The organism is Citrobacter sp. wls711, from assembly GCF_005281055.1.
Lineage (GTDB): Bacteria > Pseudomonadota > Gammaproteobacteria > Enterobacterales > Enterobacteriaceae > Citrobacter > Citrobacter gillenii.
The window spans coordinates 230,687-288,357 of sequence record NZ_SZXC01000006.1; the positions used below are offsets into that span (position 1 = coordinate 230,687).

Annotated in this window: 55 protein-coding genes, 1 other RNA gene and 1 pseudogene (2 of these 57 running past the window's edge); 20 read left to right on the top strand and 37 right to left on the bottom strand. The window is 53.4% G+C overall.

Annotated features, from left to right (window positions below; translation table 11 throughout):
* On the top strand, positions 1 to 510 hold the 3' portion of the coding sequence (idi, locus tag FDW98_RS01495; RefSeq protein ID WP_096755806.1) for an isopentenyl-diphosphate Delta-isomerase. The gene continues 39 nt to the left of window position 1, outside the view; the window shows 510 of its 549 coding nt (coding positions 40-549); its start codon lies beyond the left edge, outside the window; the stop codon is at positions 508 to 510.
* Between the two features lie 93 nt (positions 511 to 603).
* Here idi and lysS read toward each other — a convergent pair whose 3' ends face one another.
* The 5 genes from lysS to xerD form a co-directional block, all read right to left on the bottom strand.
* The gene (lysS, locus tag FDW98_RS01500; protein WP_096755805.1) at positions 604 to 2,121 is read right to left on the bottom strand and encodes a lysine--tRNA ligase; all 1,518 of its coding nucleotides are present in this window, start codon (positions 2,119 to 2,121) and stop codon (positions 604 to 606) included.
* A gap of 9 nt (positions 2,122 to 2,130) precedes the next feature.
* Positions 2,131 to 3,229, bottom strand: a protein-coding gene (gene prfB / locus FDW98_RS01505; RefSeq protein ID WP_096755804.1) for a peptide chain release factor 2 whose coding sequence is annotated in 2 segments (ribosomal slippage) — positions 2,131 to 3,153 and positions 3,155 to 3,229 — 1,098 coding nt in all. Because the reading frame shifts where the segments join, the coding sequence is not laid out codon by codon here.
* A 90-nt stretch (positions 3,230 to 3,319) separates the two neighbouring features.
* Positions 3,320 to 5,053 carry a single-stranded-DNA-specific exonuclease RecJ gene (gene recJ, locus FDW98_RS01510; RefSeq protein WP_096755803.1) on the bottom strand — a complete coding sequence of 578 codons (1,734 nt, stop codon included), beginning with the start codon at positions 5,051 to 5,053 and terminating at the stop codon, positions 3,320 to 3,322.
* 5 nt (positions 5,054 to 5,058) lie between these two features.
* Positions 5,059 to 5,772, bottom strand: a complete 714-nt coding sequence (gene dsbC / locus FDW98_RS01515) for a bifunctional protein-disulfide isomerase/oxidoreductase DsbC (protein ID WP_096755802.1) — start codon at positions 5,770 to 5,772, stop codon at positions 5,059 to 5,061.
* Between the two features lie 23 nt (positions 5,773 to 5,795).
* Positions 5,796 to 6,692: a site-specific tyrosine recombinase XerD gene (xerD, locus tag FDW98_RS01520; RefSeq protein ID WP_096755801.1), complete on the bottom strand. Its 897-nt coding sequence runs from the start codon at positions 6,690 to 6,692 to the stop codon at positions 5,796 to 5,798.
* A 112-nt stretch (positions 6,693 to 6,804) separates the two neighbouring features.
* On the opposite strand from xerD, the gene fldB reads away from it, so the two are divergent.
* A complete protein-coding gene (fldB, locus tag FDW98_RS01525; RefSeq protein ID WP_096755800.1) occupies positions 6,805 to 7,326 on the top strand; it encodes a flavodoxin FldB in 522 nt (173 codons plus the stop codon).
* A 45-nt stretch (positions 7,327 to 7,371) separates the two neighbouring features.
* On the opposite strand, the gene FDW98_RS01530 is transcribed toward fldB, so the two are convergent.
* Positions 7,372 to 7,779, bottom strand: coding sequence for a protein YgfX (locus FDW98_RS01530; protein ID WP_096755799.1), 408 nt, complete (start codon positions 7,777 to 7,779; stop codon positions 7,372 to 7,374).
* Positions 7,760 to 8,026, bottom strand: coding sequence for an FAD assembly factor SdhE (gene sdhE, locus FDW98_RS01535; protein WP_096755798.1), 267 nt, complete (start codon positions 8,024 to 8,026; stop codon positions 7,760 to 7,762). Before sdhE ends, FDW98_RS01530 begins: the two co-directional genes overlap by 20 nt.
* Before the next feature lie 256 nt (positions 8,027 to 8,282).
* Here sdhE and ygfZ point away from each other — a divergent pair, with 256 nt between their 5' ends.
* Positions 8,283 to 9,263 (top strand): tRNA-modifying protein YgfZ, encoded by a 981-nt coding sequence (ygfZ, locus tag FDW98_RS01545; protein ID WP_096755797.1) that lies wholly within the window; start codon positions 8,283 to 8,285, stop codon positions 9,261 to 9,263.
* Between the two features lie 79 nt (positions 9,264 to 9,342).
* Here ygfZ and FDW98_RS01550 read toward each other — a convergent pair whose 3' ends face one another.
* Together FDW98_RS01550 and yqfB are read right to left on the bottom strand one after the other, a co-directional pair.
* A complete protein-coding gene (locus FDW98_RS01550) occupies positions 9,343 to 10,002 on the bottom strand; it encodes a hemolysin III family protein (protein WP_096755796.1) in 660 nt (219 codons plus the stop codon).
* A 163-nt stretch (positions 10,003 to 10,165) separates the two neighbouring features.
* On the bottom strand, positions 10,166 to 10,477 hold the full coding sequence (gene yqfB, locus FDW98_RS01555) for a N(4)-acetylcytidine aminohydrolase (protein ID WP_096755795.1): 312 nt from the start codon (positions 10,475 to 10,477) through the stop codon (positions 10,166 to 10,168).
* Between the two features lie 52 nt (positions 10,478 to 10,529).
* Here yqfB and FDW98_RS01560 point away from each other — a divergent pair, with 52 nt between their 5' ends.
* Together FDW98_RS01560 and bglA are read left to right on the top strand one after the other, a co-directional pair.
* Positions 10,530 to 11,258, top strand: coding sequence for a MurR/RpiR family transcriptional regulator (locus FDW98_RS01560; RefSeq protein ID WP_096759335.1), 729 nt, complete (start codon positions 10,530 to 10,532; stop codon positions 11,256 to 11,258).
* 120 nt (positions 11,259 to 11,378) lie between these two features.
* Positions 11,379 to 12,812: a 6-phospho-beta-glucosidase BglA gene (gene bglA, locus FDW98_RS01565; protein WP_096755794.1), complete on the top strand. Its 1,434-nt coding sequence runs from the start codon at positions 11,379 to 11,381 to the stop codon at positions 12,810 to 12,812.
* A gap of 92 nt (positions 12,813 to 12,904) precedes the next feature.
* Here bglA and FDW98_RS01570 read toward each other — a convergent pair whose 3' ends face one another.
* The 8 genes from FDW98_RS01570 to FDW98_RS01605 all read right to left on the bottom strand — a co-directional run bounded on the left by FDW98_RS01570 (position 12,905) and on the right by FDW98_RS01605 (position 23,109).
* On the bottom strand, positions 12,905 to 13,648 hold the full coding sequence (locus tag FDW98_RS01570; protein WP_096755793.1) for an SDR family oxidoreductase: 744 nt from the start codon (positions 13,646 to 13,648) through the stop codon (positions 12,905 to 12,907).
* A 78-nt stretch (positions 13,649 to 13,726) separates the two neighbouring features.
* Entirely contained in the window at positions 13,727 to 16,600 is a 2,874-nt protein-coding gene (gene gcvP, locus FDW98_RS01575) for an aminomethyl-transferring glycine dehydrogenase (RefSeq protein WP_096755792.1), read from the bottom strand.
* Between the two features lie 127 nt (positions 16,601 to 16,727).
* Positions 16,728 to 17,117: a glycine cleavage system protein GcvH gene (gcvH, locus tag FDW98_RS01580; protein ID WP_096755791.1), complete on the bottom strand. Its 390-nt coding sequence runs from the start codon at positions 17,115 to 17,117 to the stop codon at positions 16,728 to 16,730.
* A 24-nt stretch (positions 17,118 to 17,141) separates the two neighbouring features.
* On the bottom strand, positions 17,142 to 18,236 hold the full coding sequence (gene gcvT / locus FDW98_RS01585) for a glycine cleavage system aminomethyltransferase GcvT (RefSeq protein WP_096755790.1): 1,095 nt from the start codon (positions 18,234 to 18,236) through the stop codon (positions 17,142 to 17,144).
* A 451-nt stretch (positions 18,237 to 18,687) separates the two neighbouring features.
* Entirely contained in the window at positions 18,688 to 19,890 is a 1,203-nt protein-coding gene (gene ubiI, locus FDW98_RS01590; protein ID WP_096755789.1) for an FAD-dependent 2-octaprenylphenol hydroxylase, read from the bottom strand.
* A 122-nt stretch (positions 19,891 to 20,012) separates the two neighbouring features.
* A complete protein-coding gene (gene ubiH / locus FDW98_RS01595) occupies positions 20,013 to 21,191 on the bottom strand; it encodes a 2-octaprenyl-6-methoxyphenyl hydroxylase (RefSeq protein ID WP_096755788.1) in 1,179 nt (392 codons plus the stop codon).
* Positions 21,188 to 22,504: a Xaa-Pro aminopeptidase gene (gene pepP, locus FDW98_RS01600; RefSeq protein ID WP_096755787.1), complete on the bottom strand. Its 1,317-nt coding sequence runs from the start codon at positions 22,502 to 22,504 to the stop codon at positions 21,188 to 21,190. The genes ubiH and pepP overlap by 4 nt, the downstream gene beginning before the upstream one ends.
* 26 nt (positions 22,505 to 22,530) lie before the next feature.
* Complete coding sequence (locus tag FDW98_RS01605) at positions 22,531 to 23,109, bottom strand: YecA family protein (RefSeq protein WP_135911444.1); 579 nt, start codon at positions 23,107 to 23,109, stop codon at positions 22,531 to 22,533.
* A gap of 166 nt (positions 23,110 to 23,275) precedes the next feature.
* Here FDW98_RS01605 and zapA point away from each other — a divergent pair, with 166 nt between their 5' ends.
* The 3 genes from zapA (at position 23,276) to FDW98_RS01620 (ending at position 24,446) form a co-directional block, all read left to right on the top strand.
* On the top strand, positions 23,276 to 23,605 hold the full coding sequence (zapA, locus tag FDW98_RS01610) for a cell division protein ZapA (protein WP_096755784.1): 330 nt from the start codon (positions 23,276 to 23,278) through the stop codon (positions 23,603 to 23,605).
* Positions 23,606 to 23,646: 41 nt separating this feature from the next.
* Positions 23,647 to 23,830, top strand: a non-coding RNA gene (gene ssrS, locus FDW98_RS01615) — 6S RNA.
* Between the two features lie 19 nt (positions 23,831 to 23,849).
* A complete protein-coding gene (locus tag FDW98_RS01620; protein ID WP_096755783.1) occupies positions 23,850 to 24,446 on the top strand; it encodes a 5-formyltetrahydrofolate cyclo-ligase in 597 nt (198 codons plus the stop codon).
* Between the two features lie 378 nt (positions 24,447 to 24,824).
* Here the strand turns inward: FDW98_RS01620 and serA are convergent, their stop codons facing one another.
* Complete coding sequence (serA, locus tag FDW98_RS01625; protein ID WP_096755782.1) at positions 24,825 to 26,057, bottom strand: phosphoglycerate dehydrogenase; 1,233 nt, start codon at positions 26,055 to 26,057, stop codon at positions 24,825 to 24,827.
* A gap of 273 nt (positions 26,058 to 26,330) precedes the next feature.
* On the bottom strand, positions 26,331 to 26,990 hold the full coding sequence (gene rpiA, locus FDW98_RS01630) for a ribose-5-phosphate isomerase RpiA (protein WP_136345248.1): 660 nt from the start codon (positions 26,988 to 26,990) through the stop codon (positions 26,331 to 26,333).
* 170 nt (positions 26,991 to 27,160) lie between these two features.
* Here rpiA and argP point away from each other — a divergent pair, with 170 nt between their 5' ends.
* The 5 genes from argP (at position 27,161) to FDW98_RS01655 (ending at position 33,706) form a co-directional block, all read left to right on the top strand.
* A complete protein-coding gene (gene argP, locus FDW98_RS01635) occupies positions 27,161 to 28,054 on the top strand; it encodes a DNA-binding transcriptional regulator ArgP (RefSeq protein WP_003825477.1) in 894 nt (297 codons plus the stop codon).
* A gap of 232 nt (positions 28,055 to 28,286) precedes the next feature.
* Entirely contained in the window at positions 28,287 to 30,431 is a 2,145-nt protein-coding gene (scpA, locus tag FDW98_RS01640) for a methylmalonyl-CoA mutase (RefSeq protein WP_096755780.1), read from the top strand.
* Positions 30,424 to 31,419: a methylmalonyl Co-A mutase-associated GTPase MeaB gene (gene meaB / locus FDW98_RS01645; protein WP_096755779.1), complete on the top strand. Its 996-nt coding sequence runs from the start codon at positions 30,424 to 30,426 to the stop codon at positions 31,417 to 31,419. Before scpA ends, meaB begins: the two co-directional genes overlap by 8 nt.
* A 10-nt stretch (positions 31,420 to 31,429) precedes the next feature.
* Complete coding sequence (scpB, locus tag FDW98_RS01650) at positions 31,430 to 32,215, top strand: methylmalonyl-CoA decarboxylase (protein ID WP_096755778.1); 786 nt, start codon at positions 31,430 to 31,432, stop codon at positions 32,213 to 32,215.
* Between the two features lie 24 nt (positions 32,216 to 32,239).
* Positions 32,240 to 33,706 carry an acetyl-CoA hydrolase/transferase family protein gene (locus tag FDW98_RS01655; protein WP_096755777.1) on the top strand — a complete coding sequence of 489 codons (1,467 nt, stop codon included), beginning with the start codon at positions 32,240 to 32,242 and terminating at the stop codon, positions 33,704 to 33,706.
* Here FDW98_RS01655 and FDW98_RS01660 read toward each other — a convergent pair.
* The 7 genes from FDW98_RS01660 to epd all read right to left on the bottom strand — a co-directional run bounded on the left by FDW98_RS01660 (position 33,703) and on the right by epd (position 40,847).
* Complete coding sequence (locus FDW98_RS01660; RefSeq protein ID WP_096755776.1) at positions 33,703 to 34,599, bottom strand: LysR family transcriptional regulator; 897 nt, start codon at positions 34,597 to 34,599, stop codon at positions 33,703 to 33,705. The two genes, FDW98_RS01655 and FDW98_RS01660, sit on opposite strands and share 4 nt — an antisense overlap.
* 121 nt (positions 34,600 to 34,720) lie before the next feature.
* A complete protein-coding gene (locus FDW98_RS01665) occupies positions 34,721 to 35,467 on the bottom strand; it encodes an oxidative stress defense protein (RefSeq protein ID WP_096755775.1) in 747 nt (248 codons plus the stop codon).
* Positions 35,468 to 35,560: 93 nt separating this feature from the next.
* Complete coding sequence (gene argO / locus FDW98_RS01670) at positions 35,561 to 36,196, bottom strand: arginine exporter ArgO (RefSeq protein ID WP_096755774.1); 636 nt, start codon at positions 36,194 to 36,196, stop codon at positions 35,561 to 35,563.
* A gap of 190 nt (positions 36,197 to 36,386) precedes the next feature.
* Entirely contained in the window at positions 36,387 to 37,247 is an 861-nt protein-coding gene (locus FDW98_RS01675; protein WP_096755773.1) for a small-conductance mechanosensitive channel MscS, read from the bottom strand.
* A gap of 191 nt (positions 37,248 to 37,438) precedes the next feature.
* Entirely contained in the window at positions 37,439 to 38,518 is a 1,080-nt protein-coding gene (gene fbaA, locus FDW98_RS01680; RefSeq protein ID WP_096755772.1) for a class II fructose-bisphosphate aldolase, read from the bottom strand.
* Between the two features lie 97 nt (positions 38,519 to 38,615).
* On the bottom strand, positions 38,616 to 39,779 hold the full coding sequence (pgk, locus tag FDW98_RS01685; protein WP_096755771.1) for a phosphoglycerate kinase: 1,164 nt from the start codon (positions 39,777 to 39,779) through the stop codon (positions 38,616 to 38,618).
* Positions 39,780 to 39,827: 48 nt separating this feature from the next.
* Positions 39,828 to 40,847, bottom strand: a complete 1,020-nt coding sequence (gene epd / locus FDW98_RS01690; RefSeq protein WP_096755770.1) for an erythrose-4-phosphate dehydrogenase — start codon at positions 40,845 to 40,847, stop codon at positions 39,828 to 39,830.
* A 375-nt stretch (positions 40,848 to 41,222) separates the two neighbouring features.
* Here epd and FDW98_RS01695 point away from each other — a divergent pair, with 375 nt between their 5' ends.
* From FDW98_RS01695 to FDW98_RS01715, 5 genes are read left to right on the top strand one after another with little or no spacing between them, the layout of a single operon-like run.
* A complete protein-coding gene (locus FDW98_RS01695) occupies positions 41,223 to 41,648 on the top strand; it encodes a PPC domain-containing DNA-binding protein (protein WP_096755769.1) in 426 nt (141 codons plus the stop codon).
* A gap of 24 nt (positions 41,649 to 41,672) precedes the next feature.
* Positions 41,673 to 42,251 (top strand): ECF transporter S component, encoded by a 579-nt coding sequence (locus FDW98_RS01700; RefSeq protein ID WP_096755768.1) that lies wholly within the window; start codon positions 41,673 to 41,675, stop codon positions 42,249 to 42,251.
* A complete protein-coding gene (locus FDW98_RS01705; RefSeq protein ID WP_096755767.1) occupies positions 42,252 to 42,959 on the top strand; it encodes an energy-coupling factor transporter transmembrane component T in 708 nt (235 codons plus the stop codon).
* Positions 42,947 to 43,624 carry an ABC transporter ATP-binding protein gene (locus FDW98_RS01710; protein WP_096755766.1) on the top strand — a complete coding sequence of 226 codons (678 nt, stop codon included), beginning with the start codon at positions 42,947 to 42,949 and terminating at the stop codon, positions 43,622 to 43,624. Before FDW98_RS01705 ends, FDW98_RS01710 begins: the two co-directional genes overlap by 13 nt.
* Entirely contained in the window at positions 43,618 to 44,301 is a 684-nt protein-coding gene (locus FDW98_RS01715; protein WP_096755765.1) for an ABC transporter ATP-binding protein, read from the top strand. The genes FDW98_RS01710 and FDW98_RS01715 overlap by 7 nt, the downstream gene beginning before the upstream one ends.
* Here the strand turns inward: FDW98_RS01715 and FDW98_RS01720 are convergent.
* The 7 genes from FDW98_RS01720 to tkt all read right to left on the bottom strand — a co-directional run bounded on the left by FDW98_RS01720 (position 44,258) and on the right by tkt (position 51,916).
* On the bottom strand, positions 44,258 to 44,968 hold the full coding sequence (locus FDW98_RS01720) for a nucleoside/nucleotide kinase family protein (RefSeq protein ID WP_096755764.1): 711 nt from the start codon (positions 44,966 to 44,968) through the stop codon (positions 44,258 to 44,260). The genes FDW98_RS01715 and FDW98_RS01720 overlap by 44 nt on opposite strands.
* On the bottom strand, positions 44,965 to 45,474 hold the full coding sequence (locus tag FDW98_RS01725; RefSeq protein ID WP_096755763.1) for an MltR family transcriptional regulator: 510 nt from the start codon (positions 45,472 to 45,474) through the stop codon (positions 44,965 to 44,967). Before FDW98_RS01725 ends, FDW98_RS01720 begins: the two co-directional genes overlap by 4 nt.
* A gap of 15 nt (positions 45,475 to 45,489) precedes the next feature.
* Entirely contained in the window at positions 45,490 to 46,461 is a 972-nt protein-coding gene (gene glpX / locus FDW98_RS01730; protein WP_096755762.1) for a class II fructose-bisphosphatase, read from the bottom strand.
* Positions 46,458 to 47,735 (bottom strand): zinc-binding dehydrogenase, encoded by a 1,278-nt coding sequence (locus FDW98_RS01735; protein WP_096755761.1) that lies wholly within the window; start codon positions 47,733 to 47,735, stop codon positions 46,458 to 46,460. Before FDW98_RS01735 ends, glpX begins: the two co-directional genes overlap by 4 nt.
* A gap of 24 nt (positions 47,736 to 47,759) precedes the next feature.
* Positions 47,760 to 49,136, bottom strand: a complete 1,377-nt coding sequence (locus FDW98_RS01740; RefSeq protein WP_096755760.1) for a PTS mannitol transporter subunit IICB — start codon at positions 49,134 to 49,136, stop codon at positions 47,760 to 47,762.
* Positions 49,137 to 49,163: 27 nt separating this feature from the next.
* Positions 49,164 to 49,607 carry a PTS mannitol transporter subunit IIA gene (gene cmtB / locus FDW98_RS01745; protein WP_096755759.1) on the bottom strand — a complete coding sequence of 148 codons (444 nt, stop codon included), beginning with the start codon at positions 49,605 to 49,607 and terminating at the stop codon, positions 49,164 to 49,166.
* Between the two features lie 317 nt (positions 49,608 to 49,924).
* On the bottom strand, positions 49,925 to 51,916 hold the full coding sequence (tkt, locus tag FDW98_RS01750) for a transketolase (RefSeq protein ID WP_096755758.1): 1,992 nt from the start codon (positions 51,914 to 51,916) through the stop codon (positions 49,925 to 49,927).
* Positions 51,917 to 52,195: 279 nt separating this feature from the next.
* On the opposite strand from tkt, the gene FDW98_RS01755 reads away from it, so the two are divergent.
* Entirely contained in the window at positions 52,196 to 52,954 is a 759-nt protein-coding gene (locus FDW98_RS01755) for a M48 family metallopeptidase (protein ID WP_096755757.1), read from the top strand.
* A 95-nt stretch (positions 52,955 to 53,049) separates the two neighbouring features.
* Here FDW98_RS01755 and speB read toward each other — a convergent pair whose 3' ends face one another.
* From speB to FDW98_RS23765, 4 genes and pseudogenes are all read right to left on the bottom strand, one after another.
* Positions 53,050 to 53,970, bottom strand: a complete 921-nt coding sequence (gene speB, locus FDW98_RS01760; RefSeq protein ID WP_096755756.1) for an agmatinase — start codon at positions 53,968 to 53,970, stop codon at positions 53,050 to 53,052.
* 142 nt (positions 53,971 to 54,112) lie between these two features.
* A complete protein-coding gene (gene speA, locus FDW98_RS01765; protein WP_096755755.1) occupies positions 54,113 to 56,089 on the bottom strand; it encodes a biosynthetic arginine decarboxylase in 1,977 nt (658 codons plus the stop codon).
* Between the two features lie 8 nt (positions 56,090 to 56,097).
* On the bottom strand, positions 56,098 to 56,229 hold the full coding sequence (yqgB, locus tag FDW98_RS01770; RefSeq protein WP_096755754.1) for an acid stress response protein YqgB: 132 nt from the start codon (positions 56,227 to 56,229) through the stop codon (positions 56,098 to 56,100).
* 91 nt (positions 56,230 to 56,320) lie between these two features.
* Positions 56,321 to 56,516: pseudogene (locus tag FDW98_RS23765) on the bottom strand (hypothetical protein).
* 419 nt (positions 56,517 to 56,935) lie between these two features.
* Between FDW98_RS23765 and metK the strand changes: the two are divergent.
* Positions 56,936 to 57,671: the 5' portion of a methionine adenosyltransferase gene (gene metK, locus FDW98_RS01775; protein WP_096755753.1), read on the top strand. It continues 419 nt past the right edge of the window; 736 of the gene's 1,155 nt are visible here — the first part of the coding sequence; the start codon lies at positions 56,936 to 56,938; the stop codon falls past the right edge of the window.

The window sequence follows — 57,671 nt, forward strand, 5'->3', positions numbered from 1 at the left end:
CAGCCCTGCGGAACACTGGAAAAGTATGCGGCGCATACCGCTACAACGCCCCTACACTCTGCCTTCTCCTGCTGGCTCTTTAACGACCAGGGCCAACTGTTGGTGACCCGGCGTTCGCTACACAAAAAAGCCTGGCCAGGCGTCTGGACTAACTCGGTCTGCGGCCATCCGCAGTCCGGTGAAACTACTGCAGACGCCATCATCCGTCGCGCTCGTTTCGAACTGGGTGTGGAGGTAGCCGAACTCACGCCCGTGTATCCTGATTTTCGTTACCGCGCTGCAGACCCCAGTGGGATTGTGGAAAACGAAGTTTGCCCGGTCTATGCCGCACGAGTTATCAGTGCGCGACGGCCAAACGCGGATGAAGTAATGGATGAGCAGTGGAGTGAACTTGAGGATGTCTTACGTGCGCTGGATGCCACACCGTGGGCCTTCAGCCCATGGATGGTAATGCAGGCATCTAACGATAAAGCGCGCGAATTATTACGCGAGTTTGCTAACCGTAATTGATTGCCGGATGGCAACGCGAAAGCGTTTTATCCGGCCTACAAATCATGCTTCTCGTAGGCCGGAAAAGCGTGGCGCGATCCGGCATTTCACATCTTATTTAACCGGACGCATCGCCGGGAACAGGATCACGTCACGGATGGTATGGCTGTTGGTGAACAGCATAACCATACGGTCGATACCAATCCCCAGACCGGCTGTCGGCGGCAGACCGTGTTCCAGCGCGGTAACGTAGTCTTCGTCGTAGAACATCGCTTCGTCATCGCCCGCATCTTTGGCGTTAACCTGATCCTGGAAACGCTGCGCCTGATCTTCTGCATCGTTCAGCTCGCTGAAACCGTTACCGATTTCGCGTCCACCAATGAAGAATTCGAAGCGGTCAGTAATTTCCGGGTTGTCATCGTTACGACGAGCCAACGGAGAAACCTCTGCCGGGTACTCGGTAATGAAGGTCGGCTGAATCAGGTGCGCTTCCGCCACTTCTTCAAAGATCTCCGTCACGATACGACCCAGACCCCAGCTCTTCTCAACCTTGATGCCGATAGATTCAGCAATCGCTTTAGCAGAGTCGAAGTTGTCCAGATCCGCCATGTTGGTTTCCGGACGGTATTTCTGAATGGCTTCACGCATGGTCAGTTTTTCGAACGGTTTACCAAAGTCGAAGACTTCTTCGCCGTAAGGCACTTCGGTAGTTCCCAGAACGTCCTGCGCCAGCGTGCGGAACAGCGATTCGGTCAGTTCGATCAGGTCTTTGTAGTCCGCATAAGCCATATAGAGTTCCATCATGGTGAACTCTGGGTTATGACGAACGGAGATGCCTTCGTTACGGAAGTTACGGTTAATTTCGAACACACGTTCGAAGCCGCCAACCACCAGACGCTTGAGGTACAGTTCCGGCGCAATACGCAGGTACATGTCCAGATCCAGCGCGTTATGATGGGTGATGAACGGGCGTGCAGCGGCACCACCAGGGATCACCTGCATCATCGGGGTTTCCACTTCCATAAAGCCACGGCCAACCATGAACTGACGAATACCCGCCATGATCTGTGAGCGCACTTTAAAGGTGTTGCGAGATTCATCGTTAGAGATGAGATCCAGGTAGCGCTGACGGTAACGCGCTTCCTGATCCTGCAGGCCGTGGAATTTGTCCGGCAGCGGACGCAGCGCTTTAGTCAGCAGACGCAGCTCGGTGCAATGGATGGACAGCTCGCCGGTTTTGGTCTTAAACAACTTACCTTTCGCGCCGAGGATATCGCCCAGATCCCATTTTTTGAACTGCTCGTTGTAAATGCCTTCCGGCAGATCGTCACGCGCAACGTACAGCTGAATGCGGCCACCAACGTCCTGCAGCGTAACGAATGAGGCTTTCCCCATAATGCGGCGGGTCATCATACGACCGGCAACGGATACCTCAATGTTCAGCGCTTCCAGCTCTTCGTTTTCTTTCGCGTCGAAGTCAGCGTGCAGTTGGTCTGAGGTGTGATCGCGACGGAAATCGTTCGGGAACGGGATCCCCTGCTCGCGCAGGTTAGCCAGCTTCTCACGGCGCGTTTTCAGTTCATTGTTAAGGTCGGCTACCGCGTCAGCGCCCTGTGCGTGTTGTTCAGACATGTTGGTTCCTCATAACCCTGCTTTCAAACTTGCTTCGATAAATTGATCCAGGCTGCCATCCAGCACCGCCTGCGTGTTACGGGTTTCAACCCCGGTACGCAGATCTTTGATGCGGGAGTCATCCAGGACATAAGAACGAATCTGGCTACCCCAGCCGATGTCGGACTTGGTGTCTTCCATCGCCTGCTTCTCGGCATTCTTCTTCTGCATTTCCAGTTCATAAAGCTTCGCCTTCATCTGCTTCATGGCCTGGTCTTTGTTCTTGTGCTGGGAACGGTCGTTCTGGCACTGTGTCACAATCCCGGTCGGGATGTGGGTAATACGCACCGCAGATTCTGTACGGTTAACGTGCTGACCACCCGCACCTGAAGCGCGGTAAACATCGATGCGCAGGTCTGCCGGGTTGATTTCGATATCAATGTCATCGTCAACTTCCGGGTAGACAAACGCAGAGCTGAACGACGTATGGCGGCGACCGCCGGAGTCAAACGGGCTCTTACGTACCAGGCGGTGTACGCCGGTTTCAGTACGCAGCCAGCCGTAAGCATATTCGCCAGCGATTCTGATGGTCACGGATTTAATACCCGCCACTTCACCTTCAGATTCTTCAATAATTTCAGTCTTAAAGCCGCGTGCTTCAGCCCAACGCAGATACATGCGCATCAGCATGCTGGCCCAGTCCTGCGCTTCGGTGCCGCCAGAACCGGCCTGAATATCGAGATAGCAATCTGCGCTGTCATATTCACCGGAGAACATACGACGGAACTCCAGCTGCGCCAGCTTTTCTTCCAGCGTATCGAGTTCGACAACGGCTTCGTTAAAGGTTTCTTCGTCGTCGGCTTCTATAGCCAGTTCTAACAGGCCGGAGACATCTTCCAGGCCCTGGCTCATTTGGTCGAGCGTGTCGACAATGGCCTCAAGGGAAGAACGCTCTTTGCCCAGCGCCTGAGCGCGTTCGGGTTCGTTCCAGACATCCGGCTGTTCCAGCTCGGCGTTTACTTCTTCCAGACGCTCTTTCTTGGCATCATAGTCAAAGATACCCCCTAAGAACGTCAGAGCGTTCCGTGAGGTCCTGAATGCGGTTATTTACCGGATTAATTTCAAACATGGTCTGTTTTCTTTTATTGGACGAGTCAAAATGCGGTTATAAGAGCGGGATTGTAACCAATCCACGCTCTTTTTTATAGATATAGTGACGCTAAAGTGGCCAGATATTATCGATAATAATTTGCAATGAGCGGTTGCCGCGAAACTCGTTAATATCCAGCTTATAGGCCAGCGTGACTTCACGAACGCCGTTATCCGGCCAGATAGCGGTATCAACGTTAAACGCAATACCGTCCAGCAGCGGTCCGCCGTCGACGGGCTCAACCATCACCTTCAGATGACGCTCGCCAACCAGACGCTGCTGAAGCAGGCGAAAGCGCCCGTCAAACAGCGGCTCCGGGAACATTTGCCCCCACGGCCCTGCATCACGCAGCATTTGTGCGACTTCCATGGTCATCTCCGCCGCACTTAGCGGGCCATCGGAGACCACTTCGCCCTGCAGTAAGGCGGGATCGAGCCACTCGGTCACCAGCTCGCCAAAACGCTGCTGGAAGCACTCAAACTGCGCTTCTTCCAGCGATAATCCTGCCGCCATGGCGTGGCCGCCGAACTTAAGGATCATGCCCGGGTAAAGGGTATCCAGTCGCTCCAGCGCATCTCGCATGTGCAGGCCCTGAATCGAGCGCCCCGACCCTTTAAGGGTGCCGTCTCCAGCCGGTGCAAAGGCGATCACCGGACGGTGAAAACGCTCTTTAATGCGTGACGCCAGGATCCCTACCACGCCCTGATGCCACTCGGGGTGATACATCGCCAGCCCGCCAGGCAGCGTCTCGCTGCTGCGCTCAAGCTTCTCGCACAGGGTCAGCGCTTCCGTCTGCATGCCCTGCTCTATCTCTTTCCGCGTCTGGTTGAGCGCGTCCAGTTCACTGGCAAGCACCCGCGCGTCGCCAATGTTGTCGCACAGCAACAGCGCCACGCCAACAGACATATCATCCAGGCGGCCTGCCGCATTCAGGCGTGGCCCCAGCGCAAAGCCTAAATCACTGGCGGCCAATTTCTGCGGGTCGCGATTTGAAATCTCAAGCAGCGCTTTAATGCCAGGACGACATTTCCCTGCGCGAATACGGCTCAAGCCTTGCCACGTCAGGATGCGGTTATTAGCGTCCAGCGGGACAACATCGGCCACCGTACCTAGCGCAACCAGATCAAGCAGATCTGCGAGGTTTGGCGGGGTGATACCTTGCTCATCAAACCAGCCCTTATCACGAAGAAAAGTACGCAGAGCCAGCATCAGATAAAAAGCCACGCCGACGCCCGCCAGTGATTTCGACGGGAACGTACAGTCGTGCAGGTTAGGATTAATAATCGCCACTGCGCCCGGCAGGGTATCACCGGGCAGGTGGTGATCGGTAACCACTACCGGGATCCCCAGCGTTCTGGCATGCTCAACGCCGGCATGGGAAGAGATGCCGTTGTCGACGGTGACGATCAGCTGAGCGCCGCGGGCATGTGCCTGATCCACCACCTCCGGGCTCAAACCATAACCGTCTTCAAAACGGTTGGGCACCAGGTAGTCAATGTTGCTACATCCCAATGCTCGCATCGCCAGAATGCTCAGCGCCGTGCTGGTTGCGCCATCGGCGTCAAAATCCCCCACCACGATAATGCGGGTGCCTTCACGAAAAGCGTTATAGAGGATCTCCACCGCCTTTTCGACACCGCTCAATTGCTGCCACGGCAACATGCCTTTGACGCTACGCTCAAGCTCCTGCGCGCTACGCACACCGCGACTGGCATACAAACGACGCAACAGCGGCGGCAGATCGGCAGGCAGGTCGCTAGTCTCGTCGGCTTCACGGCGACGAAGTTGTATCTGTTGTTTCACGCGAATTATTTACCGCTGGTCTGTTTTTGGTGCGCGTCGAGGAACGCTTTCATCTCTTTCGGTCCCTGATAGCCAGGAACAACATAGCCATTGCTCAGAACGATCGCCGGCGTGCCGCTTACACCAAACTGCACGCCCAGCGCGTAGTGGTCAGCAATATCCACATTACAAGTTGCCGGCTTCACGCTTTTACCAGCCATGGCATCATCAAACGCTTTGTTTTTGTCTGACGCACACCAGATGGATTTCATGTCCTGCTCGGCCTGGCTTTCCAGTCCCTGGCGAGGGAAGGCCAGATAACGCACGGTAATTCCCAGTGCGTTGTAGTCTTTCATCTCTTCATGCAGCTTGTGGCAATAGCCGCAGGTGATGTCGGTGAAAATGGTAATAACGTGTTTTTCCTGCGGCGCTTTATAGATGATCATCTCTTTTTCCAGCGCGTTCAGCTGCTTCATCAGCAGTTGATTGGTGACGTTAACCGGACTTGCACCGCTCACGTCATACATCGGTCCCTGAATAATGTGCTTGCCGTCTTCGGTGACGTACAGCACGCCGCTGTTGGTCAGTACAGTTTTCATTCCCGCAATCGGAGCTGGTTGAATTTCTGTGCTTTGTACACCCAGCTTCGTTAATGACTGACGAATCGCCGCGTCGTCTGCCTGCACCATGCCTGAAAACGCCGTCGCCAGCAGGGTGAGCATCATAAAACTTTTTTTCATAACCTATCCTTTCCTGTCAGCACTCACGCACGCGGGTGATGCTGTTGATGTAATTGACGCAAGCGCTCCGTTGCGACATGGGTATAAATTTGTGTGGTAGAGAGATCGCTATGACCAAGCAGCATCTGCACCACGCGCAAATCAGCGCCATGGTTAAGCAAATGCGTGGCAAAAGCATGCCGCAGTACGTGCGGCGACAGCTTCTCGCTGTCGATTCCCGCTAACACAGCATAGTGTTTAATTCGATGCCAGAAGGTCTGGCGTGTCATCTGCTGCGCACGCTGGCTGGGAAACAGCACATCAATGGAGACGCCATTGAGCAACCATGGTCGTCCGTGCTCCAGATAGGTTTCCAGCCAGTACACGGCTTCTTCACCCAACGGTACCAGCCGCTCTTTATTACCTTTACCAATGACCCGCACAACGCCCTGACGCAGGCTGACATCACTCATCGTCAGCCCCACCAGCTCAGAAACGCGCAAACCGGTGGCATATAAGACTTCGAGCATGGCTTTGTCCCGGAGTTCCAGCGGCTGGTCAATCAGCGGGGTCTGCAGCAGTCGCTCGACCTGCGCCTCACTGAGATCTTTTGGCAAACGCTGTGGTAGCTTAGGTGAAGCCAGCGAAGCGCTGGGATCATCATCGCGGAATTTCTCGCGATAGAGATGTTGAAAAAATCGCCGCATTGCACTTAACAAACGCGCGGAACTGGTGGCTTTATACCCCCCCTCCATTCGCTCGGCCAGCAGTGCTTGCAGGTCATCGCTCTGTACCGTCGTCAGAGAAACACCGCGATGGTGTAGCCATTCAACAAGCATGGTTAGATCGCGACGATACGCACTTAATGTGTTTTCCGCCAGATTGCGTTCCAGCCACAGGGCATCAAGAAATTGCTCGATGCGCGCCAGATCTTGTTCCACTCGCGCCCCTTATTTCATTCTCATTTTTGATACATTATGCCTCATTGTGCCGTGATTGCGGCGATTCTGATACACTACGCGCAACGCTACAGCAGAATTGAGACGTTTAGTAATGAACATGGGTCTTTTTTACGGTTCCAGCACGTGCTACACCGAGATGGCAGCAGAGAAAATCCGCGATATTCTTGGTCCCGAGCTGGTGACATTACACAACCTCAAGGATGATTCTCCGACCTTAATGGAGCAGTACGACGTGCTCATTTTAGGTATCCCAACCTGGGATTTCGGCGAAATCCAGGAGGACTGGGAAGCCGTCTGGGATCAGTTGGATGACCTCAACCTGGAAGGCAAAATTGTTGCTCTCTACGGCATGGGCGATCAGTTGGGTTACGGTGAATGGTTCCTGGATGCGCTGGGAATGCTGCACGACAAGCTGGTCACGAAAGGGGTGAAGTTTGTCGGTTACTGGCCAACAGAAGGCTACGAATTTACCAGCGATAAACCTGTTATTGCCGATGGGCAACTGTTTGTCGGCCTTGCCCTGGATGAAACCAACCAGTACGATCTTAGCGATGAACGCATCCAGGCATGGTGTGAGCAAATTCTTGGCGAAATGGCCGAACACTGGTCCTGAGCATCTGCTGACTGACGGTGAAGGTCTGTAACCTTACCGTCAGCGCTATTTCTGCATTGACGGTTGTAATATCAACCGACGCAAATCCCGCCATTCGGCATCATCCATACTGTCCGCCGCCAGCCACAGATGCTGACGCTTTCCTGTACTTGACCGCAAACGCAACATCATGCCCGTTTTTATCATCCAGGGTGCGCTAACAATCGACCACTCTTGCCCTTGCCAACGCAGGCGGCCATCCATCAATAGTCTAATCTCTCCCTGACAAGCGTTGATACGGCGCTGACTACGCACGCAATCGAACACCACCAGAGAGAGCAAAATCAACCATAAAGGGGTGTAACTCAGTGGCCATGGCATCAATAAAATAAGCACCGCCACTAGCCCATGAATGAGCAACGAAATCCACTGTGCGCGCCAGGAGACGCGTAAATCAGATTGCCACTGGACCACGTTCCCGATTCCGTGTCTGGATAAGCCGTACCATTTGCTCCAGCTGTGCATCAGCCGGCTTCCCGTGATTCATCAACCAGTTAAATAAATCAGGGTCATCACATTCCAGCAAACGGATAAAAATGCGCTTTTCGTCATCACTTAAGTTGTCATACTCATGTTCGAAAAACGGCATGATCGAAATGTCCAGCTCACGCATACCGCGACGGCATGCCCAATGAATACGTGCTTTGTTGTTAATATCCATGTTCTTCTTCCTGTCTCGCGAAAACGAAGTACCCGGCTATTGTAACGTGTTTTTCACGCTCTTTTACGGGAATATCAGTAAACGGAAGCACGATCGCTAAATAAAACCACATTAAGTCAAAGGGTTCATCAATTATGGATGTCTCCTCGCAAAGCTTAAAATATGGCACAAATAGGATGTTTAAACCGCTTGCAATGGGCCATAGCTCTTTTACCATTAGTCATTATTACTGCGTTAAGCAAATCAGGACATTATTATGGCTTTTACATCTTTTCCTCCTCGTCAGCCTTGTGCGTCAACACGTTTGCCTCTGACGCTGATGACGCTTGATGACTGGGCACTCGCGACCATTACCGGCACCGACAGTGAGAAGTATATTCAGGGCCAGGTTACTGCTGATGTCAGTCAGCTGACCGAACATCAGCATGTGCTGGCTGCCCACTGTGATGCCAAAGGCAAAATGTGGAGCAACCTGCGCCTCTTCCGCCTGGGTGAAGGCTTCGCGTGGCTTGAGCGCCGTAGCCTGCGCGATGCCCAGCTTACCGAACTGAAAAAATATGCCGTCTTCTCAAAAGTGGTGATTGCGCCGGACGACGAACGCGTGCTGCTGGGCGTTGCCGGATTCCAGGCGCGTGCCGCGCTGGACAATCTCTTTAGCGAACTGCCAACCCGCGATAAGCAGGTGATTACCGAAGGCTCTTCCACGATATTGTGGCTTGAACACCCGGCCGAACGCTTCCTGCTGATTACCGATGCAGCCACGGCGGAAACGCTGGTAGAAAAACTGCGTGGTGAAGCAGAGTTGAACAACAGCCAACAGTGGCTGGCACTGGATATCGAAGCCGGTATCGCAGTAATTGATACCGCCAACAGCGGGCAGTTCATTCCACAGGCCACCAACCTGCAGGCCTTGGGTGGGATCAGCTTCAAAAAAGGCTGCTATACCGGTCAGGAAATGGTCGCACGGGCGAAATTCCGCGGCGCTAACAAACGAGCGCTGTGGACACTGGCAGGTTCAGCCAGCCGGGTGCCGGAAGCGGGTGAAGACCTGGAACTGAAAATGGGAGAGAACTGGCGCCGAACCGGCACCGTACTTGCTGCAGTACAACTGGCGGACGGTCAGGTACTGGTGCAGGTGGTGATGAATAACGACATGGAAGCCGACAGCGTATTCCGCGTGCGCGACGACGCGAAAACGCTGCATATAGTACCGCTGCCGTATTCGCTGGAAGAGTAAATCGCCAGGTAGCGACTTCACCTTACCGGGTCGAGGGTTTTGTAGGCCCGGTAAGCGCAGCGCCACCGGGCAATGATGATTACGCCTGCCCCACGTACAGATAGATGGCCAGAAAATGGCACACGCTGCCACCCAGCACGAATCCATGCCAGATTGCATGGTTGTAAGGAATACGCTTGCAGACGTAGAAAATGACGCCCAGTGAATAGACCACGCCACCTACCGCCAGCAGCGTTACGCCCCCAGCAGCCAGTTTAACCGCCAGTTGATACACCACAATCAATGACAGCCAGCCCATGGTCAGGTAGGTCACCAGCGACAAAATTTTAAAGCGGTGGGCAATGGTCAATTTGAACAGAATACCGAGCAGCGCCAGGCTCCAGATCACCACCATCAGGCCACGCGCCAACGGTGAGTCCAGCCCCACCAGCAGAAATGGCGTATAGGTTCCGGCAATCAGCAGATAAATAGCGCAATGGTCGAATTTCTTCAGCCAGAGTTTCGCTCGCTGATGGGGTATCGCGTGATACAGGGTTGAAGCCAGGAACAGCAAAATCATGCTGCCGCCGTACAGGCTATAGCTGGTAATGGCCATAGCACTGGCATTGGTATCTACTGCCTGAACCAGCAACAGCACCAGTCCGATAATCCCAAACACCAGCCCAATACCGTGGCTGATACTGTTGGCGATTTCCTCTGCCAGAGAATACCCCTGTGCAATTAATGGCTTCTGAACCATAGCTTACTCCCAAAAAACGAACACTTTCGTGATTGCGCTTCTAGCGTAACTGAGAATGGTTCCAGTGAACACATGTTAGCTAAAATAAATATCGATTAATAAATAACATATAAAAATCAATTAATTATATTTTATTTTTCAGCTAACAAGTGTACCTCTTAAACTAAACACATTTAAAATCAATCACATAAAACTGCGTCTGATTTGGATAGATCTCTGTAATCACGCGTTTAAGCTCATCAAGGGTCATATTTTCCTGCTGAGCATGTTTTTCACTCAGCGTATCCAACGTCACGGTCGAGGTGCCTACCACTTCTATAGTGCAGAAGTAACCGTCATCTTCGAAGCGTCCAACCCGCAGAATGTCTCCGGTTTTGAAGTGGGACTCAGACTCATCACGAATAGTAATGGTCTTGCGTCCGGCCAGAATGTCATCCTGGAAACGCTGAAAAAAAGTGATGTCATTTGGCTGCATGTTATTATTCCCTGTAGATGAAGTCTGATGAGTGAGTATTGCCATTGTGAGTATGTTCTCCCACACCGCCATCGCCAGTCTCAACAATCTTGAGATGTTGGTCTACAACTATGTCATCAAGAACCGTGACAAAGTCATGTACATGACCATTCGCGAACTGGCTGATGCCGTAGGGGTTTCAACCACCACCGTGCTGCGCTTTTGCCGCAAACTTAACTGTGAGGGCTACTCTGAGTTTCGCGTACGTTTTAAATTATATTTAGAGCAGAATGAACCGCAACAGGCTAATTTCGGTGCCAGCGAAATAATCAGCTTCTTTAAGGGCGTGAATAACGACGAATTCGACACATTACTCGATCAGGCTGTTGATATTATATTGTCCTCCGAGCGTATTATATTCGTTGGCGCGGGAACATCCGGCGCCTTAGCTAAATATGGTGCGCGATTTTTCTCAAATGTCGGGAAATTCAGCAACCATATTGACGACCCCTATTTCCCGGTGACCAATGATATGGCCCGAAACGCGCTGGCAATTGTCCTATCCGTCTCCGGCGAAACCGAGGAAATCCTGCGTTTCGCCAGCCAGTTTAGCCTCCACAACTGCAAAGTGTTGTCGGTTACCAGCCATGAGCACTCACGCCTGGCGAAACTGGCCGACTTTAACCTCTCCTGGCATGTGCCGCAAACCCGCATCGCGGGGGTCTATGATATAACAACACAAATCCCCGTAATTTATATTCTGGAGTCACTGGGTCGCAAACTGGCGAAAAAATTGGCATAAAAAAACAAACTGTTTTTTTGATGTAACAAATCACATTAAGCCTATTTTGTTATATCGTGACATTTAACTTTCCTTTGTTAGACTCAAAATCAAATGGTATTAATTTGAGACTGAGCGCAAATGAAAAAACTGACTTTACCGAAAGATTTTTTATGGGGTGGCGCGGTTGCGGCGCATCAGGTTGAAGGCGGCTGGAACAAAGGCGGCAAAGGGCCAAGCATTTGTGACGTGCTGACCGGCGGCGCGCACGGTGTTCCACGCGAAATCACCCAGAGCGTCATTCCAGGCAAGTACTATCCAAACCACGAAGCCGTCGATTTTTACAGTCATTACAAAGAAGACATAAAGCTGTTTGCTGAAATGGGCTTCAAATGCTTCCGTACGTCTATTGCCTGGACCCGAATCTTCCCGCGAGGTGACGAAACTCAGCCAAATGAAGAAGGGCTGAAGTTTTACGACGACATGTTCGACGAGCTGCTCAAGTACAACATTGAGCCGGTTATTACCCTCTCCCACTTCGAAATGCCGCTACATCTGGTACAGCAGTACGGTAGCTGGACCAACCGCAAAGTGGTCGATTTCTTCGTTCGTTTTGCCGAAGTGGTCTTTGAGCGCTACAAGCACAAGGTCAAATATTGGATGACCTTTAATGAGATCAACAACCAGCGTAACTGGCGCGCGCCGCTGTTTGGCTATTGCTGTTCCGGCGTGGTGTACACCGAGCATGAGGATCCGGAAGAAACGCTGTATCAGGTGCTGCATCACCAGTTTGTTGCCAGCGCGCTGGCGGTGAAGGCGGCACGGCGCATTAATCCTGAAATGAAAGTCGGCTGCATGCTGGCGATGGTGCCGCTGTACCCCTTCTCCTGTAAACCCGAGGATATGATGTTTGCGCAGGAGTCGATGCGTGAACGCTACGTCTTCACCGACGTCCAGCTACGCGGTTATTACCCCTCTTATGTGCTGAACGAATGGGAGCGTCGTGAATTCAATATCAAAATGGAAGCAGGCGACAAACAGATCCTGCGTGAAGGCACCTGCGACTATCTCGGATTCAGCTACTACATGACCAACGCCGTAAAAGCGGAAGGTGGCAGCGGTGACGCGATTTCCGGCTTCGAAGGCAGCGTCCCCAACCCACACGTTAAAGCCTCCGACTGGGGCTGGCAGATAGATCCCATCGGCCTGCGCTATGCCTTATGTGAGCTGTACGAACGCTATCAGAAGCCGCTGTTTATCGTTGAAAACGGCTTTGGTGCGTACGACAAAGTAGAAGAAGATGGCAGCATCAACGATGACTATCGCATCGACTATCTACGCGCCCACGTTGAAGAGATGATGAAAGCAGTAGCGTACGATGGCGTAGATTTGATGGGCTACACACCGTGGGGCTGCATTGACTGCGTGTCGTTCACAACCGGTCAGTACAGTAAACGCTACGGCTTTATTTACGTGAACAAGCACGACGATGGCACCGGAGATATGTCGCGTTCACGCAAGAAAAGCTTCAACTGGTACAAAGAGGTGATCGCCAGCAACGGCGAAAATCTGTAATTTTTGCCGGATGGCGGCGTAAACGCCTTATCCGGCCTACACATTAATTTCCCGTAGGCCGATAAGAGATGCGCCATCCGGCAATCAACGCGCTACTTCCCACCCGCCAGCTCCAGAAAACTGCCCGTTACGTAAGACGCCTTCTCACTCAGTAGCCAGGTGATAGCCTGCGCCACCTCTTCCGGCTGCCCGCCACGCTGCATCGGTAACATCGACTTTACGCGATCAACCCGTCCGGGCTCCCCACCAGACGCATGCATGTCGGTGTAGATCAGGCCCGGACGTACACAATTTACACGGATCCCCTGCGCCGCCACCTCCAGCGCTAACCCCGTCGTCAACGTATCTACCGCCCCTTTCGACGCTGCATAGTCGATATATTCAAACGGTGCGCCCAGCCTTGATGCTGCTGACGAGACGTTAACAATCGCCCCGCCCTTACCGCCATGCTTCAACGACATCCGCTTAACCGCTTCCCGACAACACAGGAAATAGCCGGTAACGTTGGTTGCCAGTACACGGTTGATGCGTTCGGCAGTAAAGTTTTCTACCGTGCTCTGCTCGAACAAAATCCCGGCATTGTTCACCAGCGCAGCCAGTGGTTCACCTTCCCGGTCGATCGCCTCAAACATTGCCACAACCTGGCTTTCATCGCTGATATCCGCCCGCAGGGCAAATGCTTTGCCGCCTACTGACGCAATGTGATTCACCACCTCGGTTGCGGCACGAATATTGTGATGGAAGTTAACCGCAACGGTGTAACCCTCTTCTGCCAGCTGTAGCGCGGTTGCGCGCCCAATACCGCGACTGCCGCCAGTAACAAGTGCGATTCCCATGGATACCTCCAGATATGAAAAAGCCGGGAGGCGGCTTCGCCTTACCCGGCCTATACACTGCTTTACTACGCGGAAAAGTTACTGATATTCGCTCATCGGCACGCAGGAGCAGAACAGATTACGGTCACCGTAAACGTCATCAAGACGTTTCACCGTTGGCCAGTATTTATTTGCCACGCCAGCCGGGAACACCGCAATTTCACGGCTGTAACCGTGATTCCACTCCGCCACCAGCTCGTTCTGGGTGTGCGGCGCGTTAACCAGCGGGTTATCTTCCAGTGGCCACTCGCCTGCTTTCACACGATCGATCTCTGTGCGGATTGCCAGCATCGCATCAATAAAGCGATCTAATTCCACTTTACCTTCAGATTCCGTCGGCTCCACCATCAGCGTACCCGCTACCGGGAACGACATGGTTGGCGCATGGAAACCGTAGTCGATCAGGCGCTTGGCAATATCCAGCTCGCTGATGCCGGTCTCTTCTTTCAGTGGGCGAATGTCGAGAATACACTCGTGCGCCACACGGCCATCGCGACCGGTATACAGAACCGGGTAGGCATCTTTCAGACGGCTGGCAATGTAGTTGGCATTAAGAATTGCCACCTGGCTTGCCTGCTTCAGACCTTCAGCGCCCATCATGCGGATGTACATCCAGCTGATTGGCAGAATGGAGGCGCTACCGAACGGTGCGGCAGATACTGCGCCCTGACGGGTGAGCATGCCTTCAATCTGTACCACACTGTGACCCGGCACAAACGGTGCGAGGTGCGATTTAACGCCGATCGGCCCCATACCCGGGCCGCCGCCGCCGTGCGGAATGCAGAAGGTTTTATGCAGGTTGAGGTGTGATACATCCGCGCCGATAAAGCCCGGCGTGGTGATACCGACCTGAGCGTTCATGTTCGCGCCATCGAGGTAAACCTGGCCGCCAAACTGATGCACGACTTCGCATACTTCACGGATCGTTTCTTCGTACACGCCGTGGGTGGATGGATAGGTCACCATAATGCAGGACAGGTTTTCACCCGCCTGCGCCGCTTTTTCGCGCAGATCGCCAAGATCGATGTTGCCGTTTTTATCACAGGCCACCACTACCACCTGCATACCCGCCATTTGGGCGGAAGCCGGGTTGGTACCGTGAGCAGAGGCCGGGATCAGGCAGATATCGCGATGACCTTCGTTACGGCTTTCGTGATAGTGACGAATCGCCAGCAGGCCCGCATATTCACCCTGTGCGCCGGAGTTCGGTTGCATGCAGACGGCGTCATAACCGGTCAGTTTTACCAGCCACTCAGAAAGCTGACCAATCATCTGCTGATACCCTTCCGCCTGCTCTGGTGGGCAGAACGGGTGCAGTTCAGCAAATTCAGGCCAGGTGATAGGGATCATCTCGGCGGCCGCGTTCAGCTTCATGGTGCAGGAACCCAGTGGGATCATTGCCTGGTTCAGCGCCAGATCTTTACGTTCCAGCGAGTGCATGTAGCGCATCATCTCGGTTTCGCTGTGGTAGCGATTGAACACCGGATGACTCAGGATCGCATCATCACGCAGCATGCTGTCCTGAATAGAACGGCTGTCGAGCGCCACGTCTTTATCCAGCGTATCGATGTTCAGGCCGTGGCTGTCGCCCAGCAGAACATTAAACAACTGCACCACATTTTCACGGGTGGTGGTTTCGTCGAGCGTAATGCCTACCGCGTTATGAATATCGCTGCGCAGGTTGATTTCTGCCGCTTCGGCACGCGCCAGCACGGCCGCTTTATCAGCCACTTCGACACACAGGGTGTCAAAGTAGTGCGCATGACGCAGCTTCAACCCTTTCTGTTGCAGACCCGCGGCCAGAATATCGGTCAGGCGGTGGATGCGGTTCGCAATGCGCTTCAGTCCGACTGGACCGTGGTAAACGGCATACAGGCTGGCGATGTTTGCCAGCAGTACCTGCGAGGTACAAATATTGGAGTTCGCTTTCTCACGGCGGATATGCTGCTCGCGAGTCTGCATCGCCATGCGCAGTGCAGTATTACCTGCAGCATCTTTGGAGACGCCGATAATACGGCCTGGCATGGAGCGTTTGAATTCGTCTTTGGCTGCAAAGAATGCCGCGTGCGGGCCGCCGTAACCCATCGGTACGCCAAAGCGCTGAGCGGAGCCGAAAACAATGTCCGCGCCCTGTTTGCCCGGCGCAGTCAGCAGAACCAGCGCCATAAAATCGGCCGCTACGCTGACCACCACCTTACGCGCTTTCAGTTCAGCAATCAGCGCGCTGTAGTCGTGAACTTCACCGGTAGTGCCCACTTGTTGCAGCAGCACCCCGAAGACATCCTGGTGATCCAGCGCTTTTGCTGCGTCGTCAACGATGACATCAAAGCCGAAGGTTTCCGCACGGGTACGGACAACATCCAGCGTTTGCGGATGAACATCAGACGCCACAAAGAAGCGGTTGGCGTTTTTCAGTTTACTGACGCGTTTTGCCATCGCCATGGCTTCGGCAGCCGCGGTGGCTTCATCCAGCAGAGAAGCGGAAGCCATATCCAGACCGGTCAGATCCAACGTCACCTGCTGGAAGTTAAGCAGTGCTTCCAGACGGCCCTGGGAGACTTCTGGCTGATACGGCGTATATGCGGTGTACCAACCTGGGTTTTCCAGCATATTACGCAGGATAACCGGCGGTAACTGCACGGCGGTATAACCCATGCCAATGTAGGACGTGAAGCGCTTGTTACGCCCGGCGATGGCTTTTAACTCTGCCAGCGCAGCGTATTCGGTCGCCGCCTCGCCCACCTGTGGCGGGGTTGCGAGCTGAATGTCTTTCGGCACAATCTGGCCGATCAGCGCGTTTAACGACTCGGCGCCAACCGCATTCAGCATTTCTTGCTGCTGCGCGGCGTCCGGTCCGATGTGGCGTTCAATGAAAGCGCCGCTGTTTTCAAGCTGGCTTAACGTCTGTGTCATGGGCGATGGTTCCTGAAACGTGCAGTGAATCGTGATTGTCTCTAACTCAATTGCCCGGTGGCGCTGACGCTTACCGGGCCTACATAAAACCGTAGGCCGGATAAACGCAGTGCCATCCGGCACAATCTTATTCGTCTTCCAGTAATGCCTCGTACGCAGTGGCATCCAGCAGTGATTCGATTTCGCTTTCGTCGCTGGCTTTGATCTTGAAGATCCAGCCGCCGGTGTACGGCTCGCTGTTCACCAGTTCCGGGGAGTCGCTGAGCGCGTCATTCACCGCCACAATCTCACCGCCCACCGGCGCATAGATATCGGAAGCCGCTTTTACGGATTCCGCAACCGCGCAGTCGTCGCCCGCGCTGACAGTGGCACCCACTTCTGGCAGGTCAACGAACACCATGTCACCCAGCAGTTCCTGAGCCTGTTCGGTGATCCCTACGGTGTAAGAGCCGTCAGCTTCTTTGCGCAGCCATTCGTGTTCTTTACTGTATTTCAGTTCTGCTGGTACGTTGCTCATCAATCAATCTCCAAAAAGGATGAATCACGCGACGGCTTTGCCGTTACGCACAAAAACAGGTTTAGTCACTTTTACCGGCATTTCACGGTTACGGATCTGCACGATTGCCGTCTCGCCAATACCCGCAGGTACGCGCGCCAGTGCAATGCTGTAGCCCAGCGTCGGAGAGAACGTACCGCTGGTGATAATGCCTTCATGCGCATTGCCCGCCGCATCGGTGAAACGCACCGGCAGTTCATTACGCAATACGCCTTTCTCGGTCATTACCAGGCCAACCAGCTGCTGGTGACCTTTTTCACGCTGCATTTCCAGCGCTTCGCGACCAATGAAGTCGCGGTCAGCCGGTTCCCACGCGATGGTCCAGCCCATGTTGGCGGCCAGCGGAGAAATACCCTCGTCCATTTCCTGACTGTACAGGTTCATACCGGCTTCCAGACGCAGCGTATCGCGCGCGCCCAGACCACATGGCTGTACGCCTGCGTCGACCAGCGCACGCCAGAAATCCGCGGCTTTTTCATTAGGCAGGGCAATTTCATAGCCTGCTTCACCGGTATAGCCAGTGGTGGCGATAAACAAATCACCCGCCTGCACGCCAAAGAACGGCTTCATGCCTTCTACCGCATGGCGCTGTTCTTCAGTAAACAGCGTGGCTGCTTTAGCCTGAGCATTCGGTCCCTGCACCGCAATCATCGACAAGTCATCACGAACGGTGATGTCGATAGAGTAAGGTTCAGCGTGTTGGGTTATCCAGGAGAGGTCTTTTTCGCGGGTGGCGGAGTTAACAACGAGGCGGAAGAAATCTTCAGTGAAGTAGTAAACAATCAGGTCATCTATCACGCCGCCTGACGCGTTGAGCATACCGGAGTAAAGGGCTTTACCGGTTTTCGTTAGCTTCGCGACGTCGTTTGCCAGCAGATAACGCAAGAACTCCCGGGTGCGACTGCCGCGCAGGTCGACGATGGTCATGTGCGACACATCAAACATACCGGCATCGGTGCGAACAGCGTGGTGCTCGTCGAGCTGAGAACCGTAATGCAGAGGCATCATCCAGCCATGGAAATCAACCATGCGCGCGCCGCATAGCGTGTGTTGTTCGTACAAAGGAGTCTGTTGAGCCATCTTTTCCTCGTTGAATAAGCGGGGCTATCAACTCTTTCGCGGTGAAATTTTCACCACGAAACCCAGCACCGCAGCCGCTCCGGGGGCTGCGACGCAAACGTTCTCTTTGTCTTGAACTTACCACTGAAACAGACGCTAAACCATAAGGCAAAATTAACCATCACATTAGCTTATGGCTAAAAATGGCCATATCACCGACAGAATAAAAAACCAATTAACCGCCATAAAATCAGAGCAACAGATAAATACAACGGAACAAATCGCCTTCAACCAATATTAAATGTGGAAAAATTGTCAAAAATGGCGTTATGAGAAAATAGTAATATTAAAAAAACTAATGCGAAAAGAGGCGTGAAATTAGATTATTTCAAATGAGAGAAGCATCCCGGCGCGCAGGCCGGGAGAGGAAAGTGTGATGGGTCTCAAACTCTTAAAATTGTCCTGACGGACGTTAGCGCAACCACTCAGGAAGATCGTTTAATCCCATCGCCTGACGGATGAGTTGTGGTTTTACGCCTGGCAGGGTATCGGCCAGTTTCAGACCAATATCACGCAGCAGTTTCTTCGCTGGATTCGCGCCAGCAAACAGTTCACGGAACCCCTGCATACCGGCCAGCATCACCGCGGCACTGTGCTTACGGCTACGCTCGTAGCGACGCAGATAGAGGTACTGACCGATGTCTTTCCCCTGGCGTTGCAGACGTTTTAGCTCATCAATCAGCTCCGCAGCATCCATAAAACCGAGGTTAACCCCCTGTCCTGCCAGCGGATGGATGGTATGTGCCGCATCACCGACCAGCGCCAGGCGGTGCGCGGCAAACTGGCGGGCATAGCGCCCCGTTAGCGGAAACACCTGACGTTCACTCTCAACGCGACATAGTCCCAGCCGATTATCAAAGGCGATATTCAGCGCCTGATTAAACGCGTCAACACTTGCCAGTTGCATGCGCTCTGCTTCCTGCGGCGAGAGTGACCAGACGATAGAGCACAAATGCGGATCGCTGAGCGGTAAGAACGCCAGAATGCCTTCGCCATGGAACGCCTGGCGGGCAACTGCACCGTGCGCGTCCTCGGTGCGAATGGTTGCCACCAGCGCATGATGGCGATAATCCCAGAAGGTCAGCGGGATATCCGCTTTGTTACGCAACCAGGAGTTTGCGCCGTCCGCGCCAATGACCAGGCGCGCAGTCAGCATCGAGCCATCCTTCAGGGTCAGAAAAGCTTCGTTCTCCCCCCAGGCCACTTGCTGAAGTTCTGCCGGAGCCATTAGCGTAATATCCGCCGACTGCTGCGCCTTTTGCCACAGCGCGTAGTGGACCACCGAATTTTCAACAATATGTCCTAAATGGCTGTAGCCCATGCTTTGGTCATCAAATTCGATGCGCCCAAAGCTGTCTTTGTCCCAGACTTCCATCCCGTGGTAGCAGCAAGCCCGGCGGGCGACAATGTCTGACCATACGCCAAGACGGGTCAGTAGTTTTTCGCTGGCGGCGTTAATGGCCGACACGCGAAGCTGAGGAGGTGCATCCGCCGCCAGAGGCTGCGGAACATGTTGTTCTAATACGGCAACGCGTAACCCGCTGCCCTGCAAGCCGCAGGCAACCGCCAGTCCCACCATGCCGCCACCAACAATTGCTACATCAACACTTTGCACTGTTTGCTCCTGAAAACGGGACTATCAAATACCGTAGGCCGGATCAGGCGAAGCCGCCATCCGGCATGATTGCCATTGCATTTTCCTGATGGCGCTACGCTTATCAGGCCTACTGGCTATATTTATCGCGCGACCCAGCCCAGGGTCCGCTCCGCCAACGCATCGCGGGCTGGCGTCAATAATTCCATCGCCATAAGACCCACGTTACGTCCAACAACCAGCGGTGCCCAGCGATTGGCAAACAGATACACCAGGCTGTTGGTCACGCCAATCGTTGTTTCGCGATCGGTCTCACGACGCTGCTGATAGCGCGACAGCACCGCATAATCACCCACGTCTTCGGCTGCAAACTGTGCCTGCGTCAACGTTTCGGCAAGGCTCATGACATCGCGCAGGCCGAGATTAAAACCTTGGCCGGCAATAGGATGCAGGGTCTGCGCCGCATTGCCCACCAGCACGGTGCGATGGCTAATCGCCTTCACCGCGGTGGTTAAAGACAGCGGATAGGCGCTACGTTTACCGGCTTGCGTAATGCGCCCAAGCCGCCAGCCAAACGTCGTTTGCAGTTCGCGACAAAACTGTTCGTCGGACCAGGCCATGATCTCATCTCGCTTTTCCAGCGGATGACACCACACCAGCGAGCAGCGCCCTTCTGACATCGGTAACATGGCCAGCGGGCCATGCTGCGTGAAACGTTCAAACGCTCGTCCGTTATGCGGGACGGAGGTGGTAACGTTGGCAATCACCGCCAGTTGTTCGTAAGGCTGCTGCTGCCAGTCAACGCCGCAGGCGGTCGCCAGCGCAGAGCGTGTGCCGTCAGCGGCTACCAGTACACGACCGGTAATCACCTCGCCATTCTCCAGCGTGACCTCAACGTGCTGCTGGGTGCGCGACACGCTGGCCACCCGGTCAGGGCAATGTAGCGTGACGCCGCGCGCTTTGCGCAACAGCGCAAACAGACGCAGCCCGACGTCATGCAGTTCCACCACCTGACCCAGCGCAGGAATACGGTATTCCTGTGCATCAAGCGTCACACACCCGGCATGTCCACGGTCGCTGACGTGCACCGTTTTGATCGGGGTTGCGCAATCGGCAATGGCCTGCCAGACGCCAATTCGCGCCAACTGCTGGCAGGTGCCTGCGGCCAACGCAATCGCCCGAGCGTCAAATCCCGGATGGCGGTCAGTATCCGGCTCGCTCGCTTCAATAAGATGGACCGGCAGCGTCCCATGACTCAGCTCTGAAATAGCCAGCGCCAGAGTCGCTCCAACCATACCACCACCGACAATAATCACGCTCATTTCAGTCGCGCCGCAGCCATCAGGGCTTCAATATCATCCGCCTTTTTCACTACGCTGGCGGTGAGGTTTTCATTACCGTCTTCGGTAATCAGGATGTCATCTTCAATACGAATGCCAATTCCGCGATAAGCCGGTGGTACGTCGGCGTCCGGCGCGATATACAGTCCTGGCTCGACGGTAAGCACCATCCCCGGTTCGAGGATACGCGAGCGATCCTGGCCATAAACGCCAACGTCGTGGACATCCAGCCCCAGCCAATGGCTCAGGCCATGCATAAAGAAAGGACGCTGCGCGTTGTCGGCAATCAGTTGATCGACATCGCCGTGCAGAATACCCAGTTTTACCAGACCGGTAATCATGATGCGCACCACCTCTCCCGTCACCTCCTGGATGGACGTCCCCGGACGATACAAACGCAGGCTGGTTTCCAGTGACTCCAGCACGATGTCATAGATCTCGCGCTGGGCGGGAGTGAACTTCCCGTTGACCGGGAAGGTGCGGGTAATGTCGCCAGCGTAGCCTTTGTATTCGCATCCGGCGTCAATCAGCACCAAATCGCCATCGCGCATTTCACTTTCGTTTTCGGTGTAATGCAGGATGCAGCCGTTTACACCGCTGCCGACAATGGTGTTATAGGAAGGATAACGCGCACCATGACGGGTAAACTCATGATGGATCTCCCCTTCCAACTGATACTCGAACATTCCCGGACGACATTTTTCCATCGCGCGGGTATGCGCCAGCGCGCTGATTTCACCGGCGCGACGCATGATTGCTATCTCTTCCGGCGATTTGAACAGGCGCATCTCGTGCACCATCGGACGCCAGTCGATAATCGCCGCAGGGGCTTTCATATTTTGTCTGGCGCCTTTGCGCAGCTTATCCATCGCCGTAAACACAATCTCATCCGCCCAGGCATATTCGCCCTGGGCGTGGTACACCGTGTCCAGACCGTTAAGCAACTGATGCAGCTGTTGGTTGATTTCGCTGAACGCTAACGCCCGATCAACACCCAGTTTCTCGGGGGCAGCATCTTGTCCCAGACGGCGACCAAACCAGATCTCCGCCGTCAGGTCACGTACCCGGTTGAACAAAACGCTATGGTTATGAGTGTCATTACTTTTAATCAGCACCAGCACGGCTTCAGGTTCGTTAAAACCGGTGAAGTACCAAAAGTCGCTGCTCTGGCGGTACGGATATTCACTGTCCGCACTGCGCGTCGCTTCTGGGGCCGAGAAAATCAGCGCAGCGCTGCCTGGCTGCATGTGCGCCAGTAATGCCTGGCGACGGCGTAAGTATTCTTGCTGAGTCATAACACTCTCCCTGGCGTTCTCGTTACTTAGTGCAGTGTCGGTTTACGTACTTCCGGCGCGGTCGGTTGCTGACGCGTAAACGTGTCATGGCACAACAGCGCAGCAACACGCACGTACTCGATGATCTCTTCAAGCGACATTTCCAGCTCTTCCTGATCTTCGTCTTCGTCATATCCCAACTGGGCGATATTGCGCAGGTCGTCAATCGCTTCGCCGGTTTCGCCGGTCACTTTGTCGAGCTTGGGCTGCGTAACCCCGAGGCCCAGCAAAAAGTGATTGACCCAGCCCGCCAGCGCGTCGGCACGATCGAACACGCTGACGCCGTCGCCTTCAGGCAGATAAAGCTGAAAAAGGAAGCCGTCGTCTTCCAGGGCGTCGCTGGTCGCCGCGTGCATTTTGATCAGTGCCTGAGCCAGCTCATGGCCAAAGGCCAAACCTTCGTTGGTCAGGTCGTGCAACAGCGGCTGCCATGAGCTGTCGTTGTTGCCGCCGCAAATCATCCCGCTGATCAAACCGTGCATTTCGGCCGGGGTTAATCCAGCCCCTTGTTGGTTCAAAAACTGGCTAACATCGGTGTAACCAGGCATTTCGTTCTGTATGGACATAAGCATTCGTCATCAAAGGGAGGATATTCATGTTATGCTACCACTTTGGGCCCTGGTGGACCAGAAAAGGGCTTGTATGTTCATACCAGGGTAGCTATAGTGTCGCCCCTTCGCGGACCCAAGGTCTGGAGACGAAGGCAGCGCAGTCAATCAGCAGGAAGGTGGCATGTCTGCACAACCCGTCGATATCCAAATTTTTGGCCGTTCACTGCGAGTGAATTGCCCGCCTGAACAACAAGATGCGTTGAATCAGGCTGCGGACGATCTGAATCAGCGATTGCAAGATCTGAAAGTTCGCACTAGAGTCACAAATACTGAGCAGTTGGTTTTCATCGCCGCGTTGAACATCAGCTATGAATTAACTCAGGAAAAAGCGAAGACGCGTGACTACGCGGCGAGCATGGAACAACGTATTCGGATGCTACAACAAACCATTGAACAGGCGTTGCTTGATCAGGGTCGCATAACCGAAAAAACGGGCCAAAACTTTGAATAACACTTTTCGGTTTACTGTGGTAGAGTGACCGTGAAGACAAAATTTCTCTGAGATGTTTGCAAGCGGGCCAGTCCCCTGAGCCGATATTTCATACCACAAGAATGTGGCGCTCCACGGTTGGTGAGCATGCTCGGTTCGTCCGAGAAGCCTTAAAACTGTGACGACACATTCACCTTGAACCAAGGGTTCAAGGGTTACAGCCTGCGGCGGCATCTCGGAGATTCCCTTCTATCTGGCAACAGCCATGACACTACTTTCTGAACTTCCTTTATCCCGGCAAGAAATTCGTCAACTGATTCGGCAACGTCGCCGTGCGCTAACGCCTGAGCAACAACGTCATTTCGGTCAGCAGGCCGCGAGCAGAATGCTGAGCTTCCCCCCTGTTGTACTCGCCCACACCGTGGCGGTATTTCTCTCTTTTGATGGCGAACTTGATACTCAACCGCTGATCGAACAGCTGTGGCGTGCGGGCAAGCGTGTCTATCTCCCGGTTCTACATCCGTTTAGCCGCGGTAATTTACTGTTTCTGCACTATCATCCGCACAGTGATCTGGTAACTAACCGACTCAAAATCCAGGAGCCGCGACTCGATGTGCGCGACGTTTTGCCGTTATCAAAGCTGGATGTATTGATTACGCCGCTCGTGGCGTTTGATGAAGACGGACAGCGCTTAGGCATGGGCGGTGGTTTTTACGATCGCACGTTGCAAAACTGGCAGCAGCATCAGATCCAGCCGGTGGGCTACGCACATGATTGCCAGCGAGTGGAGAAATTACCGGTCGAAGAGTGGGATATTCCGCTGCCCGCGGTGGTAACACCGTCAAAAATATGGGAGTGGTAGCCGTTTTTTGTCGATTGACAGCGTCGTTTTTTTGACCTAAATTCCTCGGTGAAGGGTGAGGGAGGCGAACCTCCCTCCTGCGTACTCTCTGTTAATATGCTGGCCAAGCGATGATTAACAGGATCAGCAGCATGATGACGTATCTCATCATCGTCCCTTTCCTTTTCAGAGCCCCTGCTTCGGTAGGGGCTTTTCCGTTTCAGCACGCTGCTGAGCCCCTATCGTAAATTCCTTTTAGTGCCGTACAACACGCCACACAGCCTTTAGTTGCCAATTGCGGCAAGGCTCGAAAACAGAGTGTATGCGTTACAGAAAGAGAACTGAGGCAGGAAGACAAAAGGAAGAATGGGCAGGTCATCGCCTGCCCATTTAGACAAATTAGTACAGCATACGCGCGCGAATCGTTCCCGGAATGGCTTTCATCGCCAGCAGCGCTTTCTCCGCCACATCCTCATCTGCCTCGATATCAATAACCACATACCCCACCTGCGCGGAAGTTTGCAGATACTGCGCGGCAATGTTAACGCCCTGCTCGGCAAAGATTTGGTTCAGCGCGGTCAGCACGCCTGGTCGGTTTTCGTGAATGTGCATCAGACGACGACCGCCGTGCAGCGGCAGCGACACTTCCGGGAAGTTAACCGCCGACAGCGTAGAGCCGTTATCGGAATACTTCGTCAGCTTACCTGCCACTTCCAGACCAATGTTTTCCTGCGCTTCCAGCGTTGAACCACCGATGTGCGGCGTCAGGATCACGTTGTCAAAATCACACAGCGGAGACGTAAACGGATCGCTGTTGCTCGCCGGCTCCGTCGGGAAGACGTCGATTGCTGCGCCAGCCAGGTGCTTAGTGGCTAACGCATCGCACAGCGCCGGAATATCAACAACCGTGCCGCGCGCGGCGTTGATCAGCAGCGCACCCGGCTTCATCAGGGCAATCTCTTGTGCGCCCATCATATTCTTGGTGGAGGCATTTTCCGGTACGTGAAGGCTGACCACATCGCTCATATTGAGCAGGTCGGAAAGATGCTGTACCTGGGTGGCGTTACCCAGCGGAAGTTTGTTTTCAATATCATAGAAATAGACGTGCATCCCCAGCGATTCCGCCAGAATGCCCAACTGGGTACCAATGTGGCCGTAACCGATAATCCCCAGTTTTTTGCCACGCGCTTCAAAAGAACCGGTAGCCAGTTTGTTCCACACGCCACGGTGCGCCTTAGCGTTCGCTTCCGGCACGCCGCGCAGCAGCAACAGCAGTTCGCCAATTACCAGTTCGGCAACGGAGCGGGTGTTAGAGAATGGTGCGTTAAACACGGGGATCCCGCGTTTTGCCGCCGCACCCAGATCAACCTGATTGGTGCCGATACAGAAGCAGCCTATCGCGACCAGTTTCTCTGCGGCGTCAATCACATCTTCAGTCAGATGAGTACGGGATCGCAGGCCAATAAAATGGGCATCACGGATGGACTCTTTCAGCTGTTCAGTGTCCAGAGCGCCTTTGTGAAACTCGATGTTGGTGTAACCTGCCGCACGAAGGCTTTCCAGTGCTTTTTGATGCACACCTTCAACCAGCAGAAACTTAATCTTTTCTTTCTCCAGTGATACCTTTGCCATTTCCCCGACCCTGTCTTTTTTTAGTTCAATCTGATGTGTTGTGTGTGGGATTTTCATCCGCCTCTTCAACATATCAAAAAAAAATATTGCGGCAATATGAACGTTTGCGTCGTCGTGCTGAAGAAGTGTCATTCAGCGGGAAATGTCAGAGTAAAATTCTGGTGATAACTTTTTCTTTGGAGGGATCGGCAGGACAATATTGTAAACGTGACACAAGTCACCAAATTTGCCCTGCCAAAATTTTTTTAACGACAGAAGATCCCGGTCGTCAGATCATTTTACGATAGTTTTCACGCCATCTGCTGTGCCGATCAGCGCAACGTCCGCCCCACGGTTGGCAAACAGACCCACAGTCACAACGCCCGGGATTGCGTTGATGGCGTTTTCCATCGCCACAGCGTCGAGGATCTCCAGACCGTGCACGTCAAGGATGACGTTGCCGTTATCAGTAACCACACCCTGACGGTATTCAGGACGACCGCCCAGCTTCACCAACTGACGAGCAACCGCACTACGCGCCATCGGGATCACTTCTACCGGCAGCGGGAAGTTACCCAGAATATCGACTTCTTTGGACGCGTCGGCGATGCAGATAAATTTCTTAGCGACGGAGGCAATGATCTTTTCGCGGGTCAGCGCTGCGCCGCCGCCTTTGATCATTTGCATGTGACCGTTGATTTCGTCCGCGCCATCAACGTACACGCCAAGGCTGTCCACTTCGTTAAGATCGAACACGTGGATACCGAGGCTTTTGAGTTTTTCAGTGGAAGCGTCCGAACTGGACACCGCACCTTCAATCTGACCTTTCATGGTGCCCAGCGCATCAATAAAGTGTGCGGCTGTTGAACCGGTACCTACGCCCACAATGGTGCCGGGCTGTACATACTGAAGTGCCGCCCATCCTACTGCTTTTTTCAGTTCATCCTGCGTCATGATCGTTTCGCCTGTGGTGTGAATGTGGTGTGGAAATTCACGCGCATTATAGAACATTGCGTAGAAAAATGTCCCCACACCCGCTCGCAGACGGCGGATTTCGTCTGTACCCAACCTAAAATTGTGTCATAGTGCAGAACACGCAAAAATATCAGGAGTACGTCAGAGCAATGAAACGTCCGGACTACAGAACACTACAAGCACTGGATGCGGTTATTCGTGAACGGGGATTTGAGCGCGCTGCGCAAAAGCTATGCATCACACAATCCGCGGTTTCACAACGCATAAAGCAGCTTGAGAATATGTTCGGACAACCGCTGCTGGTGCGTACCGTACCGCCTCGCCCAACCGAGCAAGGGCAAAAGTTGCTGGCACTGTTGCGTCAGGTTGAACTGCTGGAAGACGAGTGGCTGGGAGATGAACAAACCGGCTCGACGCCGCTGCTGCTCTCCCTGGCCGTCAACGCCGACAGTCTGGCCACCTGGCTACTCCCGGCGCTGGCCCCTGTGCTGGCAAACTCACCGATTCGTCTGAACCTGCAGGTTGAAGATGAAACACGCACTCAGGAACGCCTGCGTCGCGGTGAAGTGGTGGGCGCGGTGAGTATTCAACATCAGGCGCTACCAAGCTGTCTGGTGGATAAACTCGGCGCGCTGGACTACCTGTTTGTCGGCTCAAAACCTTTTGCCGAGCGCTACTTTCCGAATGGCGTCACCCGTTCTGCCCTGCTAAAAGCGCCGGCGGTTGCGTTTGACCATCTCGACGACATGCATCAGGCTTTTCTGCAACAAAACTTCGATCTGCCACCGGGCAGCGTGCCGTGCCACATCGTTAACTCGTCGGAAGCCTTTGTGCAGCTGGCGCGCCAGGGGACAACCTGCTGCATGATCCCACACCTGCAGATCGAGAAAGAGCTGGAAAGCGGCGAGCTTATTGACTTAACGCCAGGCCTGTTCCAGCGTCGGATGCTCTACTGGCATCGCTTTGCACCGGAAAGCCGCATGATGCGCAACGTCACCGATGCGCTGCTGGCCTACGGACACAATGTGCTGCGTCAGGATTAAAGCATTTATTGCCCCTGAGTGCCGGATGGCGGCATAACGCCTTATCCGGCCTACAACCTTATACCCTCTTTTCATGCTATTCCCGCCACGTCTTTGAAATCCATCACAAAATAAAATATACCACGCGGCAAAAAACGACGCCCTATTGGCTATTTTTTGCTGGCGACAAGCCAGATGAAAAAGCTCACCGTATTCGTAAAGATTCAACTTATTGCGTAATACGGAGCAAAAAATGGCCAATATGCAGGCGTGGCAAACGCTCGCCAACAAAGAACTCAGCCGGCGGGAAAAAACCGTCGACTCGCTGGTAAAACAGACAGCAGAAGGGATTGCCATCAAGCCGCTGTACACTGAAGCTGACCTCGATAACCTGGAGGTGACGGGCACCCTTCCCGGCCTGGCGCCTTACGTTCGCGGCCCACGCGCCACCATGTATACCGCACAGCCATGGACTATTCGCCAGTACGCCGGGTTCTCTACCGCCAAAGAATCTAACGCGTTTTATCGCCGCAATCTCGCCGCCGGACAAAAAGGGCTTTCCGTCGCCTTTGACCTTGCCACCCATCGCGGCTACGACTCAGATAATCCGCGCGTGGCGGGTGACGTCGGCAAAGCGGGCGTGGCAATTGATACCGTTGAAGACATGAAGGTGCTGTTCGACCAGATCCCGCTGGATAAAATGTCGGTATCCATGACCATGAACGGCGCGGTACTCCCGGTGATGGCGTTTTATATCGTGGCAGCGCAGGAGCAAGGCGTCGCGCCGGAACTGCTCACTGGCACGATACAAAACGATATTCTGAAAGAGTACCTGTGCCGCAACACCTATATTTACCCGCCCAAACCCTCAATGCGCATTATCGCCGACATCATCGCCTGGTGTTCTGACAATATGCCGCGCTTTAATACCATCAGCATCAGCGGGTATCACATGGGTGAAGCCGGTGCCAACTGCGTACAGCAGGTGGCGTTTACCCTGGCTGACGGGATTGAGTACATCAAGGCCGCGCTGTCCGCCGGGCTGAAGATAGATGATTTCGCCCCGCGCCTGTCATTCTTCTTCGGCATTGGCATGGATCTGTTTATGAACGTCGCCATGCTGCGCGCCGCGCGCTATCTGTGGAGCGAGGCGGTCAGCGGTTTTGGCGCCACTAACCCAAAATCCTTAGCGCTGCGCACCCACTGCCAAACCTCCGGCTGGAGCCTGACCGAGCAGGATCCGTACAACAACGTGGTGCGCACCACCATCGAAGCGCTGGGTGCAACCCTGGGCGGTACTCAGTCTTTGCACACCAACGCCTTTGATGAAGCGCTCGGCCTGCCGACTGACTTTTCCGCCCGCATCGCGCGCAATACGCAGATCATCATTCAGGAGGAGTCGGAGATCTGCCGCACCGTCGATCCGCTGGCCGGATCGTATTATGTGGAGTCGCTGACCGATCAGATCGTTAAGCAAGCACGGGCGATCATCGAACAGATCGATGAAGCGGGTGGAATGGCGAAAGCGATAGAAGCGGGGTTACCAAAACGGATGATCGAAGAAGCTTCCGCCCGCGAACAATCACTCATCGACCAGGGCCAGCGCGTTATCGTTGGCGTGAACAAATACAAGCTGGATAAAGAAGACGCCACGTCGGTATTGGAAATCGACAACGTCAAGGTGCGCAACGAGCAGATAGCCTCGCTACAACACATCCGCGCGACCCGTGACGATATTGCGGTGAAAGCCACGCTGAAAGCTTTGACCCACGCGGCGCGGCACAATGAAAACCTGCTCGCCGCCGCAATAGATGCCGCGCGCGTTCGCGCCACGCTGGGTGAAATCTCTGACGCACTGGAGTCCGCTTTTGACCGTTACCTGGTACCCAGCCAGTGTGTCACCGGAGTGATTGCGCAAAGCTACCACCAGTCTGAAAAATCCGCCGACGAGTTTGACGCCATTGTTGCGCAAACTGAAAAATTTCTCGCCGATAACGGCCGCCGCCCGCGCATTCTGGTCGCTAAGATGGGTCAGGACGGTCACGATCGCGGCGCCAAAGTGATCGCCAGCGCCTATTCCGATCTCGGTTTCGATGTTGACCTCAGCCCGATGTTCTCCACGCCGGAAGAGATCGCTCGCCTGGCGGTAGAAAACGATGTGCACGTGGTTGGCGCCTCTTCACTGGCGGCGGGTCATAAAACGTTGATTCCTGAACTGGTGGCGGCGCTCAAAAGCTGGGGGCGCGAGGACATTTGCGTGGTAGCCGGCGGCGTCATCCCACCGCAGGATTACGCCTTCCTGCAAGCGCGCGGTGTCGCCGCTATTTATGGTCCCGGTACGCCGATGCTCGACAGCGTACGCGATGTATTAACCCGCATTGGTCAGCACCATGATTAGCAGCGCCACGCTGGCTGATAGCATCCAGCGTCTACGTCTGGGGGAGCGCGCCACGCTCGCCCAGGCCATGACGCTGGTCGAGAGCCAGCATCCGCGTCATCAGCTACTCAGCACACAGCTGCTGGACGCCATTATACCGTTTACCGGTAACGCCCTGCGTCTGGGCATTACCGGCACGCCGGGCGCGGGGAAAAGCACCTTTCTGGAAGCCTTTGGCATGCTACTGATCCGTAAGGGATTGCGGGTGGCCGTGATCGCTGTCGATCCCAGCAGTCCGGTCAGCGGCGGTAGCATTCTGGGCGATAAAACCCGTATGACGGAACTGGCGCGTGCGGATGCCGCGTTTATTCGACCGGTTCCTTCCAGCGGGCATTTGGGCGGTACCAGCCAGCGCGCCCGGGAATTAATGCTGCTGTGCGAAGCGGCAGGCTTCGACGTAGTGATCGTCGAAACCGTCGGCGTTGGGCAGTCCGAAACAGAAGTCGCCAGCATGGTTGATTGCTTTCTCTCGCTGCAAATAGCCGGCGGCGGTGACGATCTGCAGGGTATCAAAAAAGGCATCATGGAGATGGCGGATCTGGTCATCATCAACAAGGATGACGGGGACAACCGCGCCAACGTCGCCATCACCCGCCATATGTATGATTCCGCCCTGCACATTCTGCGCCGCAAGTATGACGAGTGGCAGCCGCAGGCTCTGGCCTGCAGCGCGCTGGAAAAACGCGGCATTGAAGAAATCTGGCAGGCCATCATCGATTTTAAAACATGCCTTACAGCCAGCGGTCGGCTGGAAAAAGTCCGCCAGCAGCAGGCGGTGGACTGGTTACAGAAACAGGCCGAAGAAGAGGCGCTGCACCTGTTATTTTCCCGCACTGATTTCGATCGCTATTTCCAGCAAACGCTGCGCTCGGTCAGAAACAATGACCTTTCGCCACGTACCGGCCTGCGACACATCAGCGAATTTATCCAACATCATTACTTTGATTAAAGAGAACATTATGTCCTATCAATACGTCAACGTCGTCATCATCCAGAAAGTCGCGGTCATTGAATTCAACTATGCCCGCAAGCTTAACGCCCTGAGCAAAGTGTTTATTGACGATCTTATGCTGGCGCTGAACGATCTCAATCGTCCAGAAATTCGCTGCATTATTCTGCGCGCACCGAGCGGGGCCAAGGTGTTCTCTGCCGGACATGATATTCATGAACTCCCTACCGGACGTCGCGATCCGCTGTCCTATGACGATCCGCTGCGCCAGATCACCCGCATGATCCAAAAGTACCCGAAACCTATTATCTCGATGGTTGAAGGCAGCGTCTGGGGCGGTGCATTCGAGATGATCATGAGTTCCGATCTCATCATCTCTGCCGAGACCTCGACGTTCTCGATGACGCCGGTCAATCTCGGCGTGCCGTATAACCTGGTGGGTATTCACAACCTGACCCGTGATGCGGGTTTTCATATCGTCAAAGAGCTGATTTTCACCGCCCTACCGATTACCGCTCAGCGCGCGCTGGCGGTAGGTATTCTCAACCATGTGGTCGCCGTCGACGAGCTGGAAGATTTTACTCTGCAAATGGCGCATCACATCTCAGAAAAAGCGCCGCTGGCGATTGCCGTGATCAAAGAAGAACTGCGCGTGCTGGGCGAAGCGCACACCATGAATTCCGATGAATTTGAACGCATCCAGGGCATGCGCCGCGCGGTTTACGACAGCAATGACTATCAGGAAGGAATGAATGCGTTTTTAGAAAAACGGAAACCGAACTTCGTCGGCCATTAATCGCGGTCAGCTAAAGGAAAAGCCATGAAACAGATGAGCGCCGAACAGGCGGCAGAAATTATTCAGCATGATGATATGGTGGCGTTCAGCGGCTTTACACCTGCGGGTTCACCAAAGGCGTTGCCCGCAGCGATTGCCCGGCAAGCCAGCGAACTGCATCAGGTCGGGCAGCCTTTTCAGATCCGCCTGCTGACCGGCGCGTCAATTAGCGCTGCCGCAGATGACGCGCTCTCGGAGGCGGATGCCGTTTCCTGGCGCGCGCCTTATCAAACCTCATCTGGCCTGCGTCAGAAAATTAATCAAGGCCAGGTGCGGTTTGTCGATCTCCATCTCAGTGAAGTCGCGCAGATGGTCAATTACGGCTTTTTTGGCGACATTGATGTTGCTGTTATAGAGGCCTCAGCCATTGCGCCTGACGGCAGGATCTGGCTGACCAGCGGGATCGGCAACGCGCCAACCTGGCTGCTACGGGCGAAAAAAGTCATTATTGAGCTGAATCATTATCACAGTCCGCGCGTAGCGGAACTGGCCGACATTGTGATACCAGGCGCGCCGCCGCGGCGTAACAGCGTCCCCATTTTTCATACTATGGATCGCATCGGCAGCCAGTGCGTCCAAATAGACCCGAAAAAAATCGTCGCTCTGGTGGAAACGAACCTGCCCGATGCCGGCAGTACGGCGGATAAAACCAATCCGCTCTGCCAGCAAATTGCCGATAACGTGGTGAGCTTTCTGCTGGCGGAAATGGCGCACAAACGTATTCCACCTGAGTTTCTGCCCTTGCAAAGCGGCGTCGGCAATATTAATAACGCGGTGATGGCACGACTGGGCGAGAACCCGGATATTCCCCCCTTTATGATGTACTCCGAGGTACTGCAGGAGTCGGTGGTGCATCTGCTGGAAACGGGCAAGATAACCGGTGCCAGCGCCTCCAGCCTGACGATTTCCGCCGCCTCGCTACAGAAGATTTATGCCAATATGGATTTCTTCGCCAGCCGCATTGTGCTGCGCCCGCAGGAGATCTCCAATAACCCGGAGATCATCCGCCGGCTGGGGGTGATTGCGCTGAATGTCGGTCTGGAGTTTGATATCTATGGCCATGCCAACTCCACGCATGTTGCAGGGGTAAACCTGATGAACGGCATCGGCGGCAGCGGGGATTTCGAGCGCAACGCCTATTTGTCTATTTTTATGGCCCCGTCGATTGCCAAAGACGGTAAGATCTCGACGATCGTCCCGATGTGCAGCCACGTCGATCACAGCGAACACAGCGTCAAAGTGATCGTTACCGAACAAGGGATTGCCGATCTGCGCGGGTTATCACCGCTGCAACGGGCGCACACTATTATCGACAACTGCGCACACCCGCTGTACCGCGACTATCTGCATCGCTACCTGGAACAAGCGCCCGGCGGGCATATTCATCACGATCTCAGCCACGCGTTTGATCTGCACCGCAACCTGCTCGAAACAGGATCAATGCTGGGTTAATCTGCCGTACCGTCACGATCTTCCGCAATGTGCTGGAGCATCGTGACGGTATAACGATGATTTTTCAGCGAATAGAGAAACTCCTGCATGTACATCGGGCTGCCGGGCGCATCAAAATATTTCAGCGTTGCCGGATTCACCAGCCGCCAGGCAAAATGGGGGATCACCGTCAGAAAATGTCCGCGCTCTACCGCACTCACCTTAGCCATAAAGCTATATGGACGATAGATAATGGTTGGATGGATCCCACAGGGCCGCATGTAGGCATCCAGCATGGCTTCAAAATTGGCGCGGTTCTGGAAGCGCATTTGCAGCCAGGGTAATTCCCGCAGCAGATCCTGAGGCTGCTTTTCTTCGTAACGGCGGGACACCAGGAACCCCAGGCGCAGGGGAGGCAGTTCGCTCACCGCCAGATTTTCCAGCTCCTGAACGCGCGAAGAAACATGCTGCGGTGAAATAATAAAATCCAGCTGTCGGTCGAACAGATTATCAATCACCCCATTCTCACTGAATTCAACGGCCTGAGCCGTCACGCCTTCATATTTATCACCAAGGCTTATCAACTGGTCGAAAATGATGGTCGGATAGGTATTGTCGATGCCAATAACGATTTCACGCGAACGACGCGAGGAAGTATGGATTTCGTTATCAATGGCGGACAAACGCTGATAGACGGGAAACAGTTTTTGATACAGCTCCTGCCCGGCTTTGTTGAGACTGATGTTGTTGTCTTTACGGGTAAACAGCGTATAGCCGATTTGATCTTCCAGTGCAGCAATGCTTTTGCCAAAGGGCGATGCGGTCATGTGGATTTTTTCTGCCGCTCTGGCGATGTTATTGGTTTGCGCCAGCAGAATAAAATTACGCATCTTTTTCGAGATAAAAATATCCATAGTCACCTCATAAAATCACTATGGCATATCCTCATGCAGCCCCAAAAAAGACGCACGACGCGGTCGCATTTTTACAGTTGATCACATAAAAAGCCCGGCTGAAAAGCCGGGTCTGAAAAGATTACTGCGTTTTGGCAGGTGTTGTCGCTGGCTGACTTGCCGCAGGCTCTATCTGGAAGACCACATCGACCTGATCGTCAAACTGAATGACCGGCTGCTCGTAGGTTTCCTGCGCCGATGCTGCAGGCGCTGCGTCGGCTTTCATCATCCGTACCATTGGGCTTGGCTGATAATTCGACACGTGGTAGCGCACGCTGTAAACCGGGCCGAGTTTGCTGTTAAAGCCCGCCGCCAGTTGTTCAGCCTGATGAATCGCATCATCAATGGCCGCTTTACGCGCTTTATCTTTGTAGGCATCCGGCTGGGCAACACCCAGCGACACTGAACGAATCTCGTTCAGACCCGCTTTCAGCGCGCCATCCAGCAGCGCGTTGAGTTTGTCCAGTTGACGCAGAGTCACCTCAACGGTGCGCACCGCACGATAGCCTTTGAGTACGCTTTTACCATTCTGGTAATCGTAATCCGGCTGGGTACGCAGGTTTGCAGAGCTGATGTCTTTTTTCGCTATCTGGTTTTGTTCCAGGAAGGAAAGGTATTGCGCGACGCGTTCGTCAGCCTGTTTCTTTGCTGAGGCCGCATCCTTTGCCGCCACGTTGACTTCAATTGCCAGCGTCGCAATATCAGGTGTCGCGTCCACGCTTGCCGTTCCGGAAGTCACGATGTGCGGTCCATTCGGCAATTCATTTGCCTGTACTGAGAGTGCACTGAATCCGACTAATGCCGCCAGGGCCATTATTTTGAACTTCACTGTCGTTCCTCCATGTTTCATTATTTACCCCGAAACTCAGGGCGCATGCAGGCAAGCTTAGCGGATCTCAGCCTGTTGTCCATCAGACAACACTTAGTTGAACAGCGCATCTACGTGCGCAACGCCTTCTTTTGCCAGTTGAAAAGCAATAAACCACATCACGAGTCCCACCAGCGTATTGATGATTCGTTGTGCTTTGGCGGTGCGTAGACGCGGCGCCAGCCAGGCCGCCAGCAGCGCCAGGCCAAAGAACCACAGGAACGATGCGCTAACAGTACCCAGAGCAAACCAGCGCTTCGGCTCGACGTCCAGTTGACCGCCAAGGCTGCCCAGCACCACGAAGGTATCGAGATAGACATGCGGGTTAAGCCACGTCACCGCCAGCATCGTAGCGATAATTTTCCAGCGCCCCTGCTTCATCACCTCGGCACTGGCCAGCTCCAGATTACTGCTCATCGCCGTTTTTAACGCGCCGAAACCGTACCAGAGTAAGAACGCCACGCCGCCCCAGGTTACCAGCGCCATCAGCCATGGCGATTGCATCAGCAAGGCGCTGCCGCCAAAGATCCCCGCGCAGATCAGCAGTAAATCGCTGATGGCACAAAGTAAGGCGATCATAATGTGATACTGGCGACGAATACCCTGATTCATCACGAAAGCATTTTGCGGACCGAGCGGAAGTATCATCGCTGCGCCAAGCGCAAGTCCTTGAAAATAGTATGATAACACGTTGAATATCCCGAACTGTTTCTCTTAAGCGCAGACTATAGCGCGGGATAATCATTAGCGGAAATTGATAATATTAATCAGGTATAAGAGGAATTAATACCCGGAGGGAAAACGCCGGATGGCGGCTGACGCCTTATCCGGCCTACAGGTTTTGTAGGCCCGGTAAGCGGTAGCGCCACCGGGCTCGCGATTATTCTGCCGCGTTTGCTTTCACGCGCTTGAAATTCACATCCATTTGCGGATACGGGAAGCTGATGCCGTGAGCATCAAACTCACGCTTAATGCGTTCCAGTACGTCCCAGTAGACGCTTTGCAGATCGCTGCTGTTGCTCCAGACGCGCACCACGAAATTAATCGAGGACGCCCCGAGCTCATTCAGGCGCACCGTCATTTCACGGTCTTTCAGGATACGCTCGTCAGACTGAATGATATCGGTGAGGATTTGTTTAACCTGGTCGATATCAGAGTCATACGCCACCCCGATAATAAATTCGTTGCGACGAACCGGTTCGCGAGAGAAGTTAATGATATTACCGGCAATGATTTTCCCGTTGGGGATCACCACAATTTTGCCGTCTACGGTACGCATGGTGGTTGAGAAAATCTGCACATTGAGCACGGTACCCGCTACGCCGCCAAGATCGACATATTCGCCTGCGCGGAACGGACGGAACATCACCAGCAGAACGCCTGCGGCGAGGTTAGACAGCGAGCCTTGCAACGCCAGACCAACGGCTAAACCGGCGGCACCGAGCACGGCGATAACAGAGGCGGTCTGCACGCCCACGCGGCCCAGCGCAGCAATCAACGTAAAGGCAATAATACCGTAACGCACCAGCGCAGAGAGAAAATCAGCCACGGTCGCATCAATTTGACGCGCCACCATCACACGGTTAATGGTGTTGGACACAACCCGAGCCACAATCATCCCGATGATGACAATAGCGATAGCCGCAACGATGTTGACGGCATAGCTCAACAGCAGCTCCTGGTTACGCACCAGCCAGGTACCCGCACCGTTTATGCTGTCGACAACATTCAAATCTTCCATTCACTATTCCTTTTTTGCTTACCCAAGCGGGAGAAAGAAAGCCGCCCCACCGGGACGGGCAATTTGACAAGGGTAAACAATAAACGCCATTTTTGCCAAATAGATCACATAATTCTCTGTCGACTACCGCGAGAAATGACAATAAAAAAGGCCCGCATTTGCGGGCCTGATGTCACGTTGAACGGCGTAAATTACAGAACGTCGACCGCGTTCAGTTCTTTGAAAGCCTGTTCCAGACGGGTGATCATGGTTGCCTGACCAGCACGCAGCCATACGCGCGGATCGTAGTATTTCTTGTTCGGCTGATCTTCGCCTTTCGGGTTACCCAACTGCCCCTGCAGGTAAGCTTCGTTTGCTTTGTAGTAGTTCAGAACACCTTCCCAGGTCGCCCATTGGGTATCGGTATCGATGTTCATTTTCACTACGCCGTAGCTTACGGAGTCTTTGATTTCCTGAGCAGTAGAACCGGAACCGCCGTGGAAGACGAAGTTCAGGCTGTTGTGCGGCAGGTTATGTTTCTTAGAAACATAGTCCTGAGAGTCGCGCAGGATAGTCGGGGTCAGAACCACGTTACCTGGTTTGTACACGCCGTGTACGTTACCGAAGGATGCCGCGATAGTGAAACGCGGGCTGATTTTGCTCAGCTCGGTGAACGCGTAATCAACGTCTTCCGGCTGGGTGTACAGTGCAGAAGCGTCCATGTGGCTGTTGTCCACGCCGTCTTCTTCGCCACCGGTGCAACCCAGTTCGATTTCCAGAGTCATGTCCATTTTGGACATGCGCGCCAGGTATTTGGAGCAGATTTCGATGTTCTCTTCCAGAGACTCTTCAGACAGGTCGATCATGTGAGAAGAGAACAGCGGTTTGCCGGTTGCTGCGAAGTGTTTTTCACCCGCGTCCAGCAGACCGTCGATCCACGGCAGCAGTTTCTTCGCGCAGTGGTCAGTGTGCAGGATAACCGGAACACCGTAGTGTTCAGCCATCTGGTGAACGTGATGCGCACCAGAGATAGCACCGAGGATTGCCGCGCCCTGAGGAACGTCAGACTTCACGCCTTTACCCGCGATGAATGCAGCGCCGCCGTTAGAGAACTGAACGATTACCGGTGCTTTAACTTTTGCAGCGGTTTCCAGAACGGCGTTGATGGAGTCGGTACCGACGCAGTTAACGGCTGGCAGTGCAAAGTTGTTTTCTTTTGCTACCTGGAAAACTTTCTGTACGTCGTCGCCAGTGATGACGCCCGGTTTTACGAAATCAAAAATTTTAGACATGTTACGTAGTCCTGTATCTGTATCTTCGACCGTTGAAGAAGGTTCGCGAGCGTTTAAGCGCGCTGAAAAACAGGTGGGTCACCCCGCCTGAACTGAATTACTTCTTAGCACGCTCTTCGAGCATGGCTACTGCTGGCAGAACTTTGCCTTCCACGAACTCGAGGAATGCGCCGCCACCAGTGGAGATGTAGGAGATTTTGTCAGCGATACCGAACAGGTCGATAGCCGCCAGGGTGTCGCCGCCGCCAGCAATAGAGAATGCTTCGCTGTCGGCAATGGCGTTAGCCACGATTTCAGTCCCTTTGCGGAAGTTCGGGAATTCAAACACGCCAACCGGGCCGTTCCACAGAATGGTTTTTGCATTCTTCAGGATTTCAGCCAGCTGCTGTGCAGATGCGTCACCGATATCCAGGATCTGCTCGTCTTCTTTCACGTCGTTAACAGATTTCAGCGTTGCAGGCGCAGTTTCAGAGAACTCAGTTGCTACGCGAACGTCAGCCGGTACCGGGATGTCGCAGAGAGTCAGCAGGCGCTTGGCTTCATCAACCAGGTCTGCTTCGTACAGGGATTTACCCACGTTGTGGCCTTGCGCGGCAACGAAGGTGTTGGCGATACCACCGCCGACGATCAGCTGGTCAGCAATTTTAGACAGAGAGTCCAGAACGGTCAGTTTGGTAGAAACTTTAGAACCACCAACGATAGCAACCATCGGACGAGCCGGTTCTTTCAGAGCTTTACCCAGTGCGTCCAGCTCAGCGGCCAGCAGCGGACCCGCGCAAGCAACGTCAGCGAATTTCGCGATACCGTGAGTAGAAGCCTGCGCACGGTGAGCCGTACCGAAAGCATCCATGACGAATACGTCGCACAGTGCAGCGTATTTTTTAGACAGTGCTTCGTCGTCTTTCTTCTCGCCTTTGTTAAAGCGAACGTTTTCCAGAACCACCAGTTCACCGGCTGCAACGTCAACGCCGTCGAGGTAATCTTTTACCAGGCGAACCGGGTTAGACAGTTTGTCTTTCAGGTAGTTAACAACCGGCAGCAGAGAGAATTCTTCGTTGTACTCGCCTTCGGTAGGACGACCCAGGTGGGAAGTTACCATCACTTTTGCACCCTGTTTCAGGGCCAGTTCGATGGTTGGCAGAGACGCACGGATACGCGCATCGCTGGTTACTTTCCCTTCTTTAACTGGTACGTTCAGATCCGCACGGATAAAAACACGTTTACCAGCAAGATCCAGATCGGTCATCTTAATTACAGACATGGTGAATCCTCTCGTTGATTCTTAAAGTTTTGCAAGCGCTCACGCGCCTTACCTGAAACCAATAGCAGCCATCGCTAACGTTGTGTCGAGCATGCGGTTAGCAAAGCCCCATTCATTATCGCACCAGACCAATGTTTTGATCAGGTGAGCACCACTTACGCGCGTTTGCGTACCATCAACGATGGCGCTGTGCGGGTCGTGGTTAAAATCTACAGAGACCAACGGTAATTCCGTATAGTCAACTATACCATGAAATGCACCTTGTGCTGCTTTTTGCAGCAACTGGTTGACTTCACTCGCTTTTACTGGTTTTTTCACCGTCACGCTTAAGTCGATCGCCGTCACATTTATGGTCGGTACACGCACCGCAATCGCTTCAAAACGATCGTTAAATTGTGGAAAAATTCGTGTGATCCCCGCCGCCAGTTTGGTATCAACGGGAATAATCGACTGACTGGCTGCTCGCGTACGACGCAGGTCGGGATGATAGGCATCAATAACCTGTTGATCGTGCATCGCGGAGTGGATCGTCGTAACGGTGCCGGACTCGATGCCGTAAGCATCATCCAACAATTTAATAACGGGAATGATGCAATTCGTGGTGCAGGAGGCGTTGGAAACGATCCGGTCTTCAGCGCGCAGCTGATCCTGATTAACGCCAAACACAACGGTTGCGTCGATGTCGTGACTACCAGGATGTGAAAAGAGCACTTTTTTTGCACCTGCGGCAATATGCGCTTCGCCGTGTTCGCGGCTACCGAAGACCCCCGTACAGTCCAGCACGACGTCAACACCCAGTTCGCGCCACGGAAGCGCATCGAGTGTTCGCTCATGCAGAATGCGAATCGCGTCGTCGCCAACAATGAGCTGGTCGCGTTCCTGGCGAACATCCCAGGCAAAACGTCCATGGCTGGTGTCATATTTCAACAAATGCGCCATGCCTTCAGCACTCGCCAATTCGTTGATGGCCACCACGGTGATTTCCGCCCGACGCCCGGATTCATACAAAGCACGAACCACGTTGCGCCCGATGCGACCGAAACCATTAATCGCTACGCGTACGGTCATAGGTCTCCTGCAAGGATTTCTCAGAAACGATGTGGCTGACAGAGTAATGCAGCAAATCGCTCAGGGAAACCTTACCTGTCGCAAACTGCGACTGTTTGATTAATTGTCGAACATTTAATCGACTGAAACGCTTCAGCTAGAATAAGCGAAACAAGGAATAAAAGGAATGATTGTCCAGCAACAGAACACCGTTATCTGACTTACATCACATTTTAACGCTCTACCCCGCTAAATTTATTCCATATTCCTGAATTGCGAATAAGCGTAGCAAGATTATTTCGTTGCCGTGTCACAAATCCTGATTTATATCAGAAAGCACCCTAGCCAGCGTCTATATTATCAGCGCTACGTCCGAGTCTCGGAGTCCCTCAACCTATGGTCACATACTCTCCTCACGCCTCTGCAGCTCGCTTTCATGCGCTGCGTTTACTCCCTGGCCAGGAAGTCTTTTCCCGACTGCACGATTTTATCCAACAGCATCAATTACATGCCGCCTGGATTGCCGGTTGTACCGGAAGTTTAGCCCACGTTGCCTTACGCTTCGCGGGTCAGGAAGAAACCACATTGCTCACCGGCACCTGGGAAATTATCTCCCTGAACGGCACGCTGGAACTGACCGGCGAGCACCTGCATCTTGCGGTTTCTGACCCACAGGGCGCGATGTTGGGAGGCCACATGATGCCGGGCTGTACCGTGCGCACCACGCTGGAACTGGTGATTGGCGAACTTACAGAGCTGGCGTTTAGCCGCCAACCTTGTGTCGTTTCCGGCTATGACGAACTGGTTATCACATCCCGTTAACGCTTCACTTTAAAGAGGTTTTCTATGGCGCGTCGCCAATTTTCCAGCCAGTCACTGGTACTGATTGTTATTGCCATCGCCATCAATATGGTCGGTGGACAGCTCATCAGCATGGTGAAACTGCCTATTTTTCTCGACTCCATCGGCACCATTATCAGCGCGGTGCTATTAGGCCCGATTGTGGGAATGTTAACGGGATTACTCACCAACCTGCTGTGGGGGTTACTCACCGATCCGATCGCTGCCGCCTTCGCGCCGGTAGCCATGGTTATCGGGCTGGTCGCAGGATGGCTGGCACGAGCAGGATGGTTTCGTACCTTACCGAAAGTGGTGATCAGCGGCGTGATTATTACCCTGGCCGTCACTGTCGTTGCCGTGCCTATCCGCACCACCTTGTTTGGCGGCGTGACCGGCAGCGGCGCTGATTTATTTGTTGCCTGGATGCACTCGGTTGGCGAGGGTCTGGTTGAGTCGGTGGCTGTCACGGTGATTGGCGCCAATCTGGTAGATAAAATTCTCACCGCCGTGATTGTTTGGGTACTGTTGCGCCAGCTTCCATTGCGCACCACACGTCATTTTCCAACGATGTCCGCTGTGCGCTAAATGCACCCGTTTACCTCGTTAACCCTGTGGGCGCTGGCCGCATGTTCCACATTGCTGCTACCCGCGGGAATACCGCTTACCGTTTATAGCACGGTCGTATTCCTGTTCTTACTGTGTATACCAGCCACGCGTCCCCGGGCGAAATATGTCGTCTGGTTGATGGTGCCCCTGGGCGTTGGATTGTGGCTGGTCCACGGTGGCTGGTTGACCGAATGGATAAGCGGACAACCGCGCACGCCACAACGGTGGGCCGATGCCGTCACGCTGTGGCTGCGGATCCTGGCAATTGTGTCAACGTCACAGCTGTGGATGCAGTACGTGCCGGTATCGCGGTTTATTCGCGCCCTGTTTGCCTCCCGCCTGCCGCCCGGCGTTGCCTACCTGTTTGCAGGCCCGCTGCTGGTTGTTGAGCAACTCAAACGCCAGTTGGCGATTATTCACGAAGCCCAGCGCGCGCGCGGCGTGCCGTTGGACGAGCACTGGTATCAACGGCTGCGCGCCATGCCAGCGCTGATCGTGCCACTCACGCATAATGCGCTTAACGATCTGGTGGTTCGCGGGGCGGCCCTGGACATGCGGGCCTTTCGTTTGCATCGCAGACGCACAACGTTATGGGCACCGGAGGACAGCACCTTACAACGCATTGCCCGCTACACGATGGTACTCGCCATGCTGGTCGAAACAGGAGTGTGGATATGGTTACGCTAGAGCAGTTTCGCTATCTCCCGACGCACGCTACGCGCCCACCAGCCTGCTTTGACTTCCACTATGCAGAACCCGGAATGGTGGCGATTTTCGGTGATAACGGCAGCGGAAAAAGTACGCTGGCACAGCTGATGGCAGGCTGGTACCCCGATTTTCTTCCCGGAGAGATTGAAGGGAAAGGAAAGCTGCTGGGAAATCCTGTCGGACACCTGTCACTCGTCGAGCAGTCGTGTACCATCCAGCTGGTGCAGCAATCGCCTTATCTGCAGCTTTCTGGCTGCACATTCAGCGTGGAGGAAGAAGTGGCATTCGGCCCGGAGAACCTCTGCCTGCAGGAGGCTGAAATTATGCGTCGAATTGACGCGGCACTCACACTGACGGAATGCCAGTCGTTGCGCCATCGCCATCCAGGAACGCTTTCCGGCGGAGAAACACAGCGAGTGGTCATTGCCAGCGCGCTAGCCATGCAACCCAGAATATTGATTCTGGATGAAGCATTCAGTCGTCTGACGGCGCAGGCCACCAGTATGTTGCTGGATCGGTTGCATCAATGGGCGCAGGAACAACAGGCGTTGATTGTGCTTTTCGAACGCGACCACACCCCTTTTATCAGCCATTGTCAGCAGGCATGGCAACTGCGTGACGGAGCGCTATCCCCACAATGCTAACGCTTAACCAGGTGACGTATCGCTGGCCGAATGCCTCTTATAACTGCCTGCACAACATCTCGCTTAATCTTAACGCCGGTGAATGGCTGGCGCTGACGGGCGATAATGGCGCGGGAAAATCCACGCTGCTGCGCATCATGGCGGGCCTTCTGCCCCCCTCCTCTGGCACGGTAACACTAAATGGTCGATCGATTGCGCAACTGAAAAACCGCGAAAGAGCGACAGTGCTCGGCGTATTGTTTCAGGAAGCCGAAAACCAAATTTTTCACAGCAAGGTCGCAGAGGAAGTGGCCTTTGGTTTACGGTTACAAAAACGCCCGGCAACAGAGGTTGCGCAACGCACCGCGGCAGCCCTGCAATTATGTCAGTTAGCGGATGTCGCCGACGCCCATCCGCTGGATCTGCATACCGCGCAACGACGTATGGTCGCCGTCGCCAGCCTTGAAGCCATGGCACCGGCCCTTCTTCTGCTTGATGAGCCGAGCCGAGATTTTGACGCGCACTGGCTGGCGGTATTTGAGAACTGGCTTTCGGTGTGCCGCGCACGGGGCACCAGCGTGGTCGCTATCAGCCATGACGTTGCATTTACGCAGCGCCATTTCTCGCGAATCGCTCGCCTACATAACGGAACACTCACACAGTCCGATACTCTCCATCGGCCGTCATTTCCAGTATGAGATCAGCGGGCAGGCTACCTTCCAGTACCCGGAGAACATTCGGTCCGTCGGTGCGATCATAAAATGCCTCGGCGTCAGCTTGTGAAAGCCCGCCAGCCAGTTTACGACCTACCAGCCGCGCACGCAGAGCATCAGCTGGAGCGCGGATGAACAGCGAAAAATCACAGAATTCTGCTAATCCTCGCCATCTGTCGTCATCCCGCAATAACCAGTTGCCTTCAACAATCACGATCGGGGCGGTTATCACAACAGCATTTTCAACCGGGTCATGTTTTTGCCGATCGTACTGTGGCCAGGTGCTTTCCCCCTCTCTCACCTGCCGCAGATTCTGTGCCAGTTTATCGACATCAAACGTTTCCGGCGCACCTTTATATGCCCGCAGATTATGGGCATCCAGCCAGGCATTGTAATGATGGAAGCCATCCATTGGCAGCGTCTGGATCTCCGGTAGCGCAGGATCCTGACGGGTGAGATATTCCCAGAAAGTGGTGAGCGTGGATTTTCCCGTACCGGGGGGGGCGCTAAGAAAAACAATCGTGCGACGTTGCGGGTTCGCAGAATGTAGTCTCGCCAGTCGTTGTAATAAGGGTTTGTGAACGTTTTCTACTTCATCTTCATCATAATGCGCTTCAACATGAAGCCCATTAACCATTAGCCCGATTTTCACGGCGTTAATTCCTTTAATATTGTCGTTACCGCCAGCGTTAACGCCGTCTTGACCATTGTCGTAAAACGCACCTCTGACCACGTAGCAAAGTCAGCAAATTTCATTGATTCAAGTGCGCCGTACAGGGTGGTATTACACGTAATGCTATTCAGATTGCTGATAAAATCCCAGGTCATATCATCGGCGAAGCCGGGGATGTTACCCTGTTCATTTAAGTACTGATAAAACTGGGAAAAGTGAGTGATATCGGCATACAGCCATTTATCCATTTTCCCCAGCGCATAAATCAGGCGTAGCGCAACATCGATATCATCCAGCGGCCCGCTCTGTGCGAGTAACGGCTTCACTGCATATTCCACGATCTCTTCATCGTTATCGACAAACAGCGACGGCAGAAAGCGCTTAATGCCAAGTAGCAAAATGTTATGTGCCGTCGTCATAAACGAGAGTAAGTTATTTTGAGCATCCAGTTGCTCAAGCACATCGTCTTCTGTCAGCGTCGTCATTCGTTTTCCGATCAATCACCATGAATGCAGAGAGTCTATTATATTACACGTTCGATCTGCGCCGCCGATCAGTAAAGTTTGCGTACGCACACCATTCGTAACCTGTTGGATGCCATTAACAAGATCGCCGCCCGTAACACCCGTCGCACTAAACAGGATGTCATTTCCCCCTACCAACTCGTCGAGGCAGTAGACACGATTCACCTCAACCCCCATCTCAGCGCAGCGCTCACGTTCTCGCATAGCGACCTGACGGTTTTCGGTGGTGTCACCTTTTGCCTCACAGAAATCGATCAGTTCTGCCTGCATATCGCCACCCAGCGCTTTTACCGCGCAGGCCGAGATAACGCCTTCCGGCGCCCCACCAATGGTATACATCAGGTCATAGGCATTGTTTTGCAAACAACTCAGAACACTGGCCGCCACATCACCGTCTGGAAGCGCGAACACCTTCACACCTAACTGTATCGCCTTCGTAATCGCTTCATGCATTCGCGGTTTATCCAGCGTAACCATACGCAGTTTATCCAGCGGTTTACCCAGCGCTTGCGCCACATTGCGTAGGTTATCTGCCAACGGTAACGCCAGGTTAATCGCCCCCACAGCAGACCGGTTAACAACCAGTTTTTTCATATACATATCGGGGGCATGCAACAGGCTGCCCTGAGGTGCAAAAGCCATCACTGCCAGCGCATTACTTTGCCCCATTGCGACCATTCGGGTGCCTTCAATAGGATCGACCGCAATATCCACCTCAGGTCCAACGCCCTTTCCGACTTCCTCACCAATCCACAGCATTGGCGCGTGATCGATCTCCCCCTCGCCGATGACGATCCGTCCCCGAATGGCAATTTCATTTAAGGCAGTTCGCATCGCTGTGACAGCCAGCCCGTCAATTCTGTTCTTATCACCGCAGCCGGTTTGCGGCCAGGCTGCCAGAGCAGCCTGTTCCGTAATACGAAATAGCGGCCATGCCAGAGACATCATGACGCAGCCTCGCCGGTATCAACACCGAATTGTGCCAGCAGGTATCTCTCCGCTTTTTCATTCCAGATACCGTGAGTCTCTTCAACCAGATGCGCCAACTCTTTGAAGAGTGGGTCAGTTTTCCCTTTTTCGGCAAAATCGCTAATCGCCGTCAGCGGCATCGTCACGCCGTTATAGATGAGCTTTTTACCGCCCGGAATATTTGGCAGGTTCAAAACTGCGTCTGGTACTGCGTCAAGCCCGCCAATATGGGTGACCATAAAAGAGGGTTGAAGCTGGCCTGTCGCGCTTAACGCAATGGCCTCTTTCATATCATCCGTTGAACCTCCGGATGTCCCCACCACATGCGTACTGTTGTAGTGCACGTTGTAAAAATTGAACGGTACTTTAAAGTTGCTATCCGTTGGCCCGGCGAAGAAGTTCAGGCAACCATCTTCTGCCAGCAGATCATCCGCCATTTCAATTACGGCCGGAACAGCGGCATAGACAAATACGTCATCAAATCCAGCATCATTGGTTAACGCCCGAAGCTCGGCAGTAGGATCGTTCATCCCCGTAGTGTTCACGTAGATGAGTTCAATTCCTTTTTGTGCCGCCAGTTCAACCGGCAACAGCTTTTTAGCCTGTGCCAGACGCGCTTCATCGATATCAACCACCACCACGCACGACGGCTGGATCGCACCGTTAATGGCATAATCGATCGCACCAATACCCATCGGACCCGCACAGGCTAAGAGTGCGATATTGCCGCCGGGTTTAACCCCCATCCGGTGTTCATAAACATACGGTGTGGTATGGTAATTCGCGTTATACGCGCCAATAATGCAGCACATCGGCTCCGCCAGCGATGCAGCGGCAAAATAGGAACCGTGATACGGTAAAACGCATCCCAGATTAACCGCCACTTCAGGGATAATCATGTAGGTCGCATTGCCGCCAAAAAATTCATAGCTGTAGCCCGCTGAATATCCGCTCGGCAATCCCATGGCGGGTTGCAAAACAAAGCGCTGGTCTTTTTTGTATTTATCGGTCAGATTTTTTCCAACTTCGACAATAATTCCGGCACACTCATGTCCAGTTATAACTGGATGATTTTCCAGATCGTCTGGTACACGTTTATGTTCACTTCCTAGTGCAGCCGCTTTCCAGGTCGATAAACAAACACTATCGGATATAACACTCACTAACAGTTCATTATCTGTAATTTCAGGCAATTCGAACTCACGGATGCGGACATCCCGCTTGCCATATATAGCAGCTACTTTCGTTTTCATATTTACTCCAAAAATTGAACAATGCTAAGCAGTAATTTTCTTAAATAAGTCGTCCAGCAATGGGTCACCAATATAGTTTTTAATCAATATTAAAGGTTTTTCACTTACTCGTTTAACACGACCTTCAAGGCTGGCATGGGTAACGATAATATCTGCATCTTGTGGCACGTTTTCGATAGCATAATGCGTTACATTAATATTCAACCCAGCTTTTTCCAGACGCTTACGGAACGTGGTAGCCCCCATAGCGCTTGACCCCATTCCCGCATCACACACAAAAGCGACTCGTTTAATATTTTTATAAGAAAATTGACCTTCCTGCTTCATCGCCTTCACAGTTCTGGCTGACTCAGAGAATTCATCTTCACTTTCTGTTTCGACGTTCTTTTCCATTTTCAGTATAACGGCGGTAATTACAAAGGTGACAAGCGTACCCGCAGTGACTCCCGCAATGGTTGCCAGGAAAGAACCTTTTGGCGTCAATGCCAGATAAGCGAAAATCGATCCTGGGCTCGGTCCAGCAACAAGCCCACCGTCTAAAAGATGGAATACCCATGTACCGGTCATCCCACCTGCAATCATGCCAACCAGAGTTAACGGTTTCATCAGCACATAAGGGAAATACAGCTCATGAATCCCCCCCAGGAAGTGGATGATCATGGCACCTGGCGCTGACTTCTTACTCATTCCCTTACCAAAGATGGCAAAACCAAGTAACAGACCCAATCCCGGACCGGGGTTAGATGCCACCATAAAGAAAATAGATTTTCCGGTTTCAGATGCCTGTTGCATTCCCAGCGGGTAATACACGCCCTGATCGATAGCGTTATTCAGAAAGAGAATTTTTGCAGGCTCATTAATCACCGATAACAGCGGCAGATAACCCGCATGGACCAGAGATTCTATGCACTCTTTTACAAAGTTGTTGGCAATCAGTACGGCCGGACCGATAACTTCAAATCCCAACAGGCATAACAACATCCCCGCGATCCCCAGAGAGAAGTTATTAATAACCATCTCAAAGCCGGCTGGAATACGTTTTTCAAGCAGACGGTCTATATGTTTAATCACCCAACCACCGAGTGGCCCCATCACCATGGCCCCCAGGAACATGGGAATATCAGCGCCGACAATCACACCAATAGAGCCAATCCCGCCCATAACAGCACCACGCTTACCTCCCACCAGATGTCCCCCAGTGGAACCAATCATGACGGGCAGTAAATAGGTGATCATCGGACCGACAATTTTTGCAAAATGCTCATTCGGCATCCAGCCAGTAGGAATGAATAGTGCCGTTATAAATCCCCAGGCAATAAAAGCCCCGATATTGGGAATGACCATGGCAGTCAAAAACCCACCAAAAGCCTGGACCTTTGCTCGAGCAGACTTGTTTTCCATAATATTATCCTGAAAGGAGAGTGAGAGTTATGCGCTAGCAATAATATCCGCAAGTTGTTTTTCTGACTTAGCGGTTAACAATGCAGACAGAGCTTCCTCTTCACATAACAATTCACTTAATGCCTGAATAGCGCCAATATGTGAATCAGCATTTGCTGCAGACAATCCAATTAACAATTTTACGGGTTCATCATCAACAGCAAACTGAACTTCCTGTTTGAGTAATGTTAATGACATTCCGGTTTTTAACGCACCACATTCTGGGCGAGCATGAGGCATCGCCACACCCGGTGCCAAAATATAATAAGGTCCATTAGTGATGGTTGAGTCCTTAATAGCCTGAATATAATTGGAGTTCACATAATGATGAGTCAGCAAGGAGGACATAGAAAAATCAATTGCTTCCTGCCAATTCTTTGCTGAATTCTTAATTGAGATAGACGACTCAGGGAAGTAATCAATCAGTCGCATAAATTTTCCTTATTTTATTTTTAGGGTACGAGTTATCGTTAAAAATAAAATACTCGCGTGGCAAAATGAAATCAAACTGGAGGGAATACGCATATAGTGAGAAAAAGGATTTTGTAAAACCTTTAAAAACAACAAATTGAGATATGAATTATAAAAAGCAACGTTAATAATGTGATGCGCCCTGCAAATAACAACCGAAGCTAAATATTGTATTTGTGACTCAGATCCACAATAAGAGGTTGCACAGATAAAAATAAATCACTTTTTGATAAAAAAACGGGCCGCCTGAGCGACCCGTTATACCGTTGTAATCGTAATTACAGCAGTTCTTTGGCTTTCGCAACCACGTTGTCTACGGTGAAGCCAAACTCTTCAAACAGCAGCTCAGCCGGAGCAGACTCACCAAAGGTGGTCATACCGATGATAGCGCCGTTCAGGCCCACGTATTTGAACCAGTAGTCCGCGATACCCGCTTCAATTGCCACGCGAGCAGAGACAGCTTTCGGCAGCACGGATTCGCGGTAAGCGGCATCCTGCTTGTCGAATGCATCGGTAGACGGCATGGAGACCACGCGCGCTTTAACGCCTTCCGCCGTCAGTTTGTCCCATGCAGCCACCGCCAGTTCAACTTCAGAACCGGTAGCAATGAAGATCAGCTCAGGCTGGCCAGCGCAATCTTTCAGCACGTAACCACCGCGTGCGATGTTTGCCAGCTGCTCTTCAGTACGTTCCTGCTGTGCCAGGTTCTGACGGGAGAGGATCAGCGCGGTCGGACCGTCCTGACGCTCAACGCCGTATTTCCACGCTACCGCAGATTCAACCTGGTCACATGGACGCCACGTGCTCATGTTCGGGGTCACGCGCAGGGAAGCAACCTGCTCTACCGGCTGGTGAGTCGGGCCATCTTCGCCCAAACCGATGGAATCGTGGGTATAGACCATCACTTGACGCTGTTTCATGAGTGCCGCCATACGCACCGCATTACGGGCATATTCAACGAACATCAGGAAGGTAGAGGTGTACGGCAGGAAACCACCGTGCAGCGCGATACCGTTAGCGATAGCGGTCATACCGAATTCACGAACACCGTAATGGATGTAGTTACCAGCAGCGTCTTCGTTAATGGCTTTAGAACCAGACCAGATAGTCAGGTTAGATGGGGCGAGGTCAGCGGAACCACCGAGGAATTCTGGCAGTAAAGGACCAAACGCTTCAATAGCGTTCTGGGATGCTTTACGGCTGGCGATTTTGGACGGATTGGCCTGCAGTTTAGCAATGAACTCATTCGCTTTCGCATCGAAGTCAGACGGCATTTCACCTTTCATACGACGGGTGAATTCAGCGGCTTCCTGCGGGAAGGCTTTCGCATAGGCAGCGAATTTCTCGTTCCACGCCGCTTCTTTAACCTGACCTGCTTCTTTCGCATCCCACTGCGCGTAGATTTCAGACGGGATTTCAAACGGCGCGTATTTCCAGCCCAGCTGCTCGCGGGTCAGTGCAATTTCTGCGTCGCCCAGCGGTGCACCGTGAGAGTCGTGGGTGCCAGCTTTGTTCGGGGAACCGAAACCGATGATGGTTTTGCACATCAGCAGGGACGGTTTGTCGGTCACTGCGCGGGCTTCTTCTACTGCGCGCTTAATCGCATCAGCATCATGGCCATCAACGCCACGCACCACGTGCCAGCCGTAAGCTTCGAAACGCTTCGCGGTGTCATCAGTGAACCAGCCTTCAACGTGACCATCGATAGAAATACCGTTGTCATCGTAGAACGCAATCAGTTTGCCCAGCTTCAGCGTACCAGCCAGAGAACATACCTCGTGAGAGATACCTTCCATCATGCAGCCGTCGCCCATGAAGGCGTAGGTGAAGTGGTCAACAATGTCGTGACCTGGACGGTTAAACTGCGCCGCCAGCGTTTTTTCAGCGATAGCCATACCCACCGCGTTAGCGATACCCTGACCCAGCGGACCGGTAGTCGTTTCCACACCCGCGGTATAACCCACTTCCGGGTGACCCGGCGTTTTAGAGTGCAGCTGACGGAAGTTCTGCAGCTCGGACATCGGCAGGTCGTAGCCGGAGAGGTGCAGCAAACTATAAATCAGCATTGAGCCGTGACCGTTTGACAGCACGAAGCGGTCACGGTCAGCCCAGGACGGGTTATTTGGGTTGTGGTTCAGGAAATCACGCCACAGGACTTCGGCAATGTCAGCCATACCCATCGGGGCACCCGGGTGACCGGATTTGGCTTTCTGTACTGCGTCCATGCTCAGCGCACGAATAGCATTGGCAAGCTCTTTACGTGAGGACATTTTGACTCCAGATCGGATAATGAAGGCTGTGCCCGGAACGACTTGACGACAGAGCGTTTTGGGCTACGCCGGAAAAAAGTGCCAACAATGTAACCCAAGCCGCGTGCCATGTACATGGAGCATCCTTTTGCCGCTTCAGAAATCTCTGGATAATGCGTATATGTTGCGCAATCTTCTCGCCCGCTTGTTGTTCTTTTCTTTATACTTAGGTTGAGCGTCGCATTACCTGCAAACGACGCATTTTTTAGAATAATCCTGACTTCGTGCGGAAGAGAAAAAATGAAAATTCGCGCTTTACTGCTTGCTATGAGCATGGCAACGGCATTGACCGGCTGCCAGAATATGGACTCCAACGGACTACTTTCATCTGGCGCGGGCGCTTTCCAGGCCTACAGCCTGAGCGATGCGCAAGTCATCGCACTGAGCAACCAGGCCTGTCAGGATATGGACAGCAAAGCGACCATTGCTCCTGCCAGCAGTGAATATACCAAACGACTGAGCAAAATCGCCGCTGCGCTAGGCGATAACATCAACGGACAGCCGGTGAATTACAAAGTCTATGTGGCGAAAGACGTCAACGCGTTTGCGATGGCAAATGGCTGCATCCGCGTGTACAGCGGCCTGATGGATATGATGACCGATAACGAAGTTGAGGCGGTTATTGGTCACGAAATGGGCCACGTTGCGCTGGGTCACGTGAAGAAAGGAATGCAAGTTGCGCTGGGAACCAACGCCGTGCGTGCCGCAGCGGCCTCTGCGGGCGGCATCGTCGGCAGCTTGTCGCAGTCTCAGCTTGGCGATCTGGGAGAAAAACTGGTGAACTCGCAGTTCTCCCAACGTCAGGAATCCGAAGCGGATGATTACTCGTATGATTTGTTGCGCAAACGCGGTATTAATCCGGCAGGCTTAGCCACCAGCTTTGAGAAACTGGCAAAACTGGAAGCCGGTCGTCAAAGCTCAATGTTTGACGACCATCCAGCCTCCGCAGAACGTGCGCAGCATATTCGCGATCGCATGAGCGCGGACGGGATCAAATAACCGTTAATCGTGCCGGATGCGGCGTTGCCTTTCCGGCCTACAGCTGGTTTATACACGTAGGCCGGATAAGCGCAGCGCCATCCGGCAAAAACAACTTATTCGCCTTTCTTCGCCGCCTGGATATACAACATCTCCAGTGCCAGCGTTGCTGCTGCCAGCGCGGTGATCTCAGACTGATCGTAGGCCGGGGCCACTTCGACTACATCCATCCCGACAATATTCAGATCCTTCAGGCCACGCACCAGTTTGATCGCACGATCCGACGTCAGACCGCCGATCACTGGCGTACCCGTACCCGGAGCAAACGCCGGATCCAGGCAGTCGATATCAAAGGTCAGGTAAACCGGCATGTCACCGACAATCTGCTTCACCTGCGCGATGATGTCATCCACGCTGCGATCGTTCACCTGGCAGGCATCCAGTACGGTAAAGCCGTTGTCTTTGTCAAACTCGGTCCGAATACCGATCTGCACGGAATGGTTAGGATCGATCAGGCCTTCGTTCGGCGCGGTATAGAACATGGTGCCGTGGTCAAATTCACAGCCGTTAGCATAGGTGTCGGTGTGGGCATCAAAGTGCACCAGCGCCATTTTACCAAAGTGCTTAGCGTGTGCGCGCAGCAGCGGCAGCGTAACGAAGTGGTCACCGCCGAAGGAGAGCATGCGCTTGCCGGCAGAAAGCAGCTTTTCAGCATGCGCCTGCAATTTTTCACTCATTTCACGCGCATCGCCAAACGCATACACCAGATCGCCGCAGTCCACGACGTTCAGGCGTTCACGCATGTCAAAATTCCACGGGAAGCGGTTGTGCTCCCAGGCCAGATTAGTCGACACCTGACGGATCGCTGCCGGACCATGACGTCCACCCGCACGACCAGACGTCGCCATATCAAACGGTACGCCGGTAATAACCCAGTCGGCATCGCTGTCGTAGGGCTGGAAATTCATCGGCAGACGTAAAAAACCAAAGGCGTTAGAAACCAGGGAGTTGTCGTATTGATGACCTAAGGTGCTCATGTACTGACCTCTTATAAAATCGGTGAAAAAAAATCCCCTCCGCGTCGTTAAGCCCGACGAGGAAGGGATTGATTTACGTGACTACGTGTATGGGCGAATTATCGCCGTTAATTTGTCCAGGTTCAAGCGACCCAGAACAACCTTACTCGTCTTCGAGATAGGTATAGCCGTACAGTCCAGCCTCGAACTCTTCGAGGAACTGCTGTTGCAGCGCATCGTCCAGATCGGTCTGTTTAACCTGATCGCGGAAGTGGGTCAGCAACGTTTTTGGATCCAGCTGCACGTACTGCAGCATGTCTGCGACAGTATCCCCTTCATCAGACAGCTCAACTTCTACGCTGCCGTCAGGGAAGACGAACACGTCGACCGCTTCGGTATCACCGAACAGGTTATGCATGTTGCCAAGGATTTCCTGGTACGCGCCGACCATAAAGAAGCCCAGCATCGGCGGGTTCTCCGGATCGTACTCCGGCATCGGCATGGTGGTAGCAATACCATCGCCGTCAACATAATGGTCGATAGCGCCATCAGAGTCGCAGGTAATATCCAGCAGCACCGCACGGCGCTCAGGGACCTGGTTCAGTCCTTCCAGCGGCATGACCGGGAACAGCTGATCGATCCCCCACGCATCCGGCATCGACTGGAACAATGAGAAGTTGACGTAAATCTTATCCGCCATACGCTCCTGCAGTTCGTCGATGATCGGACGGTGCGCGCGGTTGCTCGGGTCGAGTTGTTTCTGCACGTCATGGCACATGTTCAGATACAGCTGCTCTGCCCACGCGCGCTCCTGCAGGCTGAAGGTTCCGGATGAATAGCCAATGTGAACATCGTGCAAATCCATCTGACTGTCGTGCAGCCATTCACGCAGCGAACGGCGGGTGCCCGGTTCGTGCATCTCCTGCCAGGTTTCCCACATGCTTTGCAGGGCACGCGGCGCATCGTCAGCCGGAGGCGTAGCTTCGGTGTGTTCGCTACGCTCAACGCCGATGATGTTAGACACCAGCACGGTATGGTGCGCGGTTACCGCACGACCGGACTCGGTAATTACCGTCGGATGCGGCAGGCCGTGTTCTTCACAGGCATCGCCAATCGCCCAGATAATATTGTTGGCGTATTCGTTCAGACCGTAGTTGACCGAACAGTCAGACTGCGAGCGTGTCCCTTCATAGTCCACGCCGAGGCCACCACCCACATCGAAGCACTGGATGTTTACGCCCAGTTTGTGCAGCTCAACGTAGAAACGCGCAGATTCACGTACGCCGGTGGCGATATCGCGAATGTTCGCCATCTGTGAACCGAGATGGAAGTGCAGCAATTGAATGCTGTCCAGACGACCGCGTTCGCGCAGAATTTCCACCAGTTGCAGTACCTGGTTCGCCGCCAGGCCGAACTTGGATTTTTCACCACCGGAGGACTGCCATTTACCGGAACCTTGCGAGGCCAGACGCGCACGCACGCCCAGACGCGGGACCACATTCAGCCGTTCGGCTTCATCCAGCACGATCGCGATTTCAGACATCTTCTCAATGACCAGATAGACCTTGTGGCCCATCTTCTCGCCAATCAGCGCCAGACGAATGTATTCACGGTCTTTGTAACCATTACAGACAATCACGCTGCGGGTCATGCCCGCATGCGCCAGAACCGCCATCAGTTCGGCCTTAGAACCGGCTTCCAGTCCAAGCGGCTCACCGGAGTGAATCAGCGATTCAATCACACGACGGTGCTGATTAACCTTGATCGGATAAACGAGGAAATAATCCCCCTTGTAGCCGTAAGATTCGCGGGCGCGTTTGAATGCGGCGTTAATCGAACGCAGACGGTGTTGCAGGATCTGTGGGAAACAGAACAGCGCAGGCAAACGTTGCCCCTGCGCTTCGCGAGCTTTTACCAGCTCGGCAAGATCAACACGTGCTTCCGGGACGTCAGGGTCCGGACACACGCTGATGTGACCGAGTTCGTTGACGTCATAGTAGTTATTACCCCACCAGGCAATATTGTAGGTACGCAGCATCTTGCTGGCTTCCTGGGAACTCATTGCAACCTCCTGCATGGAGCGTAGTACACCCTGTCCGCCTGCTGACGAAGGCGAACCCATAGAAATGTCGTCAGACATAGCGAACCTCAGATTTTATTAACAAGTGTAAAACAGTTGACTACTATCGCAATCCGAAGAGGCGATAACAACCCATAAACAGGCAGATTTTCCAGCAGATAGTGCTGACGCTCCGACTGTGCGACCGGTTTCTTTATCATTTCATTGTAAACACGTTACCGAACGTAATACTGACAGTTCGGCGAAACCACGAGAAAACTCTTGTTTACCAAGAGCGCCCTTGTTCAGTCCTTAGTGACCGTTACCGGCTCTTGAGTCCTGAGATACGCCGAGATGGGTATACACTTCATCCTTCATGCAGCCTCGACGCAGCATGAATGATTTTATGTATATAACATCGACAGGTATGCAAAGCAGAGATGCAGATTGCGGGGGACATATGCACACCTGAACGGTGTGGCAGATTCAGCAGAATACAACGGTTCATTATCTCGTATCACCTCCACGGTCGCTCCAGACGGAACGAACCCACAAGCCAAAGCTAAAGTGTTAACCCGGCTGGAAGTGGCGACACGATGAAAACGTCGTGTGCTTTTTGTATAAGCCGCGCGCCGCGTTTTATACCGATAAGAGTACGAAAAAGCAAAAGATAAATACGCGCATTGCCAGCACCGTCAGGAAAAATTTCCAGTTACATTTTCGGTACAATGCGACTGTAGTCAAAAAAAGCTGGAAATCGGGCGAAGAACTGTCCTAAAATAGCCGTCCAGATGTTAATCCATCTATACCGATTAACACTCAGACTGCCAGTGTCCGAAATCTGCAGACTCATGGTAGAATCTTCTACACATAGCTATTCCACTCGACAGTTTGAGCTAACCAAATTCTCCTTAGGTGAAATTAAATATGGCAAAACACCTTTTTACGTCCGAGTCCGTATCAGAAGGGCATCCTGACAAAATCGCTGACCAAATCTCTGATGCCGTGCTGGATGCAATCCTCGAACAGGATCCGAAAGCGCGCGTCGCCTGCGAAACCTATGTCAAAACCGGCATGGTTTTAGTTGGCGGTGAAATCACCACCAGCGCATGGGTCGATATCGAAGAGATCACGCGTAATACAGTTCGCGAAATTGGCTATGTGCATTCCGACATGGGCTTTGACGCCAACTCTTGCGCGGTACTGAGCGCTATCGGTAAACAGTCCCCGGATATCAACCAGGGCGTTGACCGTGCCGATCCGTTGGAACAGGGCGCGGGCGATCAGGGCCTGATGTTTGGTTATGCGACCAACGAAACCGACGTGTTGATGCCGGCGCCAATCACTTACGCTCACCGTCTGGTACAGCGTCAGGCTGAAGTGCGTAAAAACGGCACATTGCCGTGGCTGCGCCCGGATGCGAAAAGCCAGGTCACCTTCCAGTATGACGATGGCAAAATTGTCGGTATTGATGCGGTGGTTCTGTCTACTCAGCACTCTCAAGATGTTGACCAGAAAACACTGCAAGAAGCAGTGATGGAAGAGATCATCAAGCCGGTACTGCCGACCGAGTGGTTGAGCGCATCGACCAAATTCTTCATCAACCCAACCGGCCGTTTCGTTATCGGTGGCCCAATGGGTGACTGCGGTCTGACCGGTCGTA

Excerpts from the sequence above, each read along its gene's own strand:
- tkt (WP_096755758.1), bottom strand. The coding sequence starts at position 51,916 with ATGTCCTCACGTAAAGAGCTTGCCAATGCTATTCGTGCGCTGAGCATG.
- FDW98_RS01755 (WP_096755757.1), top strand. The coding sequence starts at position 52,196 with ATGAAAATTCGCGCTTTACTGCTTGCTATGAGCATGGCAACGGCATTG.
- serA (WP_096755782.1), bottom strand. The coding sequence starts at position 26,057 with ATGGCAAAGGTATCACTGGAGAAAGAAAAGATTAAGTTTCTGCTGGTT.
- glpX (WP_096755762.1), bottom strand. The coding sequence starts at position 46,461 with ATGATGTCTCTGGCATGGCCGCTATTTCGTATTACGGAACAGGCTGCT.
- fldB (WP_096755800.1), top strand. The coding sequence starts at position 6,805 with ATGAACATGGGTCTTTTTTACGGTTCCAGCACGTGCTACACCGAGATG.
- fbaA (WP_096755772.1), bottom strand. The coding sequence starts at position 38,518 with ATGTCTAAAATTTTTGATTTCGTAAAACCGGGCGTCATCACTGGCGAC.
- pgk (WP_096755771.1), bottom strand. The coding sequence starts at position 39,779 with ATGTCTGTAATTAAGATGACCGATCTGGATCTTGCTGGTAAACGTGTT.
- gcvH (WP_096755791.1), bottom strand. The coding sequence starts at position 17,117 with ATGAGCAACGTACCAGCAGAACTGAAATACAGTAAAGAACACGAATGG.
- FDW98_RS01705 (WP_096755767.1), top strand. The coding sequence starts at position 42,252 with ATGCACCCGTTTACCTCGTTAACCCTGTGGGCGCTGGCCGCATGTTCC.
- FDW98_RS01560 (WP_096759335.1), top strand. The coding sequence starts at position 10,530 with ATGTTCTCCCACACCGCCATCGCCAGTCTCAACAATCTTGAGATGTTG.
- dsbC (WP_096755802.1), bottom strand. The coding sequence starts at position 5,772 with ATGAAAAAAAGTTTTATGATGCTCACCCTGCTGGCGACGGCGTTTTCA.
- FDW98_RS01675 (WP_096755773.1), bottom strand. The coding sequence starts at position 37,247 with ATGGAAGATTTGAATGTTGTCGACAGCATAAACGGTGCGGGTACCTGG.
- scpA (WP_096755780.1), top strand. The coding sequence starts at position 28,287 with ATGGCCAATATGCAGGCGTGGCAAACGCTCGCCAACAAAGAACTCAGC.
- sdhE (WP_096755798.1), bottom strand. The coding sequence starts at position 8,026 with ATGGATATTAACAACAAAGCACGTATTCATTGGGCATGCCGTCGCGGT.
- FDW98_RS01700 (WP_096755768.1), top strand. The coding sequence starts at position 41,673 with ATGGCGCGTCGCCAATTTTCCAGCCAGTCACTGGTACTGATTGTTATT.
- FDW98_RS01655 (WP_096755777.1), top strand. The coding sequence starts at position 32,240 with ATGAAACAGATGAGCGCCGAACAGGCGGCAGAAATTATTCAGCATGAT.
- FDW98_RS01605 (WP_135911444.1), bottom strand. The coding sequence starts at position 23,109 with ATGTCCATACAGAACGAAATGCCTGGTTACACCGATGTTAGCCAGTTT.
- FDW98_RS01620 (WP_096755783.1), top strand. The coding sequence starts at position 23,850 with ATGACACTACTTTCTGAACTTCCTTTATCCCGGCAAGAAATTCGTCAA.
- speA (WP_096755755.1), bottom strand. The coding sequence starts at position 56,089 with ATGTCTGACGACATTTCTATGGGTTCGCCTTCGTCAGCAGGCGGACAG.
- bglA (WP_096755794.1), top strand. The coding sequence starts at position 11,379 with ATGAAAAAACTGACTTTACCGAAAGATTTTTTATGGGGTGGCGCGGTT.
- zapA (WP_096755784.1), top strand. The coding sequence starts at position 23,276 with ATGTCTGCACAACCCGTCGATATCCAAATTTTTGGCCGTTCACTGCGA.
- FDW98_RS01550 (WP_096755796.1), bottom strand. The coding sequence starts at position 10,002 with ATGGTTCAGAAGCCATTAATTGCACAGGGGTATTCTCTGGCAGAGGAA.
- FDW98_RS01695 (WP_096755769.1), top strand. The coding sequence starts at position 41,223 with ATGGTCACATACTCTCCTCACGCCTCTGCAGCTCGCTTTCATGCGCTG.
- argP (WP_003825477.1), top strand. The coding sequence starts at position 27,161 with ATGAAACGTCCGGACTACAGAACACTACAAGCACTGGATGCGGTTATT.
- rpiA (WP_136345248.1), bottom strand. The coding sequence starts at position 26,990 with ATGACGCAGGATGAACTGAAAAAAGCAGTAGGATGGGCGGCACTTCAG.
- meaB (WP_096755779.1), top strand. The coding sequence starts at position 30,424 with ATGATTAGCAGCGCCACGCTGGCTGATAGCATCCAGCGTCTACGTCTG.
- FDW98_RS01710 (WP_096755766.1), top strand. The coding sequence starts at position 42,947 with ATGGTTACGCTAGAGCAGTTTCGCTATCTCCCGACGCACGCTACGCGC.
- FDW98_RS01740 (WP_096755760.1), bottom strand. The coding sequence starts at position 49,136 with ATGGAAAACAAGTCTGCTCGAGCAAAGGTCCAGGCTTTTGGTGGGTTT.
- yqgB (WP_096755754.1), bottom strand. The coding sequence starts at position 56,229 with ATGATAAAGAAACCGGTCGCACAGTCGGAGCGTCAGCACTATCTGCTG.
- gcvT (WP_096755790.1), bottom strand. The coding sequence starts at position 18,236 with ATGGCTCAACAGACTCCTTTGTACGAACAACACACGCTATGCGGCGCG.
- lysS (WP_096755805.1), bottom strand. The coding sequence starts at position 2,121 with ATGTCTGAACAACACGCACAGGGCGCTGACGCGGTAGCCGACCTTAAC.
- epd (WP_096755770.1), bottom strand. The coding sequence starts at position 40,847 with ATGACCGTACGCGTAGCGATTAATGGTTTCGGTCGCATCGGGCGCAAC.
- FDW98_RS01570 (WP_096755793.1), bottom strand. The coding sequence starts at position 13,648 with ATGGGAATCGCACTTGTTACTGGCGGCAGTCGCGGTATTGGGCGCGCA.
- FDW98_RS01660 (WP_096755776.1), bottom strand. The coding sequence starts at position 34,599 with ATGGATATTTTTATCTCGAAAAAGATGCGTAATTTTATTCTGCTGGCG.
- ubiH (WP_096755788.1), bottom strand. The coding sequence starts at position 21,191 with ATGAGCGTGATTATTGTCGGTGGTGGTATGGTTGGAGCGACTCTGGCG.
- pepP (WP_096755787.1), bottom strand. The coding sequence starts at position 22,504 with ATGACTCAGCAAGAATACTTACGCCGTCGCCAGGCATTACTGGCGCAC.
- gcvP (WP_096755792.1), bottom strand. The coding sequence starts at position 16,600 with ATGACACAGACGTTAAGCCAGCTTGAAAACAGCGGCGCTTTCATTGAA.
- speB (WP_096755756.1), bottom strand. The coding sequence starts at position 53,970 with ATGAGCACCTTAGGTCATCAATACGACAACTCCCTGGTTTCTAACGCC.
- scpB (WP_096755778.1), top strand. The coding sequence starts at position 31,430 with ATGTCCTATCAATACGTCAACGTCGTCATCATCCAGAAAGTCGCGGTC.
- yqfB (WP_096755795.1), bottom strand. The coding sequence starts at position 10,477 with ATGCAGCCAAATGACATCACTTTTTTTCAGCGTTTCCAGGATGACATT.
- FDW98_RS01735 (WP_096755761.1), bottom strand. The coding sequence starts at position 47,735 with ATGAAAACGAAAGTAGCTGCTATATATGGCAAGCGGGATGTCCGCATC.
- ygfZ (WP_096755797.1), top strand. The coding sequence starts at position 8,283 with ATGGCTTTTACATCTTTTCCTCCTCGTCAGCCTTGTGCGTCAACACGT.
- FDW98_RS01725 (WP_096755763.1), bottom strand. The coding sequence starts at position 45,474 with ATGACGACGCTGACAGAAGACGATGTGCTTGAGCAACTGGATGCTCAA.
- FDW98_RS01715 (WP_096755765.1), top strand. The coding sequence starts at position 43,618 with ATGCTAACGCTTAACCAGGTGACGTATCGCTGGCCGAATGCCTCTTAT.
- cmtB (WP_096755759.1), bottom strand. The coding sequence starts at position 49,607 with ATGCGACTGATTGATTACTTCCCTGAGTCGTCTATCTCAATTAAGAAT.